The organism is Streptomyces sp. NPDC059957, from assembly GCF_042730015.1.
Lineage (GTDB): Bacteria > Actinomycetota > Actinomycetes > Streptomycetales > Streptomycetaceae > Streptomyces.
In genome coordinates this window covers 152,908-208,099 of sequence record NZ_JBHWMB010000007.1, presented here as the reverse complement: position 1 = coordinate 208,099, position 55,192 = coordinate 152,908, and the positions used below count along the sequence as shown (strand labels likewise).

The following is a 55,192-nucleotide window of genomic DNA, read 5'->3' as shown; positions in this document are numbered from 1 at the left end:
CGGGAGGGGCGGAGAGGGTCGCCGAAAATGCGGGGGGGGGTGGGTGGGTTGGGGGGGAGATCAAGCCCGGGGGAGAGGGGAGTGGGGCCCGGCCAATTTTTTTGGTCGGGCCCCGCTCCCTGTGCAGCCGGCGCAGCGCTTAGGCCAGGCGGGCCACGCCGTCCGCCTTTGCCGCCGCGGCGACCGCGGCCGTGACGGCCTCGGCGACGCGGGTGTCGAACGGCGAGGGGATCACGTAGTCGGCGGCGAGCTCGTCACCCACGACGCCGGCGATGGCGTCGGCGGCGGCGATCTTCATGCCCTCGGTGATCCGGGTCGCGCGGACCTTCAGCGCGCCCGCGAAGATGCCGGGGAACGCCAGCACGTTGTTGATCTGGTTCGGGAAGTCCGAGCGGCCCGTGGCCACGACCGCCGCGTACTTGTGCGCGACGTCGGGGTGGACCTCCGGGTTCGGGTTGGCCATGGCGAAGACGAAGCAGTCCTTCGCCATCGTCGCCACCGCGGCCTCGGGGACCGTACCGCCGGAGACGCCGATGAAGACGTCCGCGCCCGTGAGGGCGCTCTCCAGGGAACCGGTCTGGCCGGTCTTGTTCGTCAGGCCCGCGATCTCCGCCTTGACGTCCGTCAGGTCGGAGCGGTCGGCGGAGACGACGCCCTTGCGGTCGGTGACGCAGACGTCGCCGATGCCCGCGTCCACGAGGATCTTGGCGATCGCGATGCCCGCGGCACCGGCGCCCGAGATCACGGCGCGCAGGTCGGCGAGGGTGCGACCGGTGAGCTTCGCGGCGTTGCGCATGGCGGCCAGCGTCACGATGGCCGTGCCGTGCTGGTCGTCGTGGAAGATCGGGATGTCCAGCGCCTCCTGGAGGCGGCGCTCGATCTCGAAGCAGCGGGGCGCCGAGATGTCCTCAAGGTTCACCCCGCCGAAGGACGGCGCGAGGCGGATCACGGTCTCGATGATCTCGTCCGTGTCCTTGGTGGCGAGCGCGATCGGAACCGCGTCGACACCACCGAACTGCTTGAAGAGAATGGCCTTGCCCTCCATCACGGGGAGGGAGGCCTCGGGCCCGATGTCACCGAGTCCCAGCACGGCCGTACCGTCGGTGACGACGGCGACCACGTTGGACTTCCAGGTGTACTCGTTCACGAGCTCGGGCTGCTCGGCAATGGCGCTGCAGACCTTCGCAACGCCGGGCGTGTACGCCAGGGACAGGTCGTCCTTGTTGTGGACCGGCACGGTGGCCACGATGGCCATCTTGCCGCCCCGGTGCAGCGCGAACACCGCATCCGGGTTGTTGTCCGTCACGCTGTCGCTGCGAGGATTGACGATCTCCGCTGCCACTGTCTTAACCCCTTATGTCTTTGAATCGTTGAGGGTGGCCACTCCTGGTTAAGGGGTGGGCGGGCACCGCGTCCGTCTTCGCGGCGACGGTTGATAGGCCCGTCTCCGCGAAGGGGAGGTTCGTACGCGCGGGCGCGCCGCACGCGCGCCCTGAGCCCCGGATGAGGGGTGTAAGGATCTGTTCTACCCGAAGAACACTCACCCAGACGAGTCGATTCCCCCTCGACCATAAGCCTCTTGTCCCGGTTTTGGTGAAAAGTCCAAACCTCAGTGTCCGATGGGCGAGACGCGCCGTAAATAGTGCGGCAAAAGGCCCAGGTCACGGCCGTTCGTGCGGCTCTGAGGGGCCTTGTCCGCAGTCCTGTTGGGTACGAAGGGGCTGCCGTTATCCGATTTTGACCTGACGGGCTGCCTGAATGACTCAGTCCGAATGGCAAGATGCCCCTAATCACACAAGGTCGCGACACTCGATGGGGCGTGCCCGACCGTTTTTCGATGCTTTCCACCTGCCGGAGGAACCAGCTCATGACCGCAAGCACCACCCGCCGTACGACCGCCGCCCGGTCCCGGATCGCCGCGGTCGGCGCGATCGCGGTCGCCGGCGCCCTGATCCTCACCGGCTGTGGAGACCAGACGGACAAGGGTTCCGCCGCGACGCCGTCGGGCAAGGCGAACGCCGCCCCGCTGTTCGCCAAGCTGCCCAAGAAGATCCAGGACGCGGGCGTCATCAAGGTCGGCACGGACGCCACGTACGCGCCGATGGAGTTCAACGAGGGCGGCAAGATCGTCGGCGTCGACCCCGGCATCGCCGAGGCCCTCGGCAAGCAGCTCGGCGTCACCTTCAAGTTCGAGTCGGGCACCTTCGACACCCTGATCGGCAGCATGCAGACGGGCCGCAGCGACGTGGTCATGTCCTCGCTCACCGACACCAAGGCCCGTCAGGAGGGCCTGGACGACAAGGGCGCCAAGACCGGTGCCGGCGTCGACTTCGTCGACTACTTCAGCGCCTCGACCGGCATCCTGGTCAAGAAGGGCAACCCGGACGGGATCAAGACCCTCGACGACCTCTGCGGCAAGAAGGTCGCCGTCCAGCGCGGCACCACGTACGAGCAGTCCGCCAAGGACCAGTCCGAGAAGTGCAAGACGGCCGGCAAGGGTGAGGTCGCCATCGAGTCCTTCCCGACCGACGCCGAGGCCCAGACCCGCGTGAAGGCCGGCGGCGCCGTGGCCGACCTCAACGACTCCCCGGTCGCCGCGTACATCGCGCAGACCGCCGGTGGCGGCAACGACTTCGAGGCCATCGCCAACCCGACCGACGCCGGTCTCTTCGGCATCGCCGTGGACAAGAAGAACACCGAGCTGCGCGACGCGCTCAAGGCCGCCCTCGACGCGATCATCAAGGACGGCTCGTACAAGGCAGCCCTGGACAAGTGGAACGCGGGCTCCGGTGCCGTGACCGAGGCCAAGATCAACGCAGGCTCCTGATCTCCGCGCACCACCGCAGCACACTGAAGGGCAGTCACTGTGACTGACAAGCTCGACAAGGTTCCGGGCCCGGCGGATACCCCGCCGGCCGGGGCTGTTCCTCCCGAGGCGATCAAGGCCATTCCGGTCCGCCATTACGGTCGCTGGGTCAGCGCCGTGGTCGTGATCGGTCTGGTCGTGATGCTCGCCGTCGCGTTCTCGCAGGGCAACGTCCGCTGGGCGACCGTCCCGGAGAAGCTGTTCGACCCGACGATCATCAAGGGTCTGTTCAACACGATCTGGATCAGCGTGGCCTCGATGGCCCTGGGCCTGGTGCTCGGTGTCCTGTTCGCGGTGATGCGGCTCTCGAAGAACCCGGTGACCAGCACCATCGCCTGGTTCTACATCTGGTTCTTCCGCGGTACCCCGGTCTATGTGCAGCTGTTGATCTGGTTCAACCTCGCCCTGATCTTCCCGGTGTTGAACCTGGGGTTCTACAAGGACGAGATGACGCAGGTCATGACCCCGTTCCTGGCCGCCCTCCTGGGGCTCGGTCTGAACGAGGGTGCGTACATGGCGGAGATTGTCCGGGCCGGTATCCAGTCGGTCGACGAGGGTCAGAGCGAGGCCTCGCACGCGCTGGGCATGACGCGGACGCAGACGATGCGCCGGATCGTGCTGCCGCAGGCCATGCGGGTGATCGTGCCGCCCTCGGGCAACGAGTTCATCAACATGCTGAAGACCTCCTCGCTGGTGGTCGCGGTGCAGTACCCGGAGCTGCTGCGGGCGGCCCAGGACATCGCTTCGACCTCGTTCGCGGTGATGGAGATGTTCTTCGTCGCCTCGATCTGGTACCTCGTGTTGACCAGTGTGTTCAGCGTCGGCCAGTACTACCTGGAGCGCCGTTACGCGCGCGGCTCGCTGCGGTCCCTGCCGGACACCCCGCTGCAGAAGATCAAGGCGAACCTCTCCCGCTTCTCGAACCGCAAGGCGGTGGCCTGATGACTTCGACTGCCATGGTGAAGGCCGAAGGCGTCCACAAGTCCTACGGGGCCGCGCACATCCTCAAGGGCGTCGACCTGGAGGTCGCGCCGCGTGAGGTGTTCTGTCTGGTCGGCCCGTCCGGGTCGGGCAAGTCGACGTTCCTGCGGTGCATCAACCACCTGGAGCAGGTCAACGCCGGACGGCTGTATGTCGATGGCCGGCTGGTGGGCTACCGGCAGAAGGGCGACAAGCTCTACGAGCTGAAGGACAGCGAGGTCGCGGCGCAGCGCCGGGACATCGGCATGGTCTTCCAGCGCTTCAACCTCTTCCCCCACATGACGGCCATAGAGAACGTCATGGAAGCCCCGGTCATGGTCAAGGGCGAAAGCAAGTCGGTCGCGCGGGCGCGCGCCGTCAAGCTCCTGGACCGCGTCGGTCTCGGCGACAAGGGCGGGAACTATCCGACCCAGCTTTCGGGTGGTCAGCAGCAGCGCGTGGCGATCGCGCGGGCGCTGGCGATGGAGCCGAAGCTGATGCTGTTCGACGAGCCGACCTCGGCGCTGGACCCGGAGCTCGTCGGTGACGTTCTGGACGTGATGCGGGATCTGGCCGAGTCGGGCATGACGATGATCGTGGTCACCCACGAGATGGGCTTCGCCCGCGAGGTCGGCGACAACCTCGTCTTCATGGACGGCGGCGTCGTGGTCGAATCCGGCCACCCGCGCGACGTCCTGGGCAACCCCCAGCACGACCGCACCAAGGCCTTCCTCTCCAAGGTCCTGTAGCCGGCGGCGTTCCACGCGTGAGGGGCGGTACGGGAATCCGTACCGCCCCTCACGCATGACCGGCCCGAGCCGGCCCGCGGCCTACTTCAGGGCCAGCACCAGCCCGTCGGAGGGCGAGCGCCAGACCGTACGGGCCTCCGCGAAGCCGGCGCCGCGCAGCGTGGCCGCGTGCCAGGACTCCGGCGGGGTGTCCCCGTCGGCGTGCTCGCCGTAGATCTCGAAGCGGGCCTTCGTCGGCTCGGCGAGCGCCGGGTCGGCGGCCGCGAGCTCCCACCACTCGCGCCAGTCCAGCGCCCCGGCCTCCTTCGCCCGGTCCATGCCGCCGTGCCGGTGGGCGCGCTCGGCGGCGTTGATCCGCGGGGTGGCGGGGTCGGGCATGTGGTCGGCGTTCATGAACACCCCGCCGGTGCGCAGCAGGGACGGGAGCTGCCCGTAGAGGACGGCGAGGTCCTCGCCGGGCAGCCAGTGCAGGGCGGTGGCCGTCAGGATCGCGTCGAAGGTGCCGTGGGGGAGGGCCGAGCGCCAGTCGGGGTCCTTGAGGTCGGCGGTCACGAAGGTGACGCGGGGGTCGCCCGCGAAGTGGCCCCGGGCGATCGTCAACAGCGCGGGGTCGAGATCGACTCCCGTACTGGTGGACTGTGGGAACCGCTTGAGGACGCGGTCCGTGATACTTCCCGTACCGCACGCGAGATCGAGCACCCGGGGGGCGGTGCCGACCAGCGCCTCCACCATGTCCAGCATCACCCGGAACCGCTCCTCGCGGTCCGGCATGTACCACTCCTGCTGCCGGTCCCAGCTGTCCTGCCAGGCCTGCCAGTCGGACGGTGCTGCCGTACCGGAGCGTGCTGTATCCGCCACGAACGCCTCCATGCGTAATACCCTCGAACATGTCTCAGCCGTTACCGGAGACACTAATCCGCAGCCGTAAGGACTACAAGTGGAACTGGCCCATTACTCGGACTATGCCGTGCGCCTGGTCAACACCGAGGAGCCGGCCCGCAACAAGGACTCGCTGACCTCCGTGGACGCCGTCCGCGCCCTCTTCGGCGCCAGCGTGCAGATGGCCCGCCGGGTCACGGACGGCGACGTCACCCGCTTCCGCAACGTCCGCGGGCGGCTGCGCACCGTCTTCGAGGCCGCCGACGGCGGAGACCACGTCCTCGCCGTCGACCTGCTGAACTCCCTGCTCATGGAGTTCCCGGTCAGCCCCCAGGTCTCGGGGCACGAGACGATCGGTGAGCACGGCGGCCCGAACTGGCACATCCACCTGGCCGACCACCCCTCCAACGCCTCCGCCGGCTACGCCGCGATCGCGTGCTTCGGGCTGGCCTTCCACCTCACCGAGCACGGCCCGGACCGGCTCGGCCTCTGCCAGGCCCCACCCTGCCGCAACGCCTACCTCGACACCTCCACCAACCGCTCCCGGCGCTACTGCTCCGACCGGTGCGCCACGCGCGCCAACGTCGCCGCCTACCGCGCCCGCAAGCGCCTGGAGGCCGAGGAGTCCGCCCGCAGCGGGCGCAGCGCCGAGGAAGCCCAGGAGAGCCACGCCCTCAGCGAGCGCTGACCCTCCGGCTCGTGCTCCGGCCGGGGGCGCGGCCGGAAGCGGACCACGGCGGTCGCCAGCACGAGCTCGTCGGGGACCACCCCGTAGTCCGTGCTGTCGCCCGTCTCGTTGAACGGGTTGTCGCCCAGCACCCACCAGCCGCCCGGGCGCCGCTCCACCGCCCGCTTGACGACCAACAGGTCCTGCTGGAACGGGTGGCGCAGCACCACCACGTGACCCGGCCGCACGGGTGCCCCGTAGCGGACCAGCACCTGGTCCCCGTTCTCCAGGGTCGGCGCCATCGAGGGGCCCATCACCTCCACGGTGCCGATCTGCTTCAAGGGCGATTCCCACTCCCGCGACCGGCCGCGCGAGCGCGTGCTCCCCGCCATCCGTGATCTCCTTGACCGTCCTCGTCCACTGTTCGTGCCACCCCGCATGCTGCCGCACTCTTCCGTACATTCGGTCACCGGCCCGGGCACACCGCTGGACTTTTGTCCCAACCCCACGGGGGCGCCCGCGAAATCGTCTTTCTCACGGAGTAATCTCCCCCTTGAGAAGACGATCACGAGGAGGACAAACTCCATGCTTTCCCGCCTCTTCGCCCCCAAGGCGAAGGTCTCCGCCCACTGCGATCTTCCGTGCGGCGTGTACGACCCTGCCCAGGCCCGCATCGAGGCCGAGTCCGTCAAGGCCGTGCAGGAGAAGTACCAGGCCAACGACGACGCCGACTTCCGCGCGCGCGCCATCACCATCAAGGAGCAGCGCGCCGAGCTCGCGAAGCACCACGTTTCCGTGCTGTGGAGCGACTACTTCAAGCCGCCGCACTTTGAGAAGTACCCGCAGCTGCACACCCTGGTCAACGACACCCTGAAGGCCCTCTCGGCCGCCAAGGCGTCGAACGACCCGGCGACCGGCGCCAAGGCGCTGGAGCTCATCGCCGAGATCGACCGCATCTTCTGGGAGACCAAGGCCGCCTGATCCGGCTCTCCAGCCTGATCGGCCTTGTCCCGCGGGACGATGACGAAGGGGCCCGACCGCACTGCGGTCGGGCCCCTTCGTCGTGCCGCGCGTCCTGCTCGTCGACTCGGCTAGTCGTCGTCTTCGTCGTCGTCCCGGCGTGCCAGCCAGGTCGCGAGACGTTCCACCGGGACCTCGAAGTCCGGGTTCAGGTCGACGAAGGCGCGCAGCTGCTCGGCGAGCCACTCGAAGGTGACCTCCTCCTCGCCGCGTCGCTTCTCCAGCTCCTCGATGCCGCGATCGGTGAAGTACAAGTCGGGCTCCGTGCGGTGGTCGGGTGTTCGGGCGTGTCCCGTCAGGATAATCCGTCCGCCCGCCGCGGCCGGACCTGACCGCTTTCCGCCGTTCACCGAGCCCCACTCCAGGGCAGGGATGGAGGGTCCGGGGCGGGAGGTGTGCATGGATCACCCCGAGCCGAGCGACGAGGTGCTGCGGGCACTCGGTTCCACCGAGCCGTCCGCCGAAGGGACCGCGCTCGTGCGCGGCGTACGGCGGGCCCGGCGGCTGCGGCTGCTGCGGGAGCTCGCGCAGCTGCCCGGCGCCCGCACCGGGGAGGCGGCCGAGCGCTGGGCCCTGCTGGAGGAGGCCGGGCGCCGCGCCCCCGGTGCGGTGGCCGACGTGGTGCACTATCCGGCCACCGGGGTGTGGGCCGAGGAGACGCTGCGCCGGCTGCGCACGCGGCAGGGGCCGCCCGCCGACCTCGGACACCTCGGTGCGCTCGCCGCCGCCGCGGCACTGCGCGCCGGGATCGGCTTCAAGATCACGCTGCGGCCCGCGTACGGACGCCTCGCCCTGCCCACGCTCGGACTGCTGCGCCCGGACCGGCCGGGTCCGCTCGCGCTGACCGAGGGCTCCTGGGACCCCGGCAGCCCGGAGGCGCTGGCCCTGCACGCGCTGCCCGACGGCCGTACCGCCCTGGACGACCTGGACCCGTACCGCGCCCCGGGTACGGTGCCCGCCGCCCGCCGGCTCACCCCCAAGGGGCACAAGCGCTGGGACACCCAGTGGTCCGGAGCCCTCACGCTGCTGCGGCGCTACGACACCGCCCGCGCGGAGGAGGCCGGACTGCTGCTGCGCTGCGTGGTCCCGCTGTCCGGCAGCTCCCGCTCCTACGGCGGGACCCTGCCCGCGGCGGCGGGCTCCTTCCTGGCGCGGGCGCAGCCGCCGCCCGCGCTGGCCGCGACCCTGGTGTTCGAGCTGCAGCACGGGAAGCTGGCGGCCCTCGCGGAGGCGCTCCCGCTGCACACCGCCGACGGCTGCGCACGGTACTGGGCACCCTGGCGGGCCGATCCACGGCCGCTGGAGGGGCTCCTGCGGGGCGCGTACGCGCATCTCGGGCTGGCGGGCTACTGGCAGCGCGCGGCGCTCTACGGGGCCAGGGGGGCCTGGGCGCAGCACGCGCGGGTGCGGGCTCAGGTGGCGGCGGTGCTGCCCGTTCTGGTGTCGTGCCCGGAACTCACCCCGGGGGGTCGGGTGTTCGCCGAGGCGATGGCTGCTGCGGAGCGGGCCATGGACGGGGTGCCGGCGCCGGGGTCTCGGTATGCGGTGGCCCGCGGGGTGGTGGAGCGGGACCGGGCCGCGTGGTGCGAGGCGCACCCGAACCTGGCCCCGTACGCGTCCGGCTGACGGGGTGGGCCGCTGCGCGGGGCCGTCCCCTACCCGCCCTTCCACCGTTCCCCGGGGCTCCGCCCCGGACCCCGGTCCTCAAACGCCGGACGGGCTGGATGTGGCTGAGCATGCCGGAAGGCCCGGCTCCCCGAGGGGGGCCGGGCCTTCCGCTGTTCCAGCAAGCGCAGCGCTTAGGCCTCGAAGACCTCGTTCAGGAGGAGCTGCTGCTCCGCCTGGTGGCGCTTGGCCGAGCCGACCGCCGGGGACGAGCCGTGCGGGCGGGAGATGCGGCGCAGGCGCTCGCCGGCCGGGACGTCCGCGCCGACCGCCAGGTCGAGGTGGTCGATCAGGTTGAGCGCGATGAAGGGCCACGCGCCCTGGTTCGCCGGCTCCTCCTGGGCCCAGATGTACTTCGCCGCGTTCGGGAACTTGGCGATCTCCGCCTGGAGCTCCGCGCCCGGGAGGGGGTAGAGACGCTCGATGCGGATGATCGCCGTGTCGGTGATGCCGCGCTTCTCGCGCTCGGCCTCCAGGTCGTAGTAGACCTTGCCCGCGCAGAAGACCACCTTGCGGACCTCGTTCGGGTCACCCGCTCCGGAGGAGATGCGCGTGTCGCCGATGACCGGACGGAACGAACCGGTCGTGAACTCCTCCGCCTTCGACGCCGCCGCCTTCAGACGCAGCATCGACTTCGGGGTGAAGACGATGAGCGGCTTGTGGTGCGGGTTGTGGACCTGCCAGCGCAGGAGGTGGAAGTAGTTCGACGGGAGCGTCGGCATCGCGACCGTCATGTTGTCCTGCGCGCACATCTGCAGGAAGCGCTCCGGGCGGGCGGAGGAGTGGTCCGGGCCCTGGCCCTCGTACCCGTGCGGGAGGAGGAGCGTGACGCCGGACGTCTGGCCCCACTTCTGCTCGGCCGAGGAGATGAACTCGTCGACGACGGTCTGCGCGCCGTTGACGAAGTCGCCGAACTGGGCCTCCCAGAGGACCAGCGCGTCCGGGCGGGCCAGCGAGTAGCCGTACTCGAAGCCCATGGCCGCGTACTCGGAGAGCAGCGAGTCGTAGACGTTGTAGCGGGCCTGCTCGTCCGACAGGTAGAGCAGCGGGGTGTAGTCCTCGCCCGTCTCCCGGTCGATCAGGACCGCGTGGCGCTGGCCGAAGGTGCCGCGGCGGGAGTCCTGGCCGGACAGCCGGACAGGGGTGCCCTCCATCAGCAGCGAGCCGAAGGCCAGGGTCTCGCCCATGCCCCAGTCGATGGTGCCGTCGTCGATCATCGCCGCGCGGCGCTGCAGCTGCGGCAGCAGACGCGGGTGGACGGTGACCGTGTCCGGGATGTTGACCTGGGCCTCGGCGATCCGCTTGACGACCTCCTGGGAGATCGCGGTGTTCACGAAGACCGGGAACTCCTGCGCGACCTGCGCGGGCGCCACCGGGGCGACCGCGGGCGCCGTTGCGGCCTCGCGGACCTCCGCGAAGACCTTCTCCAGCTGGCCCTGGAAGTCCTGGAGCGCCTGCTCGGCCTCTTCCAGGGTGATGTCGCCGCGACCGATGAGGGACTCGGTGTACAGCTTGCGCACCGAGCGCTTCTTGTCGATCAGGTCGTACATCAGCGGCTGGGTGAAGGCCGGGTTGTCCGACTCGTTGTGACCGCGGCGGCGGTAGCAGATGAGGTCGATGACCACGTCCTTGTTGAACGCCTGGCGGAACTCGAAGGCCAGGCGCGCGATGCGGACCACGGCCTCCGGGTCGTCGCCGTTCACGTGGAAGATCGGCGCCTCGATCATGCGGGCCACGTCGGTCGCGTACATCGAGGAACGCGAGGACTCCGGGGCGGCGGTGAAGCCGACCTGGTTGTTGATGACCACGTGCACGGTGCCGCCGGTGCGGTAGCCGCGCAGCTGCGACATGTTCAGCGTCTCGGCGACGACGCCCTGGCCCGCGAAGGCCGCGTCGCCGTGCAGGGCGACGGGCAGGACCGTGAAGTCCGTGCCGCCCTTGTTGATGATGTCCTGCTTGGCGCGGACCACGCCCTCCAGGACCGGGTCCACCGCCTCCAGGTGCGAGGGGTTGGCGACGAGCGAGACCTTGATCTGCTCCCCGTCCAGGCCCGTGAAGGTGCCGTTGGCGCCCAGGTGGTACTTGACGTCGCCGGAGCCGTGCATGGACTTCGGGTCGAGGTTGCCCTCGAACTCGCGGAAGATCTGCGCGTACGACTTGCCGACGATGTTCGCGAGCACGTTCAGGCGGCCGCGGTGGGCCATGCCGATCGCGACCTCTTCGAGGCGGGCCTCGGCGGCCGAGTCGATGACGGCGTCGAGCAGCGGGATGACGGACTCGCCGCCCTCCAGGGAGAAGCGCTTCTGGCCGACGTACTTCGTCTGCAGGAAGGTCTCGAAGGCCTCCGCGGCGTTCAGCCGGCGCAGGATGCGCAGCTGCTCCTCGCGCTCCGGCTTGGAGTGCGGGCGCTCGATGCGGTCCTGGATCCAGCGGCGCTGCTTCGGGTCCTGGATGTGCATGAACTCGACGCCGGTGGTGCGGCAGTACGAGTCGCGCAGCACGCCGAGGATGTCGCGGAGCTTCATCATCGACTTGCCGGAGAAGCCGCCGACCGCGAACTCGCGCTCCAGGTCCCACAGGGTGAGGCCGTGCTCGGTGATGTCGAGGTCGGGGTGCTTGCGCTGCTTGTACTCCAGCGGATCCGTGTCGGCCATGACGTGGCCGCGGACCCGGTAGGAGTGGATCAGCTCGAAGACGCGGGCGGCCTTCGTGACGTCGTCGTCGTGCGAGGCGTCGATGTCCCGGAGCCAGCGGACCGGCTCGTACGGGATGCGCAGCGCCTCGAAGACGTCGTCGTAGAAGCCGCTCTCGCCGAGCAGCATGTTCGCGACGATGCGCAGGAACTCGCCGGAGGCCGCGCCCTGGATGACCCGGTGGTCGTAGGTCGAGGTCAGGGTCATGACCTTGGAGATGCCCAGCTTGTTCAGGGTGTCCTGCGAGGTGCCCTGGAACTCGGCGGGGTAGTCCATGGAGCCGACGCCCATGATGACCGACTGTCCGGGCATCAGGCGGGGCACGGAGTGGACGGTGCCCAGGCCGCCGGGGTTGGTGAGGGAGACCGTCACCCCGGTGAAGTCGTCCATCGTCAGCTTGCCGATGCGGGCCCGGCGGACGATGTCCTCGTAGGCCTGCCAGAACTCGAAGAAGTTGAGGGTCTCGGCCTTCTTGATGCCTGCGACGACGAGCTGGCGGTCACCGTTCGGCTTCACCAGGTCGATCGCGAGGCCGAAGTTGATGTGCTCCGGCTTGACCAGGGTCGGCTTGCCGTCCTTCTCCGCGAAGGAGTAGTTCATCGACGGCATGGCCTTGATGGCCTGCACCATCGCGTAGCCGATGAGGTGGGTGAAGGAGATCTTCCCGCCCCGGGCGCGCTTCAGGTGGTTGTTGATGACGATGCGGTTGTCGAACAGCAGCTTCACCGGGACGGCGCGGACGGACGTGGCCGTCGGCACTTCCAGCGAGGCGTTCATGTTCTTGACCACGGCAGCAGCCGGGCCGCGGAGCGTCACCAGTTCGGGGCCGGCAGGGGCCTCGGTGGCGGGCGCGGCCTGACGAGGGGGCGCGGCGACAGCCGCTCCAGTGGAGCCGCTGCTTGCAGCGGGGGAGGGGGTGGTGGCCGGAGCGGCCTGGGAGGCGGGGGCAGCCGGTGCGGCGGCGGCCGGGGCCTGGGAGGTGACAGTCACAGCAGGGGCACCAGAGGGGGTGGCAGGTACAGGGGCAGGTGCTGACACGGGCGTCGCGGGCGCGGCGCCGGGGGTGGCCGGCGCGGCCGCCCCCGTGGCGGCGGCGTCGGAAGCCTGCGGAGCCGTGGCGGTGACGGGGGCGGCGGCCTGTGCGGAGGCGCCGTCCGTCGTCGTCGCGGCGGGGGGAGCGGGCCGGTCCGTGGGCTTGTCCGCCTTCACCGGAGCGACAGCGCCACCCGGCTTGTAGTCGGCGAAGAAGTCCCACCAGGCCCGGTCGACCGAGTTCGGGTCCTGGAGGTACTGCTGATAGATCTCGTCGACGAGCCACTCATTCGCGCCGAAGCCTGGGGCGGGGTTCTTCCCGCTCCCTCCTGCTTCGGTCGTGGTGCTCGAGTTACTGGGGGACTGTGGCGACACGGCGGCAACCGCCCTCTTCCGCTTCACAAGGTATGGACAGCGGGAATAAAGGCTACGCCTCCCGGGCCGTGAGATGCAGACCGGGCGGGACTTACGTCGCGTAGGTCACATCGAACGGCGGGTTTCACCACCTGGAATGGCGGGAAACAAGCGTGGTTCGGGCAGGAGGCACCGCGGTTGCGGCCCCCTGGCTTCGCACCCCTGACGGACCCCGGCGCATGTGGCCGAGATCATGTCCTTCCCACTCGAACCCTACGTCAACCCGGCGCCTGCGAGCTGCCCGGAAGCGTGACAAGGATCCGGCAGCCCCGTGACGATTCGGCCACTCCGATGTCCCCTCCGTGCAGGCCGACCGCCCAGCGGGCGATGGCCAGGCCCAGGCCCGTGCCCCCGTCGCCGCCCCGCGCACTGCCCCGGTTGAACCGCTCGAAGACCCGGTGGCGCTCCGCCTCCGGAATCCCGGGACCTTCGTCCCGAACCTCCAGCTCCAGGCTCCCGGGCGCGTCGCCCGCCCGGGCGTGCACCGTGACCCGGCCGTGCGGGGGGCTGTGCTTGACCGCGTTGTCGATCAGGTTCGCCACCACCTGGTGCAGCCGCTCGGCGTCCGCGTACGCGGTCAGGTCCGGCGGGGACACGTCCAGGTGGAGGTGGACGTCGTTGCGGGTGTGCCCGCCCGAGCCGGAGGACAGCCCCGGCCGGCCGGCCGCCGCCAGGCCCGACTCCTTCAGCACCCCCGACAGGTACGGCCACACCTCGAAGCGGCGGGCCCGCAGCGGCACCACCCCGTTGTCGACGCGGGAGAGGTCCAGCAGGGTCTCGACCAGCCGGCCCAGCCGCTCGGTCTGCTTCAGGGCCGTGCGCATGGTCTCCGGATCGGCGGCGGAGACCCCGTCCACCACGTTCTCCAGTACCGCCCGCAGGGCCGCGATCGGGGTGCGCAGCTCGTGCGAGACGTTGGCGACGAGCTCCTTGCGGTGCCGGTCCACCGCCTCCAGGTCGTCCGCCATCAGATTGATGGTGGCGGCCAGGTCGCCCAGCTCGTCGCGGCGGCCCGCCCCGCGCACCCGGCGGGTGTAGTCCCCGTGGGATATCGCACGGGCCACGGTGGTCATGTCGTCCAGCGGAGCCGTCAGGCTGTGCGCCACGAACTGGGTGATCAGCATCGAGGCGATCACCGAGAACACCGTGATGAAGCGCACCTCGGTGGCCGTGCGCAGGGCCACCATCAGCAGACCCGTGGTGATGAAGACCGACACCACCACGAGCGTGCCCAGCTTGGTCTTGATCGAGAACGGGGAGAAGGGCCGCAGCACCCCGGGCGGCCGCTGCCCGGGCCGGCGCTGCTGCCCCGGCGGCCGGTGGCCGCTCACGGCTGCGCCGGGGTCTCCAGGGCGTACCCGACGCCGTGGACCGTACGGATCCGCTCGGCGCCGATCTTCCGGCGCAGCGCCTTGATGTGGCTGTCGACCGTACGGGTCCCGGACGCGTCGGCCCAGTCCCACACCTCGGCGAGCAGCTGCTCGCGCGAGAGCACCGCCCGCGGGGTACCGGCCAGGCACACCAGCAGGTCGAACTCCGTCGGCGTCAGGTGCACGTCGTCGGTGTGCACCCGCACCCGGCGCTGCGCGTGGTCGATCTCCAGATCGCCCAGGCGCAGGGTGGCCCCGCGCGGGGCGTGCGCGGCCACGTTGGCCCGCTCCACCCGCCGCAGCAGTACGTGGACCCGCGCGGCCAGCTCGCGCATCGAGAAGGGCTTCGTCATGTAGTCGTCGGCGCCGACCCCGAGGCCGACGAGCATGTCGGTCTCGTCGTCCCGGGCCGTGAGCATGAGCACCGGAACCGGCCGCTGGGCCTGGACGCGGCGGCAGACCTCCAGGCCGTCGAAGCCCGGCAGCATGACGTCCAGGACCAGGAGATCCGGCAGCCAGCCCTCGGCCGCGGCGACGGCCGCCGGCCCGTCCGCGGCCGTCTGGACCTGGAAGCCCTCGGCGCGCAGCCGCGCCGCGATGGCCTCCGCGATGGTGTGGTCGTCCTCGACGACGAGTACCCGGCGCTGCGCGCCGGGGGTGGCCGCGGCGCCGTTGTGGGTGGTGGTGTGCGTCTGTTCCATGTCCCGCCCCTGAAGGATCCCGCGTGGTAGGGGTGCAGCGTAGAGGAGCGGCTGGGCTCCGGCTATGACGGGTTCGCTGCGCGGGTTCGTTGCCGGTGCCTCTGCCCCCGGACCTGCGCGGCAAACGCCGGCGGGACTAGATCTTGGCCACTGCCGGCCGCACGTGCGGGCGGTCGACGGGCAGATCGAGCCCCGCCGGCGTTCCAGGCGCGGGTCCGGGGCGGAGACCCGGGGCTCGGGCGGAGGGGGTGGGGGACTTCGCCCCGCAGGGCTACAGGGCTACAGGGTCAGGCCGTGCCCGTGCGGGAAGACCGGGTTCTCGGTGTCGTTCGGGACGTCGGGCCGGGAGGCCGCGACGGCCGCCATCGAGCGCGGGAGCTCGAAGGGCAGGCGCCCCGAGGCCGTGGCCCGGCCGAAGGCCACGTCCAGGAGGGCGGCGTCCGAAGCGCCGTAGTCGGCGATCAGCGCGGCCGCACGCTCCGCGATCTCGGGGATCACCGCCGCCCGCTCCAGGTTGATGCAGACCAGCGTCGGGACGGCGTCCAGCAGGGACAGGATCTCGGTCAGCTCGGGCTCGGGGAAGGCCAGCGAACCCGAGTGGAAGAAGGACTCGAAGATGTTCGTGCGCGGCTCGTGCGGGGTGCGCAGCCGCAGCACCGCCAGGTCCGCCTCGGCCGGGTCGGACACGATGTCCCCGTACGCCGCCGCGACGTCCGCGTCCACGTCCTTGACGTACAGCTTCGGCCGGCCGGGGACCGGCAGGGTCTGCCCGGTGTTGGTGAGCACCGTCAGGGAGCGCCGCTGGGCGGCGGCGCCGGCCGCGGCGAAGTCGGCGCGGCCGACCGTCTCGGCCGCCGCGTCCGGGTCCACGTACGGGTTCTCGAACAGGCCGAGGACGAACTTCTCGCGCAGCAGCCGGCGTACGGACGCGTCGATCCGGGCCTCGGGGATCCGGCCCGAGCGGACCAGCTCCACGATGACCTCGGGGCACTGCTCGCCGCCGAACTGGTCCGAACCCGCCTCCAGCGAGCGGGCCGCGCGCTCGGCGGTGCTCAGGTGCTCCAGGCCCCACGCGCGGGCCGGGTGCTCCTCGCCGAAGATCACCGAGTCCGTGAGCAGGCCCCAGTCGGTGCAGACGATGCCCTGGAAGCCGAGCTCCTCGCGGAGCAGGCCGGTGACGACGCCCTTGTTGAAGCCGAAGGCGACCTCTTCCCAGTCGGTGCCGATGGGCTGGCCGTAGTACGGCATCATCTGCGAGCAGCCGGCCGCGATGGCCGCCTTGAACGGCTCCAGGTGGTGCTCGCGCATCCCGCCCGGGTAGACCTGCTCCTTGCCGTGCGCGAAGTGCGGGTCCTCGCCGTCCTTCTGCGGGCCGCCGCCGGGGAAGTGCTTGACCATCGCGGAGACCGAGGCCGCGCCCAGCGTCTCGCCCTGCAGGCCCCGTACGTACGCCTGGACGAGCTCGCCCGTCAGCTTCGCGTCCGAGCCGAAGGTGCCCGACTGGCGGGCCCAGCGCGGCTCCGTGGCCAGGTCTATCTGCGGGTGCAGGGCGACGCGGAAGCCGACGGAGAGGTACTCGCGCCGCATGATGTCGGCGAACTCGAAGACCAGCTCCGGGTCGCCGATCGCGGCGAGGCCGATCGCCTCGGGCCAGGCGGAGAAGGCGCCCGCGTTGAAGGAGGCGCCGACGTTGTCGGTGAAGGAGTGCCGGGGGTCGGTGGACAGGGTCACCGGGATGCCGAGGCGCGTGCCGGCGGCCATCTCCTGGACGGCGTTCTGCCAGGTCGCCATCTCGCGGGCGCCGTAGCTGCCGAGGAGGTTGAAGTGGGTGAGGGAGCGGCCCTCGATCAGCTCGGGGGTGGTGAAGGGGAGGATCGAGCCGTCGGTCTCGGTGACCGGGGTGCCGTCCGGGTTCATCATCAGCATGGAGTGGAAGAGCTGGCCGGCCTTCTCCTCCAGGGTCATGCGGGAGAGCAGGTCCTCGACGCGGTCGTCGACCGGGAGGGAGGCGTCCCGGTAGGGGAGCGGGGCGGCGGGGCCGGTGGGGGTGGCCGGATCGCTCGGGGTGCTCGGGGTGCGCGGGGTGCTCGGGGTGGCGTTCATGGCGGGGCTCCTGAGGAGGTCGGTCGCGCGGGAGGTCGCGGGGGCGGGTGCGGGAGCGTGCGTGGGGACGGGCGGCTGATCGGGGCCGGGTGCGTGGGCGTGGGCGTCGGCGGGTCCGGGCGGACGGGCCGTCATGTGACCGAGCGGATCAGCTGGACGAGTGCGGCGCCGACGGCCGCCGCGATGCCGCCGACGAGGAAGAGGGCGCCGTAGTTGCCCCCTGTGCCGATGGCGAGGACGAACGGCGCGAGCATCGGGACGAGGGACTGGGGGAGGGCGTTGGCGATGTTGAGGACGCCCATGTCCTTGGCGGCTGTCTCCGGGTCGGGCAGGACGGCGGCGGCGAGCGCCACGTCGACCGCGAGGTAGAGGCCCTCGCCGAAGCCGAAGACGGCCACGGCGAAGAGGAACATCCCGAAGGTGCCCGCGGTGGCGATCAGCAGCAGCCCGACGCCGATGACGAAGGCGGAGGCGAGCACGAAGGGCTTGCGGCGGCCCGTGGCGTCGGACAGCCAGCCGCCGGCGAGGGAGCCGGCCACCACACCGCCGACGGTGACCAGGGTGGTGGTGAACATCTTCGAGGCGACCTCGCCCTCGGCGACCCCGAGGCGGTCCATCAGGAAGTAGACCTGGTAGCTGGTCACGCAGGCGATGCCGATGAAGACCAGGAAGCGGCTCGCGAAGTTCCACGAGTAGTCGGGGTTCTTGCGCGGATTCACCCAGAAGCTGTGCAGGAACTCCCGCAGGCCGTACGGGGCCACGGACTCGGCGCGGGCCGGCCGGTCGGGCATCACGGCGGCCAGGACGCACACCCCGAGGACGCCGACGACGGCCGGGACGATGAAGGCCAGCGCCATGTTGTCCGTGAAGAGCTGCGCGAGGAAGCTGCCCGCCACCATCGAGACGGACAGCATCATGCCGACCATGCCGGAGACGCGGCCGCGCTGGTGGTCCGGGATCAGGTCCGGGATGCAGGCGGTGACCATGCACAGGGCGGCGTTGCAGCCGAGCTGCGCGATGGCCCAGCCGGTGAGCAGCGTCGTGACGCCGGAGCCGAGGCCGACGACGGTCAGCCCGACGGCGGCGACCGCCATGCCGCCCACGAGCCAGGGGCGGCGGCGTCCGAACCGGCTGGTCGTGCGGTCGGAGAGGGCGCCGAAGAGCGGGTTGCCGACGAGGGCGAGGAGCGCACCGACGGAGAGCACCTTGCCGAGGGCGGCGCCGCGCTCCGCCTCCGGGACGATCTGGGCCACGCGCAGGGCGAGGGTCACCACGATCGGGGTGAAGACGGCGATGCAAACGCCGAGCTGGGCGGCGACCAGGCCGAAGATCAGCTTGGCGGGGGCGTCGGCGGGGGTGGCGGCGATCGGGGCATGGGCCGGGGCGCCGGTCGGGGAGTGGGCCGGGGCGTTGGCCTGCGTGGCCTGCGTGGCCGGATCGGGTCGGCCGGTGGCGTCGAGTGCGCTTCCGGGGTCCTGCGTGAGCGGCATGGGGGCTCCAACGTCTCCGCGTCGGCCTCGTCGCCGACCGGGCGGTTTCACCGTAGGCGCGAAAACCATGCACTCACTAGGTTTTCGTCGAGTGAGCTGGATCACCCCATCGGGATGGCCGGAAACAGTCGGGTTTAGGGTGGTCCGCATGGCACAGGACAAGGGCCGAACGGCCCCCAAGGCGGCGGCCGCCCGGGGCGGCTACGCGGTGGGCGACGCCCGTCGCCAGAAGATCCTCGACACCGCCGTCGAGCACTTCGCGCAGTGGGGCTTCCACGCCTCCTCGCTCGCCCGGATCGCCAACGACTGCGGGATCACCCAGGGCGGGCTGCTGCACCACTTCCGCGGCAAGGAGGACCTGCTGCTGTCCGTCCTGGCGCAGAGCGAGCAGCACGACGTCGAGCGGCTCTTCGCCGGGTCCGCCGAGGAAGTCGCCTCGGTCGCCGTGCACTTCGCCGCGGTGGCCGCCCTGGCCGAGGACAACGCCCGCCGGCCCGGTCTCGTACGGATGTACAACACGCTGGTCGGCGAGTCCGGGAACCCGGGCCACCCCGCGCACGCCTACTTCCGGCAGCGCTACGACCGGGTCCTCGGCTACAGCGTCGACCTGCTCCGGGCGGGCGTGGCGCGCGGCGAGGTACGGCCGGACACGGACTGCGAGGCCGTCGGCCGCGAGATCATCGCGGTGATGGACGGGTTCCAGATCCAGTGGGTGCTGGACCCGCAGGGCGTGGACATGGCGGTCCTGCTGCGCGGGTACCTGGACCGGCGGCTACGGGAGATCACGGTGGCGGGGACGGGGCTGTGACGGGGCGGTAGGGGTGACCGGGGCGGTGGGCGGTTGGGGTGACCGGGGCGGTGGGCGGTTGGGGTGGTACCCCCGTCCGCCGGTCCCGGGAGGGCTGCGCGTTTCAGCGCGGCTCGAAGGGCGGCAGGGCGCTCAGGACCCCTTCCAGGGGGCGCGGCAGCGTGGTCTGGGCGGCGGCGACCTCGTGGCCGCCGTGCCGGAAGGCGTACGTGAACGCGTCGGCGGCGGGCTGGTCGGGGAACGAGATCCGCGGCAGGCGGGGGAAGTCCGCCTCCCGGAGCGCGGTGCGCAGTTTTGTGAGGGCGGCGGCCGAGAGCTTGCCGCGGTCCACCGTCTCGGCCTTCGCGTTGAGCCGCAGGAACGATCCGTCACCCTTGATGATCAAGGTGTGGGTCTTTCCGGTGATGCCGCCGCTGCGGGTGACCGCGACGAGGGTCTCGCCGACGGTGGGCACCGAGCCGCTGGGCGCGGGCGCGGGAGCGGAGGTACTGGGCGCGGGCCGCGGGGCGGGAGCGGTCGTGCCGGTGCCCGGTGCCGGGCTCTGGCCGGCGCTCTGACCGGGGGACGGCGTCCCCGGGGCGTCGCCCGTCGCCGTCCCGGACGGGGCGCTGCTCGAGGCGGGGCCGGTACCGGTCCCCGTGCTCGCGTTCGGTGTCGGTGAGGCCCCACCCCCCTTGGGCCCGCCGGAGGAGCAACCGCCCAAGCCCGCCACCACGGCCAGCGCCACGGCCGCCGTCGCCAAACCCACTCGCCCACCACGTGCTCGCACGCCCCACCCCCGCAGGTATCCGGCTCGAACCCCGAGTATGGAGTCAGCACCACCCGCACGGATAGCACCCGGAGGCCGACATCCGCCGCTTCGCCCCTTGGCGCTGGCTGCCGCCGCTCACCGCCCTCGCGCTCGGCCTCTGGGGCCTCTCGCGGGGCGGCTCCATGTGGCGCGACGAGTCCGTCACGTGGCAGGTCGCGCACCGGCCGCTCGGACAGCTCTGGGAACTGCTCGCCCAGGTCGACGCCGTCCACGGCCTCTACTACCTGCTGATGCACGCGGTCTTCGCGGCGACGGGCACCGACGCCCCCGACTCCGGCCTCTGGGGCCTCTGGGCGCTGCGCCTCCCCTCGGTGGCCGCCACCGCCCTCGCGGCGTCAGGCGTGGCCGCGGTGGCCCACCACCTGACGGCCGCGGTGCCGCGCCGCGGGGGCGGGGAGCACGGGCCCGGCGCCCCTGACCGGCCCGGCGCCCCTGACCGCCCCGACCGCCTCGACCGGCGCTGGGGGCCCAGGGGCCTCGACCGACCGGCCCGGCCCGGCGGGTCTGGCGGCCCGGCCCCTGCCGACCGGCCCGAGTGGGCCGGTGGCCCGGAGCGCCTCGGCCGCTCCGGCCGTTTCGACGGGTCCGGCGGCTCGGGCGGGTCCGCCGGATTCGGCGGCGCCGACGGATCCGGTGGGCCCGAAGGTCCCGGCGGCCTCGACCGGTCCGGCGGCCCGGCCCCCGTCGACCGGTCCGACCGCCCCGGTCGGGTCGCGTTGTTGGCCGGGGTCGGGTACGCGCTGTTGCCGCCCGTGCAGATGTACGCCCAGGAGGGGCGCTCGTACGCGCTCGTCGCCGCGGCCGTCGTCTGGGCCACGTACCTGATGCTGCGCGAGCGCTGGGTCGCCTACGCCGTCGTGCTCGTGCTGGGGTGCTGGCTGCACGAGTTCGCCGTACTGGCGCTGCCCGCGCACGCGTTCGCCGCCCGGCGCTCCCGTGGCTGGCGGCTCGCCGCCGGGGCCGTGGTGGCCGCGCTGCTGCCGCTCGCCCTGGTCAGCGCGCGGCAGGCGCAGCAGCAGCTGGGCTGGCTCGGGCGGCCGAGCTGGCAGGACTGGGCGGCGTACGGGGTCCTCGCGGCGGCCTCGCTGCTCCTGGCGCGGGGAGCCGCGCGGGGACTCGTACGGGTCGCCCTGCCGCTGGCGCTGCTGCCCCCCGGGCTGTTGCTCGCCATCTCGCTGGTGCACCCCTGGTACGTGGACCGGTACGTCCTCTACGCACTCGCCGGCCTCGCCCTCCTCGCGGGGGCGCGGCTCGCCACGGCGCGGGGCTGGTGGGTGTGGCCGCTGGTCGGAGTCCTGCTCGTCCCGGTCGGGTTCTGGTCCGCGTGGCTGCGTACGCCCGAGAGCCGCAAGGACGACGCGCGGGCCGTCGCGGCGGCCGTCCACGCACTCGCGCGCCCGGGCGACGCGGTGCTGTTCCTCCCCTCGCGGCGGCGCGAATGGCTGCTGTCCTCGCCGGACACCTACGGACCCCTCCGCGACCTCGCCCTGTCCCGCACCCCGGCGGCTTCGCGGAGCCTCCAGGGCGTGGAGCGCACTCCGGAGGAGATCCAGGCGGCCCTGCTGGACCCGGCCGTCGACCGGGTGGTCGCCCTGCTCGACCCGGTGGGGCAGCCGGTGGACGGCCACCCGGCCGAGGCGGTGAAACGCCAGACGCTGGTCTCCTCCTTCGACCTGTGCTCCGTGACGGACGTGCGCGGCGCCCGCGTGGCCCTCTTCGCCCGGCCGGACGACTGCCCGTAGCTCCCGGCGGGCCCGCGGGTCCGCTCCCGGCGCGCTGTCCCGTCCCCATGCCCCGGCGTACCGACTGCTCCGCGGGGTACCGGGGCTCCGTCCCGAACCCCGCGCCTGCGCCCCGAACCCCGCGCCTGCGCCCCGAACCCCGCGCCTGCGCCCCGAACCCCGCGCCTCACACGTCGGCGAGGCTGGATCCGGCCCGCCACGTGCACGAAGCGCCCGGCACCGTCCCATCGCGTGCGCGGAGTACGGGGGGTTGGGCGCCGGTTCGCCCCGGGGGCGGTGTGCCGTGGGCAACGTGCCTGCAAGAGGGGTGGGTTCGCAGGAGGTGGGGGCGCGGGAGGGAGGATGGGGGCGGGCCGCCGACCTCGCCGGGGCCCGCCGACTTCTGCCGGAGGTGCCGAATGGACGCAGCCCACCCCCACTCACACGGCCTCGTGCCGCCCGGTCCGCTCGTCAGCGGCGACTGGCTCGCGGAGCGGCTCGGGATACCCGGGCTCGTCGTCTTCGACGCCTCCGTCGGGGCGCACCGCGACACGGGCCGGCGGATTCCGGGCGCCCGTCCCTTCGATCTCGACGGCGCGCTGTCCGACCACACCGCCGCCGCCCCGCACACCATGCCCGGCCCCGCCGCCTTCGCCGAGGCGATGCGCGCCCTCGGCGTCGACGACACCAGCACGGTCGTCGCGTACGACGGCGCCGGGATCTACTCCAGCGCCCGCGCCTGGTGGATGCTGCGTGCCATGGGCTTCGACCGGGTCGCCGTCCTCGACGGCGGGCTGCCCGCGTGGCTCGCCGCCGGGCTGTCGGTGGAGGAGCGCCCGCCGGGGTACGAGGGCCCGCGCGGCTCCTTCACGGCACGGCCCCGCGCCGGGCTGCTGGTGGACGCGGCCACCGTCTCGGCGGCCCTGGCCGATCCGGCCGCCGCGGTGCTCGACGCCCGGACCCGCGAACGCTTCGCCGGCACCGCCCCCGAGCCCCGTCCGGGCCTGCGCGGCGGCCACATGCCGGGCGCGGTCAGCCTCCCCTTCGGCGAACTGCAGCGCCCCGACGGCCTGATGCGCCCCGCAGCCGAACTCCGTACCGCCTTCGGCGCGGCGGCGGGCGAGCGGGAGCGGCTGTACTTCAGCTGCGGCTCCGGGGTCACGGCCTGCGTGCTCGCCCTCGGCGCGGACCTCGCCGGGTACGGGGAACTCGCCGTGTACGACGGCTCCTGGAGCGAGTGGGGCATGCCCTCCCCGGACCGGCCGGTCGTACAGGGGAGTTAGGCCGCCCAGGCCGGCCGCTCCGGATCTCGCCCCGCCCGCCCAAATCCCGCCCCCCGGCCGGGGGTTAGCCCCACCCCGGATCCGGGCACCGGCCCCATGCCCCCCCGGGGCCCCGCACGGGCACGATCGAAGCATGACAACGAAGCGCAGCGCCAAGGCCACCGTCACCGCCACGTACACCGCCGCAGCCCTCGCCGCGGGTCTGCTGCTCACCGGTTGCTCCTTCGACTCGCTCGCCTCCCGGCGCGGACCGGAGAAGACGGCGAGCGCCGATGCCACGGTGACCGAGGCCGTCACCGCGGTCGAGGTGTCGGACACCGGCAGCGGCTCCATCGAGGTGGTCGCCGGATCCGGTCCGGGCGTGACGGTCCACCGCACCGTCCGCTACTACGGCGACACGGTGCCCGTGCCCGCCCAGCGGATCGCCGGCGGCGTCCTGACCCTCACCAACGGCGACTGCTCCGGCCGCTGCTCCGTCGACTACCGCCTGGAGGTACCGGCCTCCGCGACGGTCCGGGCCGAGAGCAGCAGCGGCCGCGTCACGGTGGCGGGGGTGGCCGCCGCGGACGTCACGACCTCCGCCGGCCCGGTCCGGGCGGACCGGATCGCCGGCCCGCTGAAGGTCCGTACGTCCTCGGGCTCGATCACCGCCGGGGAACTGTCCGGGGCGGGCGCCGACGCCCGCTCCTCCTCCGGCGACGTCCGCCTGGCCTTCACGAAGGCGCCTGCCTCGGTCGCCGTGGAAACCACCTCGGGCGACGCCAGGGTGAAGGTTCCCGCGGCGCAGGCCCCGTACGCCCTCGACGTCTCCACCGACTCCGGCGAGCGGGAGATCTCCGTCCCCGCGGACTCGTCCGCGACCGCCCGCCTCGCCGTACGGACCTCGTCGGGCGACATCGCCATCTCGGCGGCCTGAGCCGCGCCCGTCCGTGCGTCTGCCCGTCCGTCAGCCAGTCCGTCCGTCCCTCCGTGACCTACAAGGCTTCGACGATCTGCTCTCGCCTTCAGCCGCGGTGACCTGGGTGTTTCCGGCGATGTCGTCGCCCGGCCGGGACCTTCCCACCCCTGTTCGCCCCCGGCGAACGGGCGTTGGGGAACATCAGGGGGCGCACATGCATTGAGTCGGCATAGCTCAACTTCACTGCCGGAGGGAAGATCATGGCTTCGACGTCCGTAACGCTCACCCTGCCCGTACTGCCGCTCGACGACGAGGTCGTGCTGCCTGGGATGGTCGTTCCGCTGGACCTGTCCGATGCCGAGGTGCGGGGTGCCGTCGAGGCCGCTCAGGCCGCAGCCGCGGGGGACAAGCCGAAGGTGCTGCTCGTGCCGCGCATCGACGGGAAGTACGCCGCGACCGGCGTGCTCGGGACCGTCGAGCAGGTGGGGCGGCTGTCCGACGGGGACCCCGGGGCGCTGATCAGGGGGCGCGGCCGGGTCCGTATCGGGGCCGGGACGACCGGGCCCGGGGCGGCGCTCTGGGTGAAGGGCGAGAGCGTCGAGGAGGGCGTTCCCGATCCGCTGCCCGGAGCCGTCACCGAGCTCGTCAAGGAGTACAAGGCGCTCGCCACGAGCTGGCTCAAGAAGCGCGGCGCCTGGCAGGTCGTGGACCGGGTGCAGCAGATCGAGGGGGTCGGGGCCCTCGCGGACAACTCCGGCTACTCCCCGTTCCTGAGCGTCGAGCAGAAGGTGGAGCTGCTGGAGACGGCCGACCCCGTCGCCCGGCTGCGGCTCGCGGTCAAGGCCCTCAGCGACCACCTCGCCGAGCAGGACGTCGCCGAGTCCATCGCCAAGGACGTCCAGGACGGCGTCGACAAGCAGCAGCGCGAGTTCCTGCTGAAGCGTCAGCTCGACGCCGTGCGCAAGGAACTGCGCGAGCTCAGCGGGGAGAAGGAGGGGGAGGAGTCCGACGACTACCGGGCCCGGGTCGAGGCCGCCGACCTGCCCGAGAAGGTCCGGGAAGCCGCCCTCAAGGAGGTCGACAAGCTGGAGCGCTCCAGCGACCAGTCCCCGGAGGGGTCCTGGATCCGCACCTGGCTGGACACCGTGCTCGAACTGCCCTGGAACGAGCGGACCGAGGACGAGTACGACATCCGGGGAGCCCGCGCCGTCCTGGACGCGGAGCACGCCGGGCTGAGCGACGTGAAGGACCGGATCACCGAGTACCTGGCGGTGCGCAAGCGCCGCTCCGAGCGCGGGATGGGCGTCGTCGGCGGGCGCAGGGGCGGGGCCGTGCTGGCGCTCGTAGGCCCTCCGGGCGTCGGCAAGACCTCCCTCGGGGAGTCCGTGGCCCACGCCATGGGGCGCGAGTTCGTCCGCGTGGCCCTCGGCGGCGTCCGCGACGAGGCGGAGATCCGCGGGCACCGGCGTACGTACGTGGGCGCACTGCCCGGCCGGATCGTACGGGCGATCAAGGAGGCCGGGTCCATGAACCCGGTCGTCCTGCTCGACGAGATCGACAAGGTCGGCTCCGACTTCCGGGGAGACCCGGCGGCCGCGCTGCTCGAGGTCCTCGACCCCGCCCAGAACCACACCTTCCGGGACCACTACCTGGAGGTGGAACTGGACCTGAGCGACGTGGTGTTCCTCGCCACCGCGAACGTGCTGGAGGCCATCCCCGAGGCCCTCGCCGACCGGATGGAACTGGTCCGCCTCGACGGCTACACCGAGGACGAGAAGGTCGTCATCGCCCGCGACCACCTGCTGCCCCGGCAGCTGGAGCGCGCGGGCCTGGCCGCGGAGGAAGTGGTCCTGGAGGAGGACGCACTGCGCAAACTGGCAGGGGAGTACACCCGCGAGGCGGGCGTGCGCACCCTGGAGCGCTCCCTCGCCCGGCTGCTGCGCAAGGTGGCCTCCCAGCACGAACTGGGGGAGCGGGAGCTGCCGCTGCGGATCGGCGCCGAGGACCTGCGGGCACTCATCGGGCGGCCGCACCACGTACCGGAGTCCGCGCAGGACCCGGCGGAGCGGCGCACCGCGGTACCGGGCGTGGCCACCGGCCTCGCCGTGACCGGGGCGGGCGGCGACGTCCTGTTCGTCGAGGCCTCGCTGGCCGATCCGGAGACGGGCGGGGCCGGGCTCACGCTGACGGGCCAGCTCGGAGACGTGATGAAGGAGTCGGCGCAGATCGCGCTCAGCTTCCTGCGCTCGCACGGCGCCGAGCTGGAGCTCCCCGTCGCCGACCTGAAGGACCGGGGCGTGCACATCCACTTCCCGGCGGGCGCGGTGCCCAAGGACGGTCCGAGCGCGGGCATCACGATGACGACGGCGCTGGCCTCGCTGCTGTCGGGCCGGCAGGTCCGCACGGACGTGGCCATGACCGGCGAGGTCTCGCTGACCGGGCGGGTGCTGCCGATCGGCGGGGTCAAGCAGAAGCTGCTGGCCGCGCACCGGGCCGGGCTGACCACCGTCATCATCCCGAAGCGGAACGAGGCCGATCTGGACGACGTTCCCGCCGAGGTGCTGGCAGGGCTGTCGGTGCACCCGGTGACCGACGTACGGCAGGTCCTGGAGCTGGCGCTGGCCGCGGACGAGGTCCCGGTGACGGCCGCGGCCTGACCCGGAGGGCACGTACCAGGGGCCCGGGGTCCCCCGCTCCGGCGGGGCCCCGGGTCCCCGGCGTACCCGCTGCGAAATACTGGTGGGCCACACACCAGAGAAGGAGCGGGCCTTGCACGGGACCGAAGACCAGGAGTTCCTTGCCCTGGAGCGGGAGCTGTCCGTCTTCCTCCGACGGGCCCGCGCCTCCTCGGGGGAGATGGCGCGCGAGCTGCACCCGGAGCTGGAACCGGCCGCGTACGGGCTCCTCGTGCGGCTGGAGGCCGCCGGGCGGCAGCGGGCGACCGAGCTCGCCGCGTACTTCGGGGTCGGCAAGGCCACGATGAGCCGGCAGCTGCGGGCCCTGGAGGTACTGGGCCTGCTGGCCCGCGAACCGGACCCGGCCGACGGGCGGGCCTTCCTGGTCGGCCTCACCGAGGAGGGCCGGGAGCGCTTCCTGCGGGTCCGGGGCGCCCGGCGCGAGCAGTACATGCGCAAGCTCGCGGACTGGGACCGCGGAGAAGTGGCGGAACTGGCCCGGCTCCTGAACCAGTTGAACGCGGGCGGGGAGTAGCAGCACCCGGGGCCGGGGCGCCGTCGGGAGCCCCTAGTTTTTTTCTAGAGCTCCGCGTAAGCCGCCGACGCGTCGTCGTGGCGCTTGCCGCGGCGGTGTGCCCGGCCAGGGTCCGATTCCAGTGTGCGCACCCGGTCGATCAGGGACCGCGCGCCCTCCTTGCGCAGCACGGCCAGGCATTCGGCCCAGTCGCCCTCCCCGAACGTGTCCGTCCACCGGCCGGCCCCGTCCGTGAGCGCCGCCACCGCCCGCACCTGCGCGCGCGGCGTCCGCCCGGTCACCGCCCGGGCAGCCACCTCCGGGTCCGCGGCGGCGGTGAAGAATCCGCCCTCCGCATTGCGCAGCGCGTCGGCGGAGGCGTGCGTACGCAGCTGCTCGCGCGGGATCCGGTCCAGCCGGTCGTCGAGGACCGCGCGCACCTCGCCACCGGGCGCCTGGAGGAGGAGTACGGAATCCGAGAGCACCAGGTGCTCGACCCAGGACTCGTCCCAGCGGACCACGACCACCGTGGCCTGCGGCGTCCGGACGTGAGAAAGGTCACACGTGTCGCGATGGGCGTCCGCGGTGTCGCGGATGGCCTCCGCCAGGACCCGGTCCAGGGGCATGTCCCGGCGCGATCCGGACAGTTCGGTCAATCGGCCGCCCAGCCGGGCCGCGAACCACGGCACTCCGTGCGCGCATCCGACCTCGCCCGGAGGTGGCGTGACCCCGTCGAGGGCCACCAGGACGCCACCGCCCGAGGCGGGGATCGCGGCCGACAGCCAGTCCTCGTTGGGGCGTTCCGGATTGCCGGGGGCCGAGGAGAGATCGATGCGCATGCTGACATTCTGCCCGCGCGGGGCTCCGTGAGGGCGGGAAGGGCCGGGGAAGGTCCGTACCAAAGCGGGACGGGTGGGGCGTCAAGGGTCCCCCGGCGTCGGCAGGGTGACCCGCGTCATGTGGGCGGGCATCCTGCCAAAAGCCGCATCGATCTTTCAACCACCCGTCCACGGCCGGGCTCTGACAGCCGATCGCCGAGTTGGTCGCCCACTCTTCCGTGCTGTTCACTCCTTCGTGTGGCCGGGCGGGCGATGTACGGCCCTCTTCCCAACTCACTGCGAGGGTCTGAAGCGGTGCGGCGGTACGGCACGGCGGTACAACGGAGGCGGGTGACCGTCTGCGGTGACCGGCCGTCACCCCGGCCCCGACAGACAACGAGCACGAGCAGCACACGTAAACAGGATTGCGAGCACCGGTGCAGAAGAAGCGGCCTCGGAAGAACGGCACCGTCGCGAACGGCACCGCACCCGACGGCACCGCACCCGTCCGACGAGCCCCCGACGGCCCGGTCTCCGCGACCGCTCCCGCGGGGCGCCGCGTCCGCGTGCGCCGCAGGCTGGTCATCGGGGTCGCCGTGGCCGGGCTCGCCGTCCTCGCGGCGGGAGCGCCCGCCGTCCTGTCCGCCTCCGCGGACCTGAAGGACTCCCAGGAGCTGGTCACCCTCGCGGACCGGAGCCGGCAGACCCTCACCCTCGCCCACCTGCTCGGAGACGAGCGCGACGCCGTCACCGCGTACGTGGCCAAGGGCCGCCCCGGCGGCGTCCGGGGCAAGCAGGCCGCCGCGGTCCAGGCACGCGCCGCCGGCACCGACCGCCAGCTCGCCGAGGTCCAGGCCGAGGCCGACGAGGAGCTGGCCCAGGCCCTCGGCCGGGTCGGCGCCGTCCGCACCGAGTCCATCGAGGGCAAGGACAGCGCCCTCACCGCACACCAGGCCTACTCCGGAGTGATCGCCGAACTCCTCGCGCCGAGCAGCCGGCTCGCCGAGCTGACCCCGCCGCGCGCCGCGGACGCCCTCGTCACCACCCGCCCGCTGGGCCCCCTCGGCCAGGCCGCGGAGCAGGCCTCCGCTACCCGCGGACTGCTGCTCGCCGCGCTGTCCGTACCGGGCGGCGACCGGCAGCCGGGCAGCGCCTACGTGGACGAACTCGCCGCAGCCGCCCAGCGGGCGCGCGTACGGGAGCAGGGCGCGCTCGACGACTTCGCACGGGCCGCACGGCCCGACGTGCGCCAGAGCCTCGCCGCCACCGTCACCGGACCCGAGGTCAAGACGGCCGACGACTACCTCAACCGGCTCACCGACCGGCCCTCCCTCTCGGCCGCCGACCGCAGGCTCGACCCCGGCACCGTCGGACCGGCCCTCACCGCCCGCGTCGACCGGATGCGCTCGGTCGAGGCCACCCTCGCCGGCCAGCGCGCCACCGCGCTCGCCGCGCTGCGCGACGACGACGTGACCGCGCTGGAGATCAAGCTCGCCTTCCTCGGCGTGCTGTTCCTCCTCACCCTCGGCTTCTCCACCGCCATCGCGCGCTCCCTGACCCGCCCGCTGTCGGTCCTGCGGCGCGGCGCGGCACGGCTGGCGACGCCGGAGGGCTCGGTGCAGCCGGTCCGGTTCACGGGCCGCAACGACGAGTTCGCCGAGGTCGTGCGCCACCTCAACTCGGTGCGCGACCAGACGGTCTCCCTGCACACCCGGATCGCCGGGCTCGACGCCGACCGCCGCCGCCTCATCGGCCGCAACGAGGCGCTCTCGGCCGGCCGGGAGGCGCTGGAGGCAGAGCTCGCGCAGCTGCGGGCGGGGCTGGAAGAGCACCGCCGCATCATGTCGACCACGTCGGTATCGCTGTCCCTGCGGACCCTGGGGCTCGTCGAGCGCCAACTCGCCGTCATCGAGGAGCTGGAGTCCGAGGAGCCGGATCCGGACCGCCTCTCCACCCTCTTCAAGCTCGACCACCTGGCGACCGTGATGCGCCGCCACAACGAGAACCTGCTGGTCCTCGCCGGCCAGGAACACGGCCACGGACAGGGCGCGGCGGTCCCGCTGGTCGACGTCATGCGGGCGGCGGTCAGCGAGATCGAGCGCTACGAGCGCGTCGACCTCGGAGTGCTGCCCTCGTACACGCAGGTCGCCGGGCACGCCGCCGACGACATCTCGCACGTACTGGCCGAGCTGCTGGAGAACGCCACGACCTTCTCGCCGCCGGACGCCAAGGTGAAGGTGTCCGGATGGCTGCAGGACTCCGGTGACGTGGTGCTGTCCGTCATCGACGAGGGCATCGGGATCACCGGGGACCGGCTGGCCACGCTGAACGAACGGCTGGCCGCGCCGGACGCGTACGACGAGGAGCCCGAGTCGGAGCACGGCCTGGGCCTCGGCCTGTACGTGGCCGGGCGGCTCGCGACCCGGCACGGGGTCGGCGCCGAGCTGCGCACCCTGCGGAACGGCGGTACGGAGGCCCTGGTCGTCGTACCGGCGGCGCTGCTGCCCGCCACCCCGCCGGTCTCCCCGGTCCACACCCTGGGCGCGCCGGGCGCACCCGCGCTGCACCTGCCCGGCGTGATCGCGGAGGCCAACGAGAACACCCTCCCCTCGCGCGTACGGGGCCTTGCCGCCCCCACGCCCGAGAGCCCCACGCCCGCGACCCAGACGGCCGCGACCCAGACGGCCCCGGCCCTGCCGGAGCCCGCCCTCGATGCATCCCCGGAGCCTTACGCGGACCGGGAGCCTTACGCGGACCCGGAGCCTTACGAGGCCCCGGAGTCCGCGGCGGAAGCGGACCCGGAGCCCTACCTGGAGCCGAAGTTCTTCGCGGAGCCGGCCCCAGACTCCTTCCCCGAGCCGGAGCCCGCGCACGAGACCGCGCAGGCCTCCGCCGCGGAGCAGCCCGCCCGGGTGGCTCCGGAGCCCGCTCCGGCGGCGTTCGCGCCTCCGGCCGGGCAACTGCCGCCCATGGAGCAGGTGTTCCGGGTCCCGGCGCCGGTCGAGGTGCCCGCCGAGCAGGTGTTCCGCGTACCGCCGCAGGCCGAGGCGCCCGCCGGTGCCGCGGGTACCCCGGCCCCGAAGGGGGCCGAGCCGGAGGAACTCCTCACCGACAAGGGGCTGCCCAAGCGGAGCCCGCGCGTGGTCGCCGCCGGGCGCGGCGACGAGGTGCGCCCGGCGCCGGGCCGGGTGGACGCCGAGGAGCTGCGCCGCCGCCTCGGCGGGTTCTACCGGGGCGCCCAGGACGGGCGCCGCGTCGTGGAGGCCGAGCTCGCGCACGCCCCCGGTCAGGACGCGCCGCAGGACCCGCCGCAGGACCAGGGGCAGACCGACCGGGGGGACACCGCACAGGAGGCACGCACATGAACGCGTCCAGTACGTACGGACTGAGCACCCAGGCACGCAACCTTCAGTGGCTGCTGACCGACCTCGTCGAGGAGGTCCCCGGGGTCAATTCGGTGGCCGTCGTGTCCTCGGACGGGCTCCTCCTGCTGTCCTCCGATCCGGTCGCACCCGACACGCCATCCGCGCCCGGCGGATCCTCCGCACCACCCTCACGCCCCAGCGGGCCCCGCGGTGCGTCCGCCGATCTCGCGACCATCGTCTCCGGCCTCGGCTCGCTCACCACGGGCGCCGCCGCCCTGATGGACGGCGGCTCGGTCAAGCAGACGATGGTGGCCATGGAGCACGGTTCCGTGTTCGTCATGGCCATCAGCGACGGCTCGCTCCTCGGCGTGCACGCCACGCCCGACTGCGACATGAGCGTCGTCGCCTACCACATGGCCTTGTTCGTGGGCCGCGCCGGCCACGTCCTGACCCCCGAAGTCCGCAGTGAGCTGCGCCAGTCGATGGAGAACACCCCGTGAGGAGTCCGGCCTCCGACCGGCTGCCGATACGCGGCGCCGATCGCCGTCCCGCCCGCGTACGCCCGTACTCCCTTACGGGCGGCCGCACCCGCTTCACGCAGATCCTGCACGTCGAGACCTTCGTCGCGGCCCTCGACACCAAGGTGTCCGAGCCGCGCAAGGCCGACCGGATGCCGGAGATGCCGGCGATCGTCGAGGTGTGCCGCCGCATGCGCACGATCGCCGAGATCGCCGCACTGCTGAAGCTGCCGCTCGGCGTGGTCCGCGTCCTGGTCAGCGACCTCGCCGACCAGGGCAGGATCCGTGTCTACGGGACCGGGCACGGCAGCGGCCGTCCCGACCGCGCTCTGCTCGAAAGGGTGCTCAGTGGGCTCCGCCGTCTCTGAAACCGATCTCTTCTCCCCGAACACGGACCCCGACTCGGCCGCCGGTCCGGACCCGGATCCGGACGAGCCCGTACAGCCCTGGCAGTACGACCGCTCGCGCGCGCCCGTCGCCGTGAAGGTGCTGGTGGCGGGCGGTTTCGGGGTGGGCAAGACCACCTTCGTCGGCTCCGTCTCCGAGATCCGGCCGCTGCGCACCGAGGCGGTGATGACCGAGGCCGCCGCTCCGACCGACGACCTGTCCTCGACCCCGGACAAGCACACCACCACCGTCGCCATGGACTTCGGCCGCGTCACGCTCGACGACGACCTCGTCCTGTACGTGTACGGGACCCCCGGCCAGGAACGCTTCTGGTTCATGTGGGACGACCTGGTGCGCGGGGCCGTCGGCGGGATCGTCCTCGCGGACACGCGGCGGCTGCGCGACTGCTTCCCCGCGCTCGACTACTTCGAGAGCTGCGGGCTGCCGTACGCCGTGGCCGTCAACCACTTCGAGGGCACGCCTTCGTACGAACCGGAGGACGTGCGGGAGGCGCTGACCATACCGGCGCGCGTACCCGTCGTGATCATGGACGCACGGCGCCGGGTCACGGTACTGGAATCCCTGATGACCCTCGTGGGCCACGCCCTCGACTCGACCCCCGAATAGAGAACGTGCAGATGCGCAAGATACTCGTCGTCGGCGCCGGCCAGTCCGGTCTCCAGCTCGCCCTCGGACTCCAGGCGAAGGGGTACGAGGTCACCCTCATGTCCAACCGGACGGCGGACGAGATCCGCACCGGGCGGGTCATGTCCACCCAGTGCATGTTCGACACGGCGCTCCAGCACGAGCGCGACCTCAAGCTCAACTTCTGGGAGCAGCAGGCGCCGAAGATCGGCGGCCTGGGCGTCTCGGTCTCCGCCCCCGACAGCAGCCGCGCCATCGACTGGCTCGGCAAGCTGAAGGGCTTCGCCCAGTCCGTCGACCAGCGCGTGAAGATGGCCGGCTGGCTCGACACCTTCGCGCAGCGCGGCGGCCAGCTGGTCATCCACGGGGCGTCCGTCTCCGACCTGGACTTCTTCTCCCGCACCTACGACCTGGTCCTGGTCGCGGCCGGCAAGGGCGAGCTGGTCTCGCTGTTCGGCCGGGACGCGGCCCGCTCCCCGTACGACGCTCCGCAGCGCGCCCTCGCCGTCTCGTACGTGCACGGGCTGGCCCCGCGCCCGGAGCACCCGGAGACGGACGCCGTGCGCTGCAACCTGGTCCCGGGCGTCGGCGAGCTCTTCGTGATCCCGACGCTGACCACCTCCGGGCGGGCCGACATCCTGTTCTGGGAGGGGATCCCGGGCGGACCGGTCGACGCCTTCGGCGGGGTGAAGGACCCGGCGGACCACCTTGCGCTGACGCTGGACCTGATGGAGAAGTTCGTTCCCTGGGAGTACGCGCGGGCGACGAAGGTGGAGCTGACGGACGCGGGCGCCACGCTCGCCGGGCGGTACGCCCCCGTCGTCCGGGGCCCCGTCGGCCGACTGCCCGGCGGCGGGCTGGTGCTGGGCGTGGCGGACGTGGCCGTCGCCAACGACCCGATCACCGGGCAGGGTTCGAACTCCGCCGCCAAGTGCGCGGCCTCGTACCTCTCCTCGATCCTCATGCACGGGGACAACCCGTTCGACGAGGCGTGGATGAAGGCGACCTTCGACAAGTACTGGTTCACCAGCGGCAAGCCCACCACCCAGTGGACGAACGCCATGCTCGGCGTCCCGCCGGAGCACGTGCTGAACCTGATCGGTGCGGCCGGGCAGCTCCAGCCGGTGGCGGATCGATTCGCCAACGGCTTCGACAACCCGGCCGACTTCGACGCGTACTTCTACGACCCCGAGGACGCGGCGGACTACCTGGCGGACGTCGCGGGGGCCTCGGCCTCCGAGTAGCCCGTGTCGTCCCCCGCCGTCGCGTCCTCGGACAGCGGCGGCGGAGTGAAGGCGCGCAGCGGCGCCCCGTCGGGGTCCGGCCGTACCGCGCCGAGCAGCGGGTTCGCGGCGATCGGCGAGACCTTCACCTTCGCGCCCGGCCGGGGCGCCTGGATGACCTTGCCGTCGCCGACGTACAGGGCCACGTGGGTGGCGGTCGGGAAGTACACCACCAGGTCACCGGGCCGCAGTTCGTCGAGCGGCACCCTGGGGAGCCGGGCCCACTGCTCCTGACTGGTCCGGGGGATCTCGCGGCCCGCGTGCGCCCAGGCCTGCGAGGTCAGTCCGGAACAGTCGAAGGAGGCCGGCCCCTCGGCGCCCCAGACGTACGGCTTCCCGATCTGGGCGGCCGCGTACGTGAGGGCCGTGCCGCCGGCCGCCGTGGGGGTGCGGAGCGGGGGCGCGCCGCCGCTGCCCAGCTTCCCCGAACCGATCAGCTCCCGCTGCGCGGTGGCGGTGTCCTCGGCCTCGCGCGTCTCCAGCTCGGTGAGCTGGGCGGGGCTGAGCGAGGCCAGCATCCGCTCGACGTCCTTGAGCTGTGTGGCGGCCTCCTCCTTGCGCCGCTTGGTTTCGGCGGCCAGCTTCTGCTCGGAGTCCAGGGCCTTGCGGGCGGCGGTGGCGAGGGTGTCCGCCTGTTTCTCGCCCCGGGTGAGCCGCTCCAGCGCGGCGGCCCGCCGGGCCCCCTCGCGCGCGGCGACCCGGCGCTGCTCCAGCGCCCCTTGGGGGTCCCCGGCGAACAGCATCCGGGCGTACGGGGAGAACCCGCGGGCCCCCTTGTACTGCTCGCGCGCCAGCCGGCCCGTGGTGGCCTGGGCGTCGGTGACGGCACTACGGGCCCTGCCGAGCTCGGTGCTGAGCCGGGTCTCCTCGCGCTGCCGCGCGGTGAGGGCGGTCTCGGCGGCGTTGTAGGCCTCGGTGGCCTGCTCGGCGCGCTGGTAGAGGCCCTGCAGCCGGGTGAGGAGGACGCCGACGGGTTCGGCGGGCGCGGCGGGGGCCGCGATGACATCGGGTGTCGTGGGGGCGTCCGGTGTCCCCGGTGCCTCCGGTGCCTCCGGTGCCTCCGGTGCCTCCGGGGCGGCGGGAACCTCCGGGGCCGCGGGTGCGGCGGGCGGCTCGGCGTGTGCGGCGGGGAGCGGGCCGGCCGCGACGAGGGCTGCGGCGAGGCACGCGGCGCGAAGCAGCCGACGTCTGCGTCGTCGTGACATGGGGTCACCTCCTGGCGGCCGATGCTGCCACGCGCGGTATGACAAATCGCCCAACGGTGCGGGCCTGCCGGGCCGGGGTCACCCGGTTGGCGGGTCGGGGGGACTCGGCCGGCAGGGCGGAAACCAGTTCGTGTGTTCGACGTGGAGAAGGCCCTCGCGGAGGCCGGGCGGACGCCCTATGCGGCGACGATGAAGGCGTCCACTCAGCTCGCCGGGAAGGACGTCGCCACGACCACGGGCCGGGGCAACTTCGAAACCCTGTTCACCGGCCGGATGGAGACCCGCTCCACGGACGCGCTTCCGGCTGCGCAGGCTGTCTGGATGGAGAGCGTCATGACGGCGGACGGCACCTACGTCCGCGACCGTCTCAAGCCGGGCGACGCCTGGATCAGGATGCCGGCATCCCCGGACAACCAGGCGAGCTACACGGGGTACGCGAAGCTCCTGCTCGCCACCGGTCCTTCGGCGAGGAAGGGCATGGAGGACCTGGGCGGGATCCCCGCCCACCACCTCGCCGGGCGCCTCGGCCTCGATCAGATCGCCTCGGTCGATCCGCGCGTACACCGGTCGATGAAGGCGAAGGGCGTCACCGGCTTCGACTGCGACCAGTGGATCGACGCCCACGGCCGCACGCTCCGCTTCGAGCAGCGGGTGGAGATGCGCGGCATGGCCGGCGGCAACAAGATCACCTTCGGCGAGTTCGGCCCGGTCGAGACCTTCGAAGCGCCCACCGTCGGCTGACCGGGCCCGGTCGTCAGTCGCGCAGCAGCCGGGCCTTGGCCGCCGAGAACTCCTCCGGGGTGAGCAGGCCCTCGCGGGCCAGGGCGGCCAGTCGGGTCAGGCGGTCGGTCAGGTCGGCCCCGGGGGAGGCCGGTTCCGGAGCTCCCGGTCCGGGGTGCGGAGCCGGGCGGGAGGCCGCGGGCTCCCGGCGTTCGGAGGGGGCCGCCGGGAGCGAAGGGGCCGGGCCGGGCTGTGGGCTCGCACCCGGTGCCGCGCCGGGAGCCCCGGCCCGGGCCGGGGTCGGGCCGCCCGGCGGCTGTGGTCCCGCCGGGGTCGCCGGGTGCTGGGCCGTGTCCCAGACGTAGGCTCCGCGCGCCAGGATCCCGCGCAGCAGGGGGTGGCCCGAGGGGCGCTGGGAGGGGTTCACCACGGAACCGATGGGGCGGATGAACATCAGGCCACCCCCAGCCGGTCCGCCGGGAGGCGGACCGCTCCCGCGATCCGGCCGCCCGCCGCCCGTACGGCGATCGCGGCGTCCTCGGCCCAGACGTGTTCGACGACCAGGAGGAGCGCGCAGCTGCCGCGGTCCATCAGTTCGGCCGATTCCCGCACGTCCTCCGGACCGATCAGCGGGGCCGCCTCCCGGTGGGCGAGCAGCCCCCGGAGTTCGACGAACTCGTCGAACTCCGCCGACAGCACGGCGCCGGACGCCGTCTTGGTGGCCACCAGCCCGTCGATCAGCCGCACGACCCCGGCCTTGCGCAACCCCATCACCGCCTCGACCGCCGCGACCCGCAGCTGTTCTTCCGGAAAGGCCAGGACGATGAACTCCGCAGGTCCCATGGGAGGAGGCTCCTGATCCGCTGACGAGCTGATCCGCTACTTCAATTCCGACCAGTTCTGACGACTCTTCGGCACACTATGACATAAGCGGACATACGGCCCGGCTCCTTGCTACGTTTCCCCGTATGACCGCTCTGACGGCGAAGGTGACGGAACCCGCCCCGCCACCGCCCCCCGACGCCCGTGCGCCCAAGCGCCGCGGAGTCGAGCTGTCGCTGCTCTTCGGCGCCGTGCTGATCTCCGTCCTCGGCCACCTCTACGTGGGAATCGCCACCACCGGCCACGTCCCCGCGCCCGCCGCCCACTACGCCGCCGGCCTCGCCGTGGCCGCGCTCGCCGCCCACCTCGCCGTCCGCCTGTGCGCCCCGTACGCCGATCCGCTGCTGCTCCCGATCGCCTTCCTGCTCAACGGCCTCGGCCTGGTCCTCATCCAGCGCCTCGACGCCACCACCCCCACGAACGCCACCGCCGGTGAGCAACTGCGCTGGTCCGCCCTCGGGATGGTGCTCTTCGTGCTCGTCGTCGCGCTGCTGCGCGACCACCGGGTGCTGCAGAAGTACGCGTACCTGTCCGTCGCCGCGGCGCTCGCGCTGATGCTGGTGCCCGTCTTCTTCCCGGCCGTGAACGGCGCGCACATCTGGATCCGGTTCGCCGGGCTCTCCTTCCAGCCGGGGGAGTTCGCCAAGATCCTGCTCGCGGTCTTCTTCGCCTCCTACCTCGCGGCGAACCGCACCGCCCTGGCCCTGACCGGCCGCACCCTCTTCTGGAAGCTGAAACTGCTGCCGGGCCGGGTGCTCGGCCCGATCCTCGCCATCTGGCTGCTCTCCGTCGGCGTGCTCGTCCTGGAGCGCGACCTCGGGACCTCGCTGCTCTTCTTCGGCCTCTTCGTGATCATGCTGTTCACGGCCACCGGCCGGATCGGCTGGATCGCCATCGGGCTGCTGCTCGCGGCCGTGGGCGCGTACGCCGTCGGGACGTTCGAGCCGCACGTGAACAGCCGCGTGGACGACTGGCTGAATCCTTTCGCCTCCATCGAGCGCGGGGACGGCCCCGGCCAGCTCGCCCAGTCCCTCTTCGCCTTCGGAGCCGGTGGACTGCTCGGCGCCGGGCTCGGCCACGGCCAGTCCTTCCTCATCGGCTTCGCCGCCAAATCGGACTTCATCCTGGCCACCGCCGGGGAGGAGCTCGGCCTCGTCGGCCTCACCGCGATCCTGCTCCTCTACGGGCTCCTCGTCGCCCGCGGATTCCGTGCCGGGCTGGCGCTGCGCGACCCCTTCGGCCGGCTCCTCGCCACCGGACTCGCCTCGATCGTCGCGCTCCAGGTGTTCGTCATCGCCGGCGGAGTCACCGGCCTGATCCCGCTGACCGGCATGGCGATGCCCTTCCTCGCCCAGGGAGGCTCCTCCGTGGTCACCAACTGGATCATCGTCGCCCTCCTGGTCCGGCTCAGCGACAGCGCCCGCAGGCCCGGACCGGCCGAGGAGGCCGAAGCGTGATCCGCTACATCCGCTGGTGCGCGTACTTCTGCGCCCTGCTGCTCGTCGCCCTGCTGGTCAACGTCGGCCGCGTACAGGTCTGGGAGTCCGCGGGCTACGGCGCGAACCCGGCCAACAAACGCCCCGCCATCGAGCGGTACGCCGAACCGCGCGGGGACATCACCGTCGACGGCCGCCCCGTCACCGGCTCCCGGGACAGCCGCCAACTGCTCCGCTACGAGCGCACGTACAAGAACGGCCCGCTCTACGCGCCCGTCACCGGTTTCGCCTCCCAGACCTACGGGACCAGCTTCCTGGAACGCGCCGAGGACCCGGTCCTTTCCGGCACCGACCCCGGGCTCTCGGCCTTCCCGCTCTGGTACGAGCTCTCGCGCGGCCGCCCCGGCGGCGGCGACGCCGTCACCACCATCCGGGCGAAGATGCAGCTGGCCGCGTACGCCGGGCTCGCGGGCAAGCGCGGCGCGGTCGCCGCCGTGGAGCCGGCCACGGGCAGGATCCTCGCGCTGGTCAGCAGCCCTTCCTACGACCCGGCCGTACTCTCCGGCACGGGGCCGAAGGTCAAGGAGGCCTGGGAGAAGCTCAACGCGGACCCCGCCAAGCCGATGCTCAACCGTGCGCTGCGCGAGACGTACCCGCCCGGCTCCACGTTCAAGATCGTGACGGCCGCCGCCGCCCTCGACGCGGGCGTGGTCTCCGACGTGGACGCGCCGACCGAGACCCCGGACCCGTACCCGCTGCCGGGCACCAGCACCCTGCTGCCGAACGCGGGGACGGGCTGCGCCGACGCCTCGATGGCGGATGCGATCCAGTGGTCGTGCAACACGGTGATGGCGAAGATCGGCGTACAGGTCGGGCTGCGCGGGATGACCGAGGCGGCGCGGCGGTTCGGCTTCAACGACGCCGGGCTGCGCGTGCCGGCCTGGGTGTCGCGGTCCAACTTCGACACCGACATGAGCCCCGACCAGCTGGCCCTGTCCTCGATCGGCCAGTTCAACACCAAGGCCACCCCGCTGCAGATGGCGATGGTGGCGGCGGCCGTCGCCAACGGCGGGGAGCTCAAGGCCCCCTACCTGGTGGACCGCACGACACAGGACGACGGCGACCCGGTCCGCCGCGCCGGCCGGCAGAGCCTCGGCCGGGCCATGACCCCGCTGACCGCGATGCGGATGCAGGAGCTGATGGTGAAGGTGGTGGAGGGCGGCACCGGCCGCAACGCGGCGATCCCCGGAGCCGTGGTCGGCGGCAAGACCGGCACGGCCCAGCACGGCGTCGGCAACGCGGGCACCCCGTACGCCTGGTTCATCTCCTGGGCGGGGCCCCGTGGCGGCCGGCCGCCGGCCGTGGCGGTCGCGGTGGTCGTCGAGGACGCCTCGGCCGTCCGCGGGGACATCAGCGGCAACGGCGCGGCAGCTCCCATCGCCCGCGCGGTGATGGAGGCGGCGCTGTCCGCGCCCTGAGACGTCCGCCGCGCCGCCCGCCGCGCCGCCCGCCACCCGCCGCCCGCCGCTCTAGGCGTCCGCGTCCGCGTCCGTGCCCGCGCCCTCCGCGATGGCCTGCGTCACCTCCGCCACCCGCTGTTCCTCCTCGGCCGCGAACCGCTCCCGGTCGAGGGCCTCGGCGATCTCCTCGTCCTGGCTCATCAGCAGGTCCAGGTTGGAGTTGCCCATCTCGAAGACGCCCATGTCCAGGTACGCCTTCTGCAGCCGCTCGCCCCACAGCCCGATGTCCTTCACGCAGGGCACGATCCGGCTGAACAGCAGCTTGCGGAAGAGCGCCAGGAACTCGGAGCGCTCGCTGAACTCCTCCGCCTCGGCGCGCGAGATGCCGAAGTTCTCCAGCACCTCCACCCCGCGCAGCCGGTCCCGCATCAGGTAGCAGCCCTCGATCACGAACTCCTCGCGCTCGCGCAGCTCGGCGTCCGTCAACTGCTTGTAGTAGTCGCGCAGGGCCATCCGCCCGAACGCCACGTGCCGTGCCTCGTCCTGCATCACGTAGGCCAGGATCTGCTTGGGCAGCGGCTTGTTCGTGGTGTCGCGGATCATCCCGAAGGCGGCCAGCGCCAGCCCCTCGATGAGCACCTGCATGCCCAGGTACGGCATGTCCCAGCGGGAGTCGCGCAGGGTGTCGCCGAGCAGCCCCTGAAGGCTGTCGTTGATCGGGTAGAGCATCCCGATCTTCTCGTGCAGGAACCGCCCGAAGATCTCCGCGTGCCGGGCCTCGTCCATGGTCTGCGTGGCGGAGTAGAACTTCGCGTCCAGGTCCGGCACCGACTCGACGATGCGCGCCGCGCACACCATCGCGCCCTGCTCGCCGTGCAGGAACTGGCTGAAGTTCCATGCGCTGTAGTGCCGGCGCAGCTCGCCGCGGTCCCGCTCCGTGAACTTGGCCCAGTGCCGGGTGCCGTACAGCGGAAGCGCGTCGTCCGGAGTGCCCAGGGGATCGTACGGATCCACCTCGATGTCCCAGTCGATGCGCTTGGCGCCGTCCCACTGCTTGTCCTTGCCCTTCTGGTACAGGGCCAGCAGCCGCTCGCGGCCGCCGTCGTACTCCCAGCTGAATCGGGCGTTGCCGGAGGCGGGGACCGGCCAGACGGTCTCGCCCGGATCGTTGGTGTAGAGCTCGTGCGTCGACACTGACGCCCCCTCGTCTCACGTAGCCGCGTACTTGCGTGTGCTTGCGCGTACTTCCGTACGGGACCGGACAGTTGGCAGCGTCACACGTTGGTAGACGCGCGGTCAACAAGTCGTGTGCGGGGGATTGACGGTCTTGCTGACAGGCAGTCTCATAAGAGGTGACCGCCGGTAACTCGACGACGAGGTGTCCGAAGCCATGACCACCGTGACCGAACGAGCCGAGCTCCGCGACGCCCTCGGCCTGCTCAAGGACCGCGAGCAGATCGCCGAGCGGCTGCTCGAATCCTCGGCGAAGCACTCCTTCGACCCGGACCAGGAACTCGACTGGGACGCCCCGCCCATCGACGGCAAGTACTACTGGCCGCCCGAGCTGCTCTCCCTCTTCGACACCCCGCTCTGGAAGAAGATGGGCGAGGAGCAGCGCATCGAACTCTCCCGCCACGAGGCGGCCGCCCTCGGCTCGCTCGGCATCTGGTTCGAGATCATCCTGATGCAGCTGCTCACCCGGCACATCTACGACAAGTCCCTGACCAGCAATCACGTCCGGTACGCACTCACCGAGATCGCCGACGAGTGCCGCCACTCGATGATGTTCGCCCGCATGATCAAGACGGGCGGCGCCCCCGAGTACCAGGTCTCCCGGACCAACCACAACCTCGCCCGCGTCCTGAAGACCGTCTCCACCACCCCCGGCTCCTTCGCCTGCACTCTCCTCGGCGAGGAGGTCCTCGACTGGATGCAGCGCCTGACCTTCCCCGACGAGCGCGTCCAGCCGCTCGTCCGCGGAGTCACCCGCATCCACGTCATCGAGGAGGCGCGCCACGTCCGCTACGCCCGCGAGGAACTGCGCCGGCAGATGCTCACCGCCCCGCGCTGGGAGCAGGAACTCACCCGCGTGAGCTGCGGCCAGGCCGCCCGCGTCTTCTCGCAGGCCTTCGTGAACCCCCAGGTCTACGACAACATCGGGCTCGACCGGCGCGAGGCGCTCGCCCAGGTCAAGGCCAGCGGCCACCGCCGGGAGGTCATGCAGACCGGAGCCAAGCGGCTCACCGACTTCCTGGACGACATAGGCGTGATGCGCGGAGTCGGCCGCAAACTCTGGAAGAGCTCGGGACTCCTCGCCTGAACCCCGGCCCGGACATCCCCCGCCCCGAGGTCACGGGGTGCGGCTACCCTGCGGACATGACAGCCGTACGGGCGTACCGCAGGTTGAGCGTCGAGGAGCGCCGGGCCCAGCTCCTCGACGCGGCCCTGACGTTGTTCGCGCACCGGGCGCCGGAGGAGGTCTCGCTGGACGACGTGGCCGAGGCCGCCGGCGTCTCGCGCCCCCTCGTCTACCGCTACTTCCCCGGCGGGAAGCAGCAGCTCTACGAAGCCGCCCTGCGCTCGGCGGCCGACGTGCTGCGGCTCTGCTTCGCCGAACCCCAGGCCGGACCCCTGACCCAGCGGCTCTCCCGGGCCCTGGACCGGTACCTGGCCTTCGTCGACGAACACGACGCGGGCTTCTCCGCCCTCCTCCAGGGCGGCAGCGTGGTCGAAACCTCCCGCACCACCGCCACCGTCGACGGCATCCGCCGGGCGGCCGCCGAGGCGATCCTCTTCCACCTCGGCGTGCCGGCCCCCGGCCCGCGCCTGCGCATGATGGTGCGCACGTGGATCACGGCGGTCGAGGCCGCCTCGCTGATCTGGATCGACGAGGGCAAACAGCCGGAGATCGACTCGCTCCGGGACTGGCTGGTGGACCAGTTCATCGCCCTCCTCACGGCCACGGCCGCCACCGACCCGGAGACGGCCGCGGCGGCCCGCGCCGCCCTCGCGCTCGAATCGGCGGACGGTCCGGTGGGGGTACTGGCCCGCCGGGTGATCCCCGTGGTCTCCGAGGCGGCCCACCTGCTGTGACCCTTTCCGGAAAGCTGTGAAACTGGAGGGGTGAGAAGCCAACCCACCCCCTTCGAGGGCGGCCCGATGGACGGCCGGACCCTCCCGATCCTCCTCGGCCCGACCGGCCACCCGTCGAAGTGGTACGAGATCCCGGTCCCGGCCCCGGACGGCGGCGCCCCCACGGTGCTGCTCTACGAGCGGGTCCCCGCGGGGTACTCCAAGCGGCTGGGCCTCCAGCAGGGCTGGAAGTACGTCTACACCCCGGGCGGCCAGAAGCCGAAGCTCCGCTGGCCCTGGACGAAGCCGACCCCGCCGGGGGAGTGAGGGCGGGCTGTCACGTGGTGGTGGGGCCGGCCGTCACGTCACGGTGCGGGCCGGCTGTCACGTGCGGGCCGGCCGTCCCGTCACGGCAGCCGGGCCTCGACCAGGGTCAGTACGGCCTCCGCCCCGCCCCCGCCGTCCGCCGCCTGCCGGAACACCAGCCCGGCCCCGATGACCTCCGCCTGTCCCACCGCGATCGTCAGCCCCAGCCCGTGCCCCTTGCTCCCGCCCCCGGTACGGAACCGCTGGGGCCCGTGGGACACGAGGTACTCGGGGTAGCCGTCACCGTGGTCCCGTACCGTCACCACCGGCCCGTCCACCGTCACCACCACCGGCGCCCGCCCGTGCTTGTGGGCATTGGTGACCAGGTTCCCCAGCACTCGCTCCAGGCGCCGCCGGTCCGTCTCCACGTGCGCGTCCCGCGCCACGACCACCTCCGTGTCCGTCCCCGAGGCCCGCACCACCCGCCGCGCGAGACGCCCGAGCTGGTGCAGGTCCGTCTCCACCACCTCGCTGCCCGAGTCGAGCCGGGAGATCTCCAGCAGGTCCTCCGTCAGCTGCCGCATCGTGCGCACCCGCTCCTGCACCATGTCCGTCGCCCGCCCCTCCGGCAGCAGCTCCGAGGCCGCCTGCAGACCGGTCAGCGGGGTGCGCAGCTCGTGCGCGACGTCCGCCGTGAACCGCTGCTCCCGCTGGAGCTTCGTCTGCAGGCTGCCCGCCATCGTGTCCAGGGCCGCCGCCACCGTCGCCACCTCGTCCTGGTGTCGCGAGGGATCCTTCGTCCGCGGATCCCCGACCCGTGCGTCCAGGTCGCCCTGGGTGATCCGGCGGGCCACCGTCGCCGTCTGGTGCAGCCGCCGCGTCACCCGGGTCACGGCGAAGGCTCCCACCAGCAGAGTCCCGCCGAGCGCCAGGACCGAGGATCCGATGATCGCGTTGTCCAGCCCGCTGATCGTCCGCGCGCTCTGCCCGTAGTCGACGGCCGTGGCCAGTGCCTTCCCGTCGGCCGGGGCCGCCGCCCACATCAACTGCCGGCCCTCGTACTCCGCCACGAGCGTCCCGCGCTGCCCGGCCAGGGCCAGCGCGCGCAGCCGGTCCGGCAACCCGGCCGGATCCAGCCCGGACTCCGGCGGCAGCACCTCGCCGGCCTCGTAGGCGCGCGAGGCGTCGGTCAGCTTGCCCAGTGCCTTCTCGCGGGCCGTCGCGACGGTCTGCCCGGTCACCTCCACGTGCACGAGCACACCCAGCACCGCCGCGAGGGAGCAGCACATCAGCACGATGAAGCACGCCGACTTCCAGGTCAGCGTCGCCGTCCACGCGGGCAGCCGGAGCCTCACGGCGAGGCTCCCGGCGAGCCGGGGCTCGGGGAAGGTGCCTGTGCCCGGCCCGGGCCGGTGCCGGGCACGCGGACGATCTGCTCCCACGTCGGCAGCATCGAGCGCTGCGTCTGGTCCCAGGACCAGGTGGTGTTCACCTCGTAGCCCGCGTTGCCGCTCGGGACGCGCAGGATCACGTCCCGTCCGGCGAGCTCGACGCTGATGACGGTGTCGGTGGTGGCCATGATCCGATTGAGCCGGCCCTGGGCGTCCGCCGTGTACACGCGGACGGACATCTGCTGCTCGGGGTACTCGATGCCGACGATCAACTCGTCCTTGCCGTTGCCGGTGAGGTCCCGGTAGTACGGCGTCAGCACCGGGCACTTCTTCGGATCGGCCCCGTCCGCCCCGCACGCGTTGATCGCGGCGACTGTCTCCGGAGGCATCCCGTCGGGACCGGTCTGCACGTTCGGGTGGGCCCGCAGTTCGGCCTGCACCAGGGTCGCCGGGTCGATCGCGTGCACGTTCTGGTCCTGGACGGGCGCGATCCCGGGTACGTACTCGGGCGGCGCGCCCCCCGGGTCGGCGGGCGGTACGACGGCCCCCGCGCGCCCCGGCCACAGATGTACGGGCCCGCTCGCGGTCGGGGTCGCCCCGGCGCCGGCCAGCCCGCCGGTGTCACCGCAGGCACTGGCGAGCGGCAGCACCAGGGCGGTCAGCAGGGCGGCCGGCAGACCGGCCCGCAGACCCGTCCGGTCGGGAAGGGATCCGGATCCGATCACCCGCCGGCCCTCCTCTCCATGAGCATGTGCCGGTCCACAGTAGGCAGAGCCGCATCGTTTCTGCCCGTGCGCCCGGGCCGGAGGGCCAGGGCGGTCTAGGCGTCCGTACGCCCGCGGCGCAGCATCGCGAAGCCCAGCCCGGCGGCGCCGATGGCCGCGATCCCGCCGCCCGCGGCGAGCAGCAGCATGCCGTCACCCGGACCGTCGGCCAGCGTGTTCAGGCCCAGCGCCTCGACGGTCCCCGTACCCGCACCCGTAGCCGTACCCGAGCGCGAGGAAGCGACGGCGGGGACGACCCGGCCGTCACGACTCGCGGTCTTGTACCCGGCCGGGCCCATGGAGCCCTGTGCATCGCTCCCGCCGCCGTGACTCCCGCTGTCGCTCCCGTTCCCGGCCCAGGAACTGAGCCGGCCGTCGGACCGCAGCGCGAGGTGCATCTCCCCGGCATCGCCGAAGCCGGTGCTGCCGTCACGGCTGGTCAGGGTGGCGGCCGTGGAGCCGTCGGGGTTCAGGACCTCGGCCCGGTAGGCGCCCTTGGCCACGCGGTACACCTTCGCGGTGGAGACGCCGTCCGCGAGGGACAGGGTCTTGACCAGGGTCCGCGGGGCGGTCACGCCCTGCGCGGAGGAAGCCGACGGCACCCCGTCGGCGAGCGCGTCCGCCGCGGGCAACGCCAGCAGGGTGCCGGCGCTCACGGCCACGGCGGCGGCGCGTACGAGCGTGCGGCGGCTGCGGCTCACGGTGTTCACGGGACGTCCTTCGGTGCAGGTCAGGCGCTGGGCTGTCCAGGTGGGATAAACGTATGCACCGGCCGTTGCGGTAACCCGTTGCTTCTGTAACAGCCACGCCTCAGCGACCCGACGGAGTCGTTACACGCCACGGGCCGCACGGCACCCACCGCAGGACGGACCCCACCGGGGGATTGCCGCGGGGCGCCGGGGCTGCTCCCATGGACGCCGGGGGTGAGGACCATGTCTTCGAGGGGACTGAAGGTACTGCCGAGCGGCCGGCCGGGCCGAGGGCGGCTGTACGTGAACCTGCCCGACGGCCGGGCGGTGGCCTGGTACGACCGGCGGGCCAACCGGATCAGCGTGCTGGCGGACGAGCGCCGGGAGGAGATCCTGACGGCGTTACGTCCCTACCTCACCGGAACCGTCGCCATCGGCCCGCCACCCGTCCCCACGGCCGAGGACCTGCTCCGCCTGTCCCTCCCGCCCGACGAGGACCTGGCCCCGAACCGCCCGGGGGAGGCACAGCTGGGCGCCCTCACGTACGGCACCGCGGGCACCCGCGCCCGGCACCGGCTCCGTCAGGAGCTCACGGTGAGGCAGCGGATGGGCGAGGTACTGGACGCCCTGGCGGAGACGGAGGACTGGCAGGTCCTGCACTCGATCCACACCGTCGCGGACCACCTGCTCATCGGCCCGCCCGGCGTCTTCTGCATCCGCACGGTCCAGGGCCGCCGCCAGCGCGCGGTGATCGGCGACCTCCTCCTCACGGTGGGCCGAGCCGACCCCACCCCGGACCCCCGCGAAGCCCGCCGCGCGGCGGCGCACGCGACCCGCGCCCTCTCCACCCCGGTGACCCCGGTCCTGGCAGTGGTCGACGCGACCCGCCTGGAGGTCGCCCCCACCCTCCGAGACGTCCGCATCCTCACCCCGGCCACCACCACAACCTTCCTGACGAACACCCCCACCACCCTCAAACCCCCGGACGTAGAAGCCCTCTTCATCAAATCCCGAGACCGCCGAACCTGGAACTAGGCCGTCTCTTTCGGATCTTGCCGGGCCCGCGACGCCTGGCACCGTGCCTGGCCGCACTGCCGAGGCGACCACGTACGTCCAGTACGCGAGCGCCCCGACAGCACGCCCAGGCACGGCACCAGACGCCGCGGGCTCGGCCGACAAGATCCGAAAGAGACGACCTAGCCCCCCGGCACCTCCGCCGCGGCCGGACTCCGGGCAACGCCCGGGGGCACCCCAGCCTGGCCGGCGCCTGAGGACCGACCTCGGGCGGAGCCCGGAGCCCGCGCCCATCCCCGCCGGCGTTTGAGGCGCGGGTCCGGGCAGCGCCCGGGGAACGGTGGAAGGGCGGGTAGGGGACTTCGCCCCGCGGGGCCCACGGCCCCTCAAGCGGAGCTCCGCTTGCGCGGCGTCACCGCCTTCTTCGCGGCAGCCCGCGCCGGCTTCGCCTCCGCGGCCTTGGCCGAGGCCGTCTTCTTCGCGGCCCCCGCAGCGGCCTTCTTCTTCGCAGCGGCCGCAGCCGTCGACTTCTTCGTAGCACCGGCACCCGCCGAACCACCCGCCGAACCGCCCGCCGACGCAGTCGACTTCTTCCCGCCCACCGCCTTCGGCGCAACCGCCGCCGCCTTCTTCCGCCGAATCGGCGTAACCTCCGCCCCCGCCCCCGCCCCCTCCGACGCAGCCGAACCCGCCCGCGAGGCCTTCGCCACCCGCACGCTGTTCTCCAACGCCGCCATCAGGTCGATGACCTGCCCACCCGCACCCTCCGCCGGCGGCCCCGCCGCCACCGCCGGTTCGCCCCCACCCGCCTTCGCCGCGACCATCGCCTCCACCGCCTCGCGGTAGTCGTCGCGCAACGAGTCCATCTCCACCTCGCCCAGCGTCGCCATCAGCGCGTCCGCGAGGTCCAGCTCGGCCTCCCGCACCGACACCTCGCCCTCGGGCGCCACCCCCTCCGGAACCCGGATCTCGTCGGGCCACAGCAGCCCGTGCATCGCGATCACGTCGTCGACGACCCGCAGCATGCCCAGCCGTTCCCGCCCCCGCAGCGCGTACTTCGCGATCGCGACCTTCCGGCTCCGCTTTAGCGCCTCCCGCAGCAGCGTGTACGGCTTGGCCGCCGTAGCTCCGCTCGCCGCGAGGTAGTAGGCCGCGTCCATCTGCAACGGGTCGATCTGATCAGCCGGCACAAAGGAAACGATCTCGATCGTCTTCGCGGTGGCGATCGGCAGCTGCGCCAGATCCTCATCCGTGATCGGAATGATGGACCCGTCGGCCTCCTCATACCCCTTGCCGATCTCGGCGGTCGACACCTCCTCCCCGTCCAGCTCGCAGACCTTGCGGTAGCGGACGCGCCCGCCGTCGCTGACATGGATCTGGCGGAAGGAGATCGAGTGGCTCTCGGTGGCGTTCACGAGCTTGATCGGGATGCTGACCAAGCCGAAGGAGATCGCCCCGTTCCATATGGATCGCACGGTTCCTCCTGTTTCGTGGCAGTCTCATCGTATGACGCCGATCACCCTGGTGGAGGGCCGTCGCATTTCGCTCAGCAACCTCGACAAGGTCCTCTACCCGGAGACCGGCTTCACCAAGGGCGAGGTACTCCACTACTACGCCACGATCGCGGGCCCCCTGCTCGCCCACATCCACGACCGCCCCATGTCCTTCCTGCGCTATCCCGACGGCCCGGACGGGCAGCTCTTCTTCACGAAGAACCCGCCGCCCGGTACCCCCGGCTGGGTGAAGACCACCCCGGTGCCCCGCTCGGAGGACCTCCGGGCCGAACAGGTGGTCGTCGCCGACCTGCCCACGCTCATGTGGGCCGCCAACCTCGTCGTCGAGTTCCACACCCCGCAGTGGCCGGTCGGCGCCCCGGCCCTCGCCGACCGCCTGATCCTCGACCTCGACCCGGGTCCCCCCGCCACCGTCGTCGAATGCTCCGCCGCCGCCCTGTGGCTCCGGGACCGGCTGGCCGCCGACGGTCTCCACGCCTACCCCAAGACGTCCGGCTCCAAGGGCCTCCACCTGGCGGTACCCCTCGAACCGACGCCCTCCGAGCACGTGTCGGCGTACGCGAAGGCCCTCGCCCAGGAGGCCGAGCGCGAGCTGCCCGACCTCGTAGTGCACCGGATGACCAAGGCGCTGCGCACCGGGAAGGTCTTCGTCGACCACAGCCAGAACGCCGCCGCCAAGACCACGGCGGCCCCTTACACCCTGCGCGCCCGCGCCCTGCCCACCGTCTCGGCCCCCGTCTCCTGGGCGGAGGTCGAGTCCTGCCGCACCCCCTCCGACCTGGTCTTCCTCGCCGACGACATCGCCCCCAGGCTGGCCCGTGAAGGCGACCTCCTCGCCCCGCTCCTCGACCCCGCCCTGGCCGGACGGCTCCCGTGATCACCGTCGCGCTCGCCGTGGCCGTACGCTCGCTGCCGCGCGCGCCCGGTCTCGCGTACGAGCCCAAGTTCGACGGCCACCGCCTCGTCGTCATCCGCACCGACCGCGCCGTTGACGGGGTTGTCCTCCAGGCCCGCTCCGGCCGCATCGTCACCGCGGCCTTCCCCGACCTCGCGGCCGCCGCACACCATCTGCCCGCGGGGACGGTGCTCGACGGGGAGGTGGTGGTCTGGCACGCGGGCCGCACCGAGTTCGGGCTCGTACAGCGCCGGGCGGCCGCCGCCTCGGCCGCGCGGGCCGCCGTGCTGGCCCAGACGCTGCCGGCCTCGTACGCCGCCTTCGACGTACTGGAACTCGCCGGGCTGGACCTGCGCGCCCGCCCGTACGAACGCAGGCGCGCGCTCCTCGTCGATCTCCTCCTGCCCCTGGGCCCGCCGCTCCAGCCGGTCCCGATGACCACGGACCCGGAGCTGGCGGAGACCTGGTACGAGACCCTGCCCGCCAGCGGCATCGAGGGCCTGGTCGTCAAACGGATGGACCAGCCCTACCCCGCCGGCCGGCGCGGCTGGCAGAAGCTCCGCCACACCAACGTCCGCGACGCGGCGGTGGTCGGCTACACGGGCACCGCCCGCCGCCCGCTCGCCCTCGTCCTGGTCCTGCCGGTCGGCGATGAGACCCCACTGGTGTCGAGCCCTCTGACGGCGGCGCTGCGCACCGAGGTGGCGGCGGCGGTGGCCGGGCGCACCCCGCGCGCCTCCCAGGGCGCCACCATCACGGCCATCGGCCTCGGCGAGGTCCCCTTCCACCCCTTGGACCCGCCCCTGACGGCGGAGGTCCGCCACACCTCGACCCGCCACCCGCCCCCGGAGGTCCTGCGCCTGCGCACAGACCTGTGACCCGCGGCGCAAGGGCCGCGGGCCACGGTCAACCGGTCGCTTCGGGCGGTCTCGGGTCTTCGTCCGTCCTTCAGGCGGGCTTGGCGCCGCCCAGGGGCGGCAGGGTCGGTGGCTGCTTGCGGGGCCGCGGATTGGGGTGCTCGTACCCGGATTCCCGCTCGGCCCGCGCCTCGTCCTGATCGCTGTGGGTCCGGGAACCGAAGTTCCCGTACCCCTGCATCTCGTGCGGGCGCAGTCCGCTCGCGGGGAACTCGACGTACTCCCGCTCCTCGGAGACCTCGTGCACCGCGCCGCCCTCGGGCAGGTGCGGCTGACTCTCGGGAGCGGGGGGTGCGGGTTCCTGTGCCCGGACCCGCTTGCCCAGCAGGAAACCGCCGAGCAGGAAGCCGACCACGATGAGCCCGACAACCAGGAACCACGCGATGTTGGTCAGAGTTCTGTCCACCGCGAGGAAGATCAGAGTCGTGTCCATACAACCCATTTTCCCGCATCGGCGACCATTTCACCCGATCGCGCCCCCGAGCCGCCTGCTCACCCGCCCTCTCACCCCTTGAGGGGGCCGTCCGCATCCCGCACCCCACGCACCTCGCGCCCCCCGAGCACCGCCAGGATCTCCGCACAGATGGCCAGCGCCGTCTCCGCCGGAGTCTGCCCGCCCAGATCCAGGCCGATCGGCCCGTGCACCGTCCGCAGCCGCTCCTCGCTCACCCCGGCCGCGAGCAGCCCCTCGCTGCGCCGGGCGGTGGTCTTGCGGGAGCCGAGCGCGCCGACGTACGGAACTCCGAGCGCGAGCGCGGTCCGCAGCGTCGGCACGTCGAAGTCGGGATCGTGGCTCAGCATCGCGAGACAGGCGGCGTCCCGCCGGGCCTCGAGCAGCTTCGCGGCCTCTTCCACGGAAACGACGGCGCTCACGTCCCAGCCGAGCAGCCGGGCCTGCGCCTCGATGACCTCGGCCAGCTCCCCGGACCCGCCGATCACTACGTACGGAGCCGACGGGTACGCCTCCACGAGCACCAGCCCGGACCCCGCGTACAGGGCGTCCCGGCCGGGCCGCCGGGTCCTCAGCAGCTCCCCGGCCCGCCGCTCGGCGTCACCGGACGGCTGATCGGCCCCCCGCACCACGACACTGACGGCCTGATCCGCCCGCTCGTTCAACTGGGTCACGAGCGCGACGCCGACCCCCTGCCCGAGCAGCTCCCACCACTCACCGGGAATGGCGGCCAGCGGCTGCAACAGCACCTCGGCCTGCCCGCCGCACGTCAGCTTCGCCTCGACGGCCTCGCCGGACCCGACCGAGACCTCGCACACCCGCGCGGTCTCCCCGGCCCCCATGGCCGCGGCCTCGGCGACGAGCTCGGCATCGAACACCCCCCGGTACAGGGCCCCGACGCACTCCCCGCGCGCATCCACGAGCACCGCCCCGGCGGGATCCCGGGGCCCGAACCCCTGCTCGGTCACGGGCCGCGCCAGAAACCCGACCCGCCCCTCGGCCGTCCACTGCCGCGCGGTCTCCACCAAGTCACGCATTTCGCGCCGCCCCATCCTCACCGTCAGAGCACGCCACCAAGCCCCGGACCGGCAACCCACAGTGGCCTCGCCTCCAACCTACGCAGGCGCACCCCCGCCCCCCACCCCCCAAAACCCACAGACCCACCCCCACATCCTTCGTACGGACCACCGGAAGCGAGGGCCTATCGACGCTGCCAGCTGGCCGGGCGCTGCCCGTCGGCATGCGTCCCGGGCTGCGGGGGAGCGGGCGCGGGAGGCGTGGTGGGGGCGGGGATCAGGCCGGCCGATACGGCCTTGTTCGCGGCGTCCAGCCGGGACGTCGCCCCCAGCTTGGCGAAGATGTTCCGCATGTGGCGCTTGATCGTGCCCTCGGTCAGGCCCAGGTGGCTCGCGGTCCGGCGGTTGCTGAGGCCGGAGGCGACCAGGGCGATCACCTCGCGCTCCCGGTGGCTGAGCAGCTCGCGGTCCGGCTCGGACACCGGCGCCACGGGTCCGGCGCCGGATGCGGACGGCGCGGCCGCCGCCTCGGGCTCGCCGGCGGTACGGGGCCTCGCGCGCGGCGGCAGGGACACGGTCAGCCCGTCCTGGCTGCAGGCGTCGCGCAGCGCGGCCGTCAGTGCCCGGTGGGTGGAGGTCTTGTGCAGGTAGCCGCGGATGCCCAGAGGGAGCAGCGTCTGCAGCAGCAGGAGGTCGTCGTGCATCGTCAGCACCATGATCTTGGTGTCGGCGGACGCCGCCTGCAGGGACCGGACCGTTCGCGCAGGATCCTCGTTGCCCGGCATCTCGATGTCCATGAGCACCACGTCGGGGCGGTGTTCGGCCACCGCTGCCACCATGCCCGGCGCGTCCCCGACCGCGGCGACCACGTCGAAGTCGCCCATGCCCTGGATGAGTTCGGCCAATGCCTCCCGGAGCAGCGTGTGGTCGTCGGCGATGACGACACGGTGCGCGTTCGCGTTCATGAAGCCGCCCGCGCCTCGGTGGACTTCGGCTGTGGTGGCAGCGGTACGGACATGCGCATGCCGGTTCCGGTTCCGGGCGTGCTGGTCAGGAAGAAGACGCCGCCCAGCGCCTGGGTGCGCTCGCGCATGGAGAGCAGTCCGCTGCCGTCGCCGCCGGAGGGGGACGAGGAATCGAAGCCGGACCCGTCGTCGTGGGCGAAGCAGTCCACGCGGTGCGGGGCCACGTCCACCTTCAGCGCGACCGTGCGCGGCGCGGCGTGCGTCAGCGCGTTGCGCAGGAACTCCCGCAGGATCAGGAACATTTCGGCCACGTGGGCTGCGGGCAGCCAGCTCTCGTCGCCGTTGACCTCGATGCGCAGTTCCACGTCGGGTGACTGGTACTGCTCGGCGTACTCCCGCAGGGCGTCGGCCAGTCGCCGGGCCCCGGTGCGCGCCCGGAGGTCGGAGATCAGGCCGCGGGTGTATCCGTCGGCCTCGTGCAGGGCTTCGCGGACCTGCCCCAGCAGCCGGTCCCGCTTCTCGGCCGGCTGGTCCTGCTCCACCGCCTGCTCGTGGAGGTCGAGGTAGCGGTGCGCCAGGGCCAGACTGTTGCCGAGGTGGTCGTGGAGGTCCCGGCCCAGCCGCTTGCGGTGGTTGCGGGCGTTCTCCTCGACCCTGTTCAGCAGGTACGCGTCGTAGCCCGCGGCCGACACCTGGAGGCAGGTGGCGAGGCTGTGGTTCAGGGCGGCCACCGCCCTGCCCAGGCAGGCCGAGGACTGGCCGACCGGCAGTCCGGCGACGGCGGCGGTGAGGTACTGCAGGGTGATCTGGAAGAGCTCGCCCGAGGAGCGCAGCGTGTCGGCCGGGTGGATGGTCTGCAGGATGCCGCGACCGCTCAGGCCGACCGAGAGGGCGAGGGTGACATTGGCCGCCGCTGCGGCGTCGAATTCGCCGCGCAGGGATTCACGGCACTCTTCCAGGACCAGCCGGGCGTGTCCGCGTGCTTCGGCCCAGAGTTCGTCCGTGGACACCAGAGGACTCGAGATGTTCTGAAGAGATTTCCGGAATCGGTCGATGATTTCGTCCGTGCCTTCGGCCAGTCTGGCCTCGAGCAGTTGTGCCGCGGAACTGATCTCCTCTTCCTGTCGTGTATTCACCATGACTGCATCCCCTACCCCTTGGTTCACAGGGTGGAGTCTAAGGGAAGGCCTGGTCAGGGCGTGTTCGGGGAGAAACCTATGACGTTAGGCTATTGTGCGACGGCCTCCAAGAGGGCGCGCCGGGGTTCGCCGGAGCGGGACACGAAGTGCCGGCGGAGGCGGATGTCGGCACGGACGCCGCTGCGCCGGTCGGCCGCCACCGCAGCGGCGTAGTCCTGGAACGGGTGCGGCAGTTTCACCGCCCTGGCCGGCCACGGCGAGAGGTCCTTGCCCACGGAGGCGGAGAGCCCGAACCCGGCGGCCTTCACGGACGCTTCCCACTCGGTCCAGGCCCGGAAACCGGATGCGGAGTCCACCCGGTCCGCGCGCGCCCGGCCGAGCACCCGCGGCCAGTCGATGCCCGGACGGATCCGCTCCACGTCCACGCCCACCTCCAGGCCGGGCGGCCGGACGGCGAGCAGCGCCAGCCCGTCGGAGCGGGAGAGGCTGACGGCGGGTCCGGGGCACCAGCCGAGGATGTATCCGGGCTTGCCGTACTGGGCGTTGCGTACGCGGGTGAGGTCCTTGGGGGCACAGTCCAGGTACCCGGCGACGATGTCGCGGGCCGCGAGGTGGGAGACCAGGTAGCGGTGGCGGGCCCGGGGGTTGTGGCGGCCGAGCCGGTCCAGGCGCTGGCGCTCGGTGGGGCTGAGATCGCCCGCCCGGGAGTCCAGGCTGCCCGGGGCGGTGTCGTCGAGCGGAATGACCCACACGTGGATGGTGTCGGCGTCGAGCACGGGGGCTTTCCTTCTCTCGGTGGTGCGGTTCTGAGGGTGGGAGGGCCGTTGAAGCCGGTGAGGCCATTGGGGGTATTGGGGCTGTTGGGGCAGGTGGGGCCGCCTCGGTGACGCCGAAGCCCGCCGGGCCCCCAAAGGGGGGGGGCCGGCCCCAAGGGCCCAAGGGAACCAGGCCCTGACCCACCTAGGATTCAGAGGAGAGCGGAACCCTCCCCTTCCCGACGGTTTTTTCGTTCCCTCCCCCC

Annotated in this window: 50 protein-coding genes; 26 read left to right on the top strand and 24 right to left on the bottom strand. The window is 72.5% G+C overall.

The window, feature by feature from the left end; translation table 11 throughout:
- Window positions 1-139: 139 nt before the first annotated feature.
- Entirely contained in the window at window positions 140-1,342 is a 1,203-nt protein-coding gene (locus tag ACFWBW_RS07655; protein ID WP_385369344.1) for an NADP-dependent malic enzyme, read from the bottom strand.
- Between the two features lie 525 nt (window positions 1,343-1,867).
- Here ACFWBW_RS07655 and ACFWBW_RS07650 point away from each other — a divergent pair.
- From ACFWBW_RS07650 to ACFWBW_RS07640, 3 genes are read left to right on the top strand one after another with little or no spacing between them, the layout of a single operon-like run.
- A complete protein-coding gene (locus ACFWBW_RS07650) occupies window positions 1,868-2,827 on the top strand; it encodes an ABC transporter substrate-binding protein (RefSeq protein WP_385369342.1) in 960 nt (319 codons plus the stop codon).
- Between the two features lie 39 nt (window positions 2,828-2,866).
- Window positions 2,867-3,808, top strand: coding sequence for an ABC transporter permease subunit (locus ACFWBW_RS07645; RefSeq protein ID WP_385369341.1), 942 nt, complete (start codon window positions 2,867-2,869; stop codon window positions 3,806-3,808).
- Window positions 3,808-4,575 carry an amino acid ABC transporter ATP-binding protein gene (locus ACFWBW_RS07640; protein ID WP_385369339.1) on the top strand — a complete coding sequence of 256 codons (768 nt, stop codon included), beginning with the start codon at window positions 3,808-3,810 and terminating at the stop codon, window positions 4,573-4,575. The genes ACFWBW_RS07645 and ACFWBW_RS07640 overlap by 1 nt, the downstream gene beginning before the upstream one ends.
- A gap of 81 nt (window positions 4,576-4,656) precedes the next feature.
- On the opposite strand, the gene ACFWBW_RS07635 is transcribed toward ACFWBW_RS07640, so the two are convergent.
- Window positions 4,657-5,445: a class I SAM-dependent methyltransferase gene (locus ACFWBW_RS07635; RefSeq protein ID WP_385369337.1), complete on the bottom strand. Its 789-nt coding sequence runs from the start codon at window positions 5,443-5,445 to the stop codon at window positions 4,657-4,659.
- Between the two features lie 67 nt (window positions 5,446-5,512).
- Here ACFWBW_RS07635 and ACFWBW_RS07630 point away from each other — a divergent pair, with 67 nt between their 5' ends.
- The gene (locus ACFWBW_RS07630; protein ID WP_385369336.1) at window positions 5,513-6,142 is read left to right on the top strand and encodes a CGNR zinc finger domain-containing protein; all 630 of its coding nucleotides are present in this window, start codon (window positions 5,513-5,515) and stop codon (window positions 6,140-6,142) included.
- On the opposite strand, the gene sodX is transcribed toward ACFWBW_RS07630, so the two are convergent.
- On the bottom strand, window positions 6,046-6,435 hold the full coding sequence (gene sodX, locus ACFWBW_RS07625; protein WP_385369366.1) for a nickel-type superoxide dismutase maturation protease: 390 nt from the start codon (window positions 6,433-6,435) through the stop codon (window positions 6,046-6,048). The genes ACFWBW_RS07630 and sodX overlap by 97 nt on opposite strands.
- Window positions 6,436-6,706: 271 nt before the next feature.
- Between sodX and sodN the strand changes: the two genes are divergently transcribed.
- Window positions 6,707-7,102: a superoxide dismutase, Ni gene (gene sodN, locus ACFWBW_RS07620; protein WP_030709803.1), complete on the top strand. Its 396-nt coding sequence runs from the start codon at window positions 6,707-6,709 to the stop codon at window positions 7,100-7,102.
- Window positions 7,103-7,212: 110 nt separating this feature from the next.
- Here the strand turns inward: sodN and ACFWBW_RS07615 are convergent, their stop codons facing one another.
- Window positions 7,213-7,395: a DUF6104 family protein gene (locus ACFWBW_RS07615; protein WP_385369335.1), complete on the bottom strand. Its 183-nt coding sequence runs from the start codon at window positions 7,393-7,395 to the stop codon at window positions 7,213-7,215.
- A 145-nt stretch (window positions 7,396-7,540) separates the two neighbouring features.
- On the opposite strand from ACFWBW_RS07615, the gene ACFWBW_RS07610 reads away from it, so the two are divergent.
- On the top strand, window positions 7,541-8,767 hold the full coding sequence (locus ACFWBW_RS07610) for an aKG-HExxH-type peptide beta-hydroxylase (protein ID WP_385369333.1): 1,227 nt from the start codon (window positions 7,541-7,543) through the stop codon (window positions 8,765-8,767).
- 173 nt (window positions 8,768-8,940) lie between these two features.
- On the opposite strand, the gene ACFWBW_RS07605 is transcribed toward ACFWBW_RS07610, so the two are convergent.
- From ACFWBW_RS07605 to ACFWBW_RS07585, 5 genes are all read right to left on the bottom strand, one after another.
- Complete coding sequence (locus tag ACFWBW_RS07605; RefSeq protein WP_385369331.1) at window positions 8,941-12,906, bottom strand: multifunctional oxoglutarate decarboxylase/oxoglutarate dehydrogenase thiamine pyrophosphate-binding subunit/dihydrolipoyllysine-residue succinyltransferase subunit; 3,966 nt, start codon at window positions 12,904-12,906, stop codon at window positions 8,941-8,943.
- Window positions 12,907-13,163: 257 nt separating this feature from the next.
- Window positions 13,164-14,219, bottom strand: coding sequence for an ATP-binding protein (locus tag ACFWBW_RS07600; protein WP_385369364.1), 1,056 nt, complete (start codon window positions 14,217-14,219; stop codon window positions 13,164-13,166).
- Window positions 14,220-14,272: 53 nt separating this feature from the next.
- Window positions 14,273-15,016 carry a response regulator transcription factor gene (locus ACFWBW_RS07595; protein ID WP_385369330.1) on the bottom strand — a complete coding sequence of 248 codons (744 nt, stop codon included), beginning with the start codon at window positions 15,014-15,016 and terminating at the stop codon, window positions 14,273-14,275.
- A 279-nt stretch (window positions 15,017-15,295) separates the two neighbouring features.
- The gene (locus tag ACFWBW_RS07590; RefSeq protein WP_385369328.1) at window positions 15,296-17,119 is read right to left on the bottom strand and encodes a glycoside hydrolase family 3 protein; all 1,824 of its coding nucleotides are present in this window, start codon (window positions 17,117-17,119) and stop codon (window positions 15,296-15,298) included.
- A gap of 131 nt (window positions 17,120-17,250) precedes the next feature.
- Window positions 17,251-18,609: an MFS transporter gene (locus ACFWBW_RS07585; RefSeq protein WP_385369326.1), complete on the bottom strand. Its 1,359-nt coding sequence runs from the start codon at window positions 18,607-18,609 to the stop codon at window positions 17,251-17,253.
- Between the two features lie 148 nt (window positions 18,610-18,757).
- On the opposite strand from ACFWBW_RS07585, the gene ACFWBW_RS07580 reads away from it, so the two are divergent.
- Window positions 18,758-19,417 (top strand): TetR/AcrR family transcriptional regulator, encoded by a 660-nt coding sequence (locus ACFWBW_RS07580; protein WP_385369324.1) that lies wholly within the window; start codon window positions 18,758-18,760, stop codon window positions 19,415-19,417.
- A 103-nt stretch (window positions 19,418-19,520) separates the two neighbouring features.
- Here ACFWBW_RS07580 and ACFWBW_RS07575 read toward each other — a convergent pair whose 3' ends face one another.
- Complete coding sequence (locus ACFWBW_RS07575) at window positions 19,521-20,165, bottom strand: hypothetical protein (RefSeq protein WP_385369322.1); 645 nt, start codon at window positions 20,163-20,165, stop codon at window positions 19,521-19,523.
- Between the two features lie 185 nt (window positions 20,166-20,350).
- Here ACFWBW_RS07575 and ACFWBW_RS07570 point away from each other — a divergent pair, with 185 nt between their 5' ends.
- The 5 genes from ACFWBW_RS07570 to ACFWBW_RS07550 all read left to right on the top strand — a co-directional run bounded on the left by ACFWBW_RS07570 (window position 20,351) and on the right by ACFWBW_RS07550 (window position 27,340).
- Window positions 20,351-21,970, top strand: a complete 1,620-nt coding sequence (locus tag ACFWBW_RS07570) for a hypothetical protein (protein WP_385369320.1) — start codon at window positions 20,351-20,353, stop codon at window positions 21,968-21,970.
- A gap of 398 nt (window positions 21,971-22,368) precedes the next feature.
- Window positions 22,369-23,232, top strand: a complete 864-nt coding sequence (locus ACFWBW_RS07565; RefSeq protein ID WP_385369318.1) for a sulfurtransferase — start codon at window positions 22,369-22,371, stop codon at window positions 23,230-23,232.
- 133 nt (window positions 23,233-23,365) lie between these two features.
- On the top strand, window positions 23,366-24,148 hold the full coding sequence (locus ACFWBW_RS07560; protein ID WP_385369316.1) for a DUF4097 family beta strand repeat-containing protein: 783 nt from the start codon (window positions 23,366-23,368) through the stop codon (window positions 24,146-24,148).
- Between the two features lie 242 nt (window positions 24,149-24,390).
- A complete protein-coding gene (lon, locus tag ACFWBW_RS07555) occupies window positions 24,391-26,787 on the top strand; it encodes an endopeptidase La (protein ID WP_385369314.1) in 2,397 nt (798 codons plus the stop codon).
- A 112-nt stretch (window positions 26,788-26,899) separates the two neighbouring features.
- Window positions 26,900-27,340, top strand: a complete 441-nt coding sequence (locus ACFWBW_RS07550) for a MarR family winged helix-turn-helix transcriptional regulator (protein WP_243336175.1) — start codon at window positions 26,900-26,902, stop codon at window positions 27,338-27,340.
- Window positions 27,341-27,384: 44 nt separating this feature from the next.
- Here ACFWBW_RS07550 and ACFWBW_RS07545 read toward each other — a convergent pair whose 3' ends face one another.
- Window positions 27,385-28,158 (bottom strand): protein phosphatase 2C domain-containing protein, encoded by a 774-nt coding sequence (locus ACFWBW_RS07545; RefSeq protein WP_385369312.1) that lies wholly within the window; start codon window positions 28,156-28,158, stop codon window positions 27,385-27,387.
- A gap of 416 nt (window positions 28,159-28,574) precedes the next feature.
- Here ACFWBW_RS07545 and ACFWBW_RS07540 point away from each other — a divergent pair, with 416 nt between their 5' ends.
- Genes ACFWBW_RS07540 through ACFWBW_RS07520 form a run of 5 tightly spaced genes read left to right on the top strand, consistent with a single transcriptional unit; the run spans window position 28,575 to window position 34,296 of the window.
- The gene (locus ACFWBW_RS07540) at window positions 28,575-31,502 is read left to right on the top strand and encodes a nitrate- and nitrite sensing domain-containing protein (protein WP_385369310.1); all 2,928 of its coding nucleotides are present in this window, start codon (window positions 28,575-28,577) and stop codon (window positions 31,500-31,502) included.
- Window positions 31,499-32,002 (top strand): roadblock/LC7 domain-containing protein, encoded by a 504-nt coding sequence (locus ACFWBW_RS07535; protein ID WP_385369308.1) that lies wholly within the window; start codon window positions 31,499-31,501, stop codon window positions 32,000-32,002. Before ACFWBW_RS07540 ends, ACFWBW_RS07535 begins: the two co-directional genes overlap by 4 nt.
- On the top strand, window positions 31,999-32,388 hold the full coding sequence (locus tag ACFWBW_RS07530) for a DUF742 domain-containing protein (RefSeq protein ID WP_327254930.1): 390 nt from the start codon (window positions 31,999-32,001) through the stop codon (window positions 32,386-32,388). The genes ACFWBW_RS07535 and ACFWBW_RS07530 overlap by 4 nt, the downstream gene beginning before the upstream one ends.
- Window positions 32,369-33,034 (top strand): ATP/GTP-binding protein, encoded by a 666-nt coding sequence (locus tag ACFWBW_RS07525; protein ID WP_385369306.1) that lies wholly within the window; start codon window positions 32,369-32,371, stop codon window positions 33,032-33,034. Before ACFWBW_RS07530 ends, ACFWBW_RS07525 begins: the two co-directional genes overlap by 20 nt.
- 11 nt (window positions 33,035-33,045) lie before the next feature.
- Window positions 33,046-34,296, top strand: coding sequence for a styrene monooxygenase/indole monooxygenase family protein (locus ACFWBW_RS07520; RefSeq protein WP_385369304.1), 1,251 nt, complete (start codon window positions 33,046-33,048; stop codon window positions 34,294-34,296).
- Here ACFWBW_RS07520 and ACFWBW_RS07515 read toward each other — a convergent pair.
- Window positions 34,257-35,540: an NlpC/P60 family protein gene (locus tag ACFWBW_RS07515; RefSeq protein WP_385369302.1), complete on the bottom strand. Its 1,284-nt coding sequence runs from the start codon at window positions 35,538-35,540 to the stop codon at window positions 34,257-34,259. The genes ACFWBW_RS07520 and ACFWBW_RS07515 overlap by 40 nt on opposite strands.
- A gap of 132 nt (window positions 35,541-35,672) precedes the next feature.
- On the opposite strand from ACFWBW_RS07515, the gene ACFWBW_RS07510 reads away from it, so the two are divergent.
- Window positions 35,673-36,281, top strand: a complete 609-nt coding sequence (locus ACFWBW_RS07510; protein WP_385369300.1) for a hypothetical protein — start codon at window positions 35,673-35,675, stop codon at window positions 36,279-36,281.
- Between the two features lie 13 nt (window positions 36,282-36,294).
- Here the strand turns inward: ACFWBW_RS07510 and ACFWBW_RS07505 are convergent, their stop codons facing one another.
- Together ACFWBW_RS07505 and ACFWBW_RS07500 are read right to left on the bottom strand one after the other, a co-directional pair.
- Complete coding sequence (locus tag ACFWBW_RS07505) at window positions 36,295-36,714, bottom strand: SHOCT domain-containing protein (RefSeq protein WP_385369298.1); 420 nt, start codon at window positions 36,712-36,714, stop codon at window positions 36,295-36,297.
- On the bottom strand, window positions 36,714-37,103 hold the full coding sequence (locus tag ACFWBW_RS07500) for a DUF6325 family protein (RefSeq protein ID WP_385369296.1): 390 nt from the start codon (window positions 37,101-37,103) through the stop codon (window positions 36,714-36,716). The genes ACFWBW_RS07505 and ACFWBW_RS07500 overlap by 1 nt, the downstream gene beginning before the upstream one ends.
- Window positions 37,104-37,228: 125 nt before the next feature.
- Here ACFWBW_RS07500 and ACFWBW_RS07495 point away from each other — a divergent pair, with 125 nt between their 5' ends.
- Both ACFWBW_RS07495 and ACFWBW_RS07490 read left to right on the top strand, forming a co-directional pair.
- Window positions 37,229-38,599: an FtsW/RodA/SpoVE family cell cycle protein gene (locus ACFWBW_RS07495; RefSeq protein ID WP_385369294.1), complete on the top strand. Its 1,371-nt coding sequence runs from the start codon at window positions 37,229-37,231 to the stop codon at window positions 38,597-38,599.
- Window positions 38,596-40,056 carry a penicillin-binding transpeptidase domain-containing protein gene (locus tag ACFWBW_RS07490; protein WP_385369292.1) on the top strand — a complete coding sequence of 487 codons (1,461 nt, stop codon included), beginning with the start codon at window positions 38,596-38,598 and terminating at the stop codon, window positions 40,054-40,056. The genes ACFWBW_RS07495 and ACFWBW_RS07490 overlap by 4 nt, the downstream gene beginning before the upstream one ends.
- Window positions 40,057-40,107: 51 nt before the next feature.
- On the opposite strand, the gene ACFWBW_RS07485 is transcribed toward ACFWBW_RS07490, so the two are convergent.
- Window positions 40,108-41,232, bottom strand: coding sequence for a ferritin-like domain-containing protein (locus tag ACFWBW_RS07485; RefSeq protein WP_385369290.1), 1,125 nt, complete (start codon window positions 41,230-41,232; stop codon window positions 40,108-40,110).
- Window positions 41,233-41,428: 196 nt separating this feature from the next.
- Here ACFWBW_RS07485 and ACFWBW_RS07480 point away from each other — a divergent pair, with 196 nt between their 5' ends.
- From ACFWBW_RS07480 to ACFWBW_RS07470, 3 genes are read left to right on the top strand one after another with little or no spacing between them, the layout of a single operon-like run.
- Window positions 41,429-42,358 carry a diiron oxygenase gene (locus tag ACFWBW_RS07480; protein WP_385369288.1) on the top strand — a complete coding sequence of 310 codons (930 nt, stop codon included), beginning with the start codon at window positions 41,429-41,431 and terminating at the stop codon, window positions 42,356-42,358.
- A gap of 56 nt (window positions 42,359-42,414) precedes the next feature.
- Window positions 42,415-43,131 carry a TetR/AcrR family transcriptional regulator gene (locus tag ACFWBW_RS07475; protein WP_385369286.1) on the top strand — a complete coding sequence of 239 codons (717 nt, stop codon included), beginning with the start codon at window positions 42,415-42,417 and terminating at the stop codon, window positions 43,129-43,131.
- Between the two features lie 30 nt (window positions 43,132-43,161).
- Window positions 43,162-43,437: a hypothetical protein gene (locus ACFWBW_RS07470; protein ID WP_385369284.1), complete on the top strand. Its 276-nt coding sequence runs from the start codon at window positions 43,162-43,164 to the stop codon at window positions 43,435-43,437.
- Window positions 43,438-43,517: 80 nt separating this feature from the next.
- Here the strand turns inward: ACFWBW_RS07470 and ACFWBW_RS07465 are convergent, their stop codons facing one another.
- From ACFWBW_RS07465 to ACFWBW_RS07455, 3 genes are all read right to left on the bottom strand, one after another.
- Entirely contained in the window at window positions 43,518-44,771 is a 1,254-nt protein-coding gene (locus ACFWBW_RS07465; RefSeq protein ID WP_385369282.1) for a histidine kinase dimerization/phospho-acceptor domain-containing protein, read from the bottom strand.
- Window positions 44,768-45,532: a hypothetical protein gene (locus ACFWBW_RS07460; RefSeq protein ID WP_385369280.1), complete on the bottom strand. Its 765-nt coding sequence runs from the start codon at window positions 45,530-45,532 to the stop codon at window positions 44,768-44,770. The genes ACFWBW_RS07465 and ACFWBW_RS07460 overlap by 4 nt, the downstream gene beginning before the upstream one ends.
- Before the next feature lie 95 nt (window positions 45,533-45,627).
- Window positions 45,628-46,281 carry a hypothetical protein gene (locus ACFWBW_RS07455; RefSeq protein ID WP_385369278.1) on the bottom strand — a complete coding sequence of 218 codons (654 nt, stop codon included), beginning with the start codon at window positions 46,279-46,281 and terminating at the stop codon, window positions 45,628-45,630.
- A 222-nt stretch (window positions 46,282-46,503) separates the two neighbouring features.
- Here ACFWBW_RS07455 and ACFWBW_RS07450 point away from each other — a divergent pair, with 222 nt between their 5' ends.
- Window positions 46,504-47,295, top strand: coding sequence for a nuclease-related domain-containing protein (locus ACFWBW_RS07450; protein WP_385369276.1), 792 nt, complete (start codon window positions 46,504-46,506; stop codon window positions 47,293-47,295).
- A gap of 365 nt (window positions 47,296-47,660) precedes the next feature.
- Here ACFWBW_RS07450 and ACFWBW_RS07445 read toward each other — a convergent pair whose 3' ends face one another.
- The gene (locus tag ACFWBW_RS07445) at window positions 47,661-48,749 is read right to left on the bottom strand and encodes a Ku protein (protein WP_385369274.1); all 1,089 of its coding nucleotides are present in this window, start codon (window positions 48,747-48,749) and stop codon (window positions 47,661-47,663) included.
- A gap of 31 nt (window positions 48,750-48,780) precedes the next feature.
- On the opposite strand from ACFWBW_RS07445, the gene ligD reads away from it, so the two are divergent.
- Together ligD and ACFWBW_RS07435 are read left to right on the top strand one after the other, a co-directional pair.
- The gene (ligD, locus tag ACFWBW_RS07440) at window positions 48,781-49,665 is read left to right on the top strand and encodes a non-homologous end-joining DNA ligase (RefSeq protein ID WP_385369272.1); all 885 of its coding nucleotides are present in this window, start codon (window positions 48,781-48,783) and stop codon (window positions 49,663-49,665) included.
- Window positions 49,665-50,561 (top strand): ATP-dependent DNA ligase, encoded by an 897-nt coding sequence (locus tag ACFWBW_RS07435; protein ID WP_385369362.1) that lies wholly within the window; start codon window positions 49,665-49,667, stop codon window positions 50,559-50,561. The genes ligD and ACFWBW_RS07435 overlap by 1 nt, the downstream gene beginning before the upstream one ends.
- 70 nt (window positions 50,562-50,631) lie before the next feature.
- Here the strand turns inward: ACFWBW_RS07435 and ACFWBW_RS07430 are convergent, their stop codons facing one another.
- The 5 genes from ACFWBW_RS07430 to ACFWBW_RS07410 form a co-directional block, all read right to left on the bottom strand.
- On the bottom strand, window positions 50,632-51,033 hold the full coding sequence (locus tag ACFWBW_RS07430; RefSeq protein ID WP_385369270.1) for a DUF6479 family protein: 402 nt from the start codon (window positions 51,031-51,033) through the stop codon (window positions 50,632-50,634).
- Window positions 51,034-51,104: 71 nt separating this feature from the next.
- Complete coding sequence (locus tag ACFWBW_RS07425; RefSeq protein WP_385369268.1) at window positions 51,105-52,088, bottom strand: XdhC family protein; 984 nt, start codon at window positions 52,086-52,088, stop codon at window positions 51,105-51,107.
- Window positions 52,089-52,252: 164 nt separating this feature from the next.
- Window positions 52,253-53,032, bottom strand: a complete 780-nt coding sequence (locus tag ACFWBW_RS07420; protein ID WP_385369266.1) for a response regulator — start codon at window positions 53,030-53,032, stop codon at window positions 52,253-52,255.
- Window positions 53,029-54,171, bottom strand: coding sequence for a sensor histidine kinase (locus ACFWBW_RS07415; protein ID WP_385369264.1), 1,143 nt, complete (start codon window positions 54,169-54,171; stop codon window positions 53,029-53,031). The genes ACFWBW_RS07420 and ACFWBW_RS07415 overlap by 4 nt, the downstream gene beginning before the upstream one ends.
- An 89-nt stretch (window positions 54,172-54,260) precedes the next feature.
- Complete coding sequence (locus tag ACFWBW_RS07410) at window positions 54,261-54,947, bottom strand: 4'-phosphopantetheinyl transferase family protein (protein WP_385369262.1); 687 nt, start codon at window positions 54,945-54,947, stop codon at window positions 54,261-54,263.
- Window positions 54,948-55,192 lie beyond the last annotated feature (245 nt).

Bases quoted from the DNA above. Each gene is read 5' to 3' on its own strand.
- ACFWBW_RS07650 (WP_385369342.1), top strand. From the start codon at position 1,868: ATGACCGCAAGCACCACCCGCCGTACGACCGCCGCCCGGTCCCGGATC.
- ACFWBW_RS07640 (WP_385369339.1), top strand. From the start codon at position 3,808: ATGACTTCGACTGCCATGGTGAAGGCCGAAGGCGTCCACAAGTCCTAC.
- ACFWBW_RS07635 (WP_385369337.1), bottom strand. From the start codon at position 5,445: ATGGAGGCGTTCGTGGCGGATACAGCACGCTCCGGTACGGCAGCACCG.
- sodX (WP_385369366.1), bottom strand. From the start codon at position 6,435: ATGGGCCCCTCGATGGCGCCGACCCTGGAGAACGGGGACCAGGTGCTG.
- sodN (WP_030709803.1), top strand. From the start codon at position 6,707: ATGCTTTCCCGCCTCTTCGCCCCCAAGGCGAAGGTCTCCGCCCACTGC.
- ACFWBW_RS07610 (WP_385369333.1), top strand. From the start codon at position 7,541: ATGGATCACCCCGAGCCGAGCGACGAGGTGCTGCGGGCACTCGGTTCC.
- ACFWBW_RS07595 (WP_385369330.1), bottom strand. From the start codon at position 15,016: ATGGAACAGACGCACACCACCACCCACAACGGCGCCGCGGCCACCCCC.
- ACFWBW_RS07590 (WP_385369328.1), bottom strand. From the start codon at position 17,119: ATGAACGCCACCCCGAGCACCCCGCGCACCCCGAGCACCCCGAGCGAT.
- ACFWBW_RS07585 (WP_385369326.1), bottom strand. From the start codon at position 18,609: ATGCCGCTCACGCAGGACCCCGGAAGCGCACTCGACGCCACCGGCCGA.
- ACFWBW_RS07580 (WP_385369324.1), top strand. From the start codon at position 18,758: ATGGCACAGGACAAGGGCCGAACGGCCCCCAAGGCGGCGGCCGCCCGG.
- ACFWBW_RS07570 (WP_385369320.1), top strand. From the start codon at position 20,351: ATGTGGCGCGACGAGTCCGTCACGTGGCAGGTCGCGCACCGGCCGCTC.
- ACFWBW_RS07565 (WP_385369318.1), top strand. From the start codon at position 22,369: ATGGACGCAGCCCACCCCCACTCACACGGCCTCGTGCCGCCCGGTCCG.
- ACFWBW_RS07560 (WP_385369316.1), top strand. From the start codon at position 23,366: ATGACAACGAAGCGCAGCGCCAAGGCCACCGTCACCGCCACGTACACC.
- lon (WP_385369314.1), top strand. From the start codon at position 24,391: ATGGCTTCGACGTCCGTAACGCTCACCCTGCCCGTACTGCCGCTCGAC.
- ACFWBW_RS07545 (WP_385369312.1), bottom strand. From the start codon at position 28,158: ATGCGCATCGATCTCTCCTCGGCCCCCGGCAATCCGGAACGCCCCAAC.
- ACFWBW_RS07535 (WP_385369308.1), top strand. From the start codon at position 31,499: ATGAACGCGTCCAGTACGTACGGACTGAGCACCCAGGCACGCAACCTT.
- ACFWBW_RS07520 (WP_385369304.1), top strand. From the start codon at position 33,046: ATGCGCAAGATACTCGTCGTCGGCGCCGGCCAGTCCGGTCTCCAGCTC.
- ACFWBW_RS07515 (WP_385369302.1), bottom strand. From the start codon at position 35,540: ATGTCACGACGACGCAGACGTCGGCTGCTTCGCGCCGCGTGCCTCGCC.
- ACFWBW_RS07505 (WP_385369298.1), bottom strand. From the start codon at position 36,714: ATGTTCATCCGCCCCATCGGTTCCGTGGTGAACCCCTCCCAGCGCCCC.
- ACFWBW_RS07500 (WP_385369296.1), bottom strand. From the start codon at position 37,103: ATGGGACCTGCGGAGTTCATCGTCCTGGCCTTTCCGGAAGAACAGCTG.
- ACFWBW_RS07495 (WP_385369294.1), top strand. From the start codon at position 37,229: ATGACCGCTCTGACGGCGAAGGTGACGGAACCCGCCCCGCCACCGCCC.
- ACFWBW_RS07480 (WP_385369288.1), top strand. From the start codon at position 41,429: ATGACCACCGTGACCGAACGAGCCGAGCTCCGCGACGCCCTCGGCCTG.
- ACFWBW_RS07475 (WP_385369286.1), top strand. From the start codon at position 42,415: ATGACAGCCGTACGGGCGTACCGCAGGTTGAGCGTCGAGGAGCGCCGG.
- ACFWBW_RS07450 (WP_385369276.1), top strand. From the start codon at position 46,504: ATGTCTTCGAGGGGACTGAAGGTACTGCCGAGCGGCCGGCCGGGCCGA.
- ligD (WP_385369272.1), top strand. From the start codon at position 48,781: ATGACGCCGATCACCCTGGTGGAGGGCCGTCGCATTTCGCTCAGCAAC.
- ACFWBW_RS07430 (WP_385369270.1), bottom strand. From the start codon at position 51,033: ATGGACACGACTCTGATCTTCCTCGCGGTGGACAGAACTCTGACCAAC.
- ACFWBW_RS07425 (WP_385369268.1), bottom strand. From the start codon at position 52,088: ATGCGTGACTTGGTGGAGACCGCGCGGCAGTGGACGGCCGAGGGGCGG.
- ACFWBW_RS07420 (WP_385369266.1), bottom strand. From the start codon at position 53,032: ATGAACGCGAACGCGCACCGTGTCGTCATCGCCGACGACCACACGCTG.
- ACFWBW_RS07415 (WP_385369264.1), bottom strand. From the start codon at position 54,171: ATGGTGAATACACGACAGGAAGAGGAGATCAGTTCCGCGGCACAACTG.